This is a genomic window from Shewanella hafniensis, from assembly GCF_019655335.1.
Lineage (GTDB): Bacteria > Pseudomonadota > Gammaproteobacteria > Enterobacterales > Shewanellaceae > Shewanella > Shewanella hafniensis.
In genome coordinates, this window is sequence record NZ_BPFD01000009.1 from 1 (window position 1) to 57,671 (window position 57,671).

Sequence of the window (57,671 nt, forward strand, 5' to 3'; positions counted from 1 at the left end):
TCGCGGAAGGCCCGAAGGTCCCCTCCTTTCCCCCGTAGGGCGTATGCGGTATTAGCAGTCGTTTCCAACTGTTATCCCCCTCGACTGGGCAGATCCCTAGGCATTACTCACCCGTCCGCCGCTCGCCACCTCAGGAGTAAACTCCCTTGTGCTGCCGCTCGACTTGCATGTGTTAGGCCTGCCGCCAGCGTTCAATCTGAGCCATGATCAAACTCTTCAATTAAAGTTTTTTGCTTCCGCCTTGCGACTTAAGCGGCTCAATGAATTCTGATTTTTCGTTCCTGCTTAAAAGCAAAAACAAACTGTACATATTGCTATGAACACTCTTCATCATTGATTTAATTCTTTGATTACTCACTCGAAAGTAAAGTAATTTCGATTAACTCAACACCTGTGAGTGTCCACACAGATTTCTTGTTTTATCTTGTTAAAGAGCAACTCAATATTCGTAAGAGAACTTGAGTACCACACTGAGCGTCGAACGCTTCCAGTTGGCTAGGGCTGCGTATTCTACGCATTTCCCGTTTCGCGTCAAGGAGTATTTTCAACTTCTTGCTGCGCTTGAATTAAATGCTTAAAAGCGACTCAATTCAAGCTAACTCGTCAGCAGGCTTTCGCTGTCTGCCGTGTCAGTGGATGCGCATTATAGGGAGATTGAGAAAGTGCGCAACCCCTATTTTAAGGAAATTTGCAGTTAATTCTAATTATCTAATCTAGCCACACCATACCCACCGCTTACCCCCAAAGTTATCCACACACCGCTCATTTTAGACTCAGTTTCAACTTAAAATGAGGTTTGATGAGCCTCTATTACTACGAATAAAGCATGGAGATTCCGTTGATTCTCGAGGCTAGAGGTGGATTCTTGATGCAGCTTGTTCTAATAAATGGGCGAACGACAGATTAAAGAAACTCTTTGCCGACTTAATCAGAAATACAGGTCGTATTGCACAAAACTAATATTGGCCACTTGTTAGCGATGATCTTATCTATTAAAGCTAAGTTGAGTTATCAAAGACGTCATGCACATTAAGAGTGGCATGTTCGCTTACCTATATTTAGTGACAGGAAATTAAGTGACAGAAAATTTAGTGGCAATAATTTTGAAGCAAAAAAATACCCGCCAGTGGCGGGTATTTTCTTATTTAGCTATGGCGTTAAACGCTGAGCTTATTCTTCTACTGGCGAGACCACGAACAGTAAGTCACCTTGAGACACTTGCTGACCATTGCTGTTCAGGATGCGCTCGATGCGATACTTCTTATCCTCAGGGTACAAAATCGCACTCTGACGGTTAAAGCCGGCTAAGGTCACTTGCGAGAACATCTTCATCGCTTCTGTGAGTGCTAGCGTTTGATCGACTGTGACTATGTCACCTTCTTTCACAAAATCCGCTTCACCCGGTGCAGAAGAGGTATAGAAGATACCTGCGCCTTGGGCTAACACTTTCAGTTCGTTACTTTCACCAACGCGCAGTGACTCAGTGTCCACTTCCACAGTTTCAGCGGCGGCTTCCATTTCAGCGATCAACGCCGGAATGTCTAGCTCAGCCATTAAACGTGGCAGATAGTTAGTATCGTAAACACCTTCGTTGAAGGTACCGTCTTTCAGAATAAGCTTGAGTAACGGAATGTTAGTCGCGATGCCTTTCAGCACTACGCTGTCTAAGTATTCGTACAGTTTGGCAATCACATCCTCACGGTTTTCACCGCGCATGATGATTTGCGCAATCAAGCTATCGTAGTATGGCGATACTTCTTTACCTGGCGCTGCAATCGAAATGATTTCCACATCGGGATGATCAGGGAACACACATTCAGTGATCTTGCCCGGATTTGGGATCAGCTGCAGTATGCCGTGGCTATCGAGCGCCGCTTTCTCAGCCGTCACACGTACTTCCATCGCATAACCAATTTCTTTAGGCTCTAATGCTTCAATTGAACGGCCAGCGGCAATATCAAACTGCGCACTAACGATATCAATACCTGAAGTCGCTTCCGTAACAGGATGCTCAACCTGCAGACGCGTGTTCATCTCCATGAAGTACACTTCGTTGGCATCTAAGTTATAGATAAACTCAACGGTACCTGCGCCCATGTAATCGGTCGCGTCACCTAAGGCACGAGTATAAGCCAGCACTTGTCGCTTCAGCTCATCTGGCAACATAGTTGAACCAGATTCTTCGACTACTTTTTGGTTATTACGTTGAACCGAACAGTCACGCAAACCTAATACTTTGGCGTTGCCGAACTTGTCACGCAGTAACTGCACTTCGATGTGACGTAGTGATGTCACATATTTTTCTAGGTACAAGTCACCGTTACCAAAGGCTGCAGCCGCTTCGGTTGCCGTTTTTTGGAATAGACCAATCATGTCTTCAGGACGTTTCACAACCTGAATACCTTTACCGCCACCACCTTGTACCGCTTTAAGCAGTACTGGATAGCCAATTTCGCTCGCCACGTTAACGGCTTGCTCTGCATTGGTCAGAATGCCGTGCGAACCTGGCACTACAGGTACATTTTGCGCTTGCGATGTCTTAATCGCGTTCGACTTATTACCCATAGTCGTCATTGAATGCACGCTAGGACCGACGAAGTTAACACCGTTATTAACACACAGTGCAGCAAACTGCGGGCTTTCTGATAGGAAACCGATACCAGGGTGTAATGCATCCACTTGCTCATACTCGGCCACTTTCAGCACTGAGTAAGCATTCAAGTAACTTTCATCCGAGGTGTTACCACCGAGACAAACTAACTTGTCAGAATCTTTGAGCATGTCCGCTGGCACTGATGTCATATCAGGATCCGACGCCACTAATACCACATTGATATTATTGTCATGCGCCTTACGGATCAATTTCACCGCAGTACAACCACGGGCGTGAACCAATACTTTGTTAATTGGCTTCATTAACTGGCGTGGATCGTTCTGTACGATCACTTCTTCTTCAACAGTTGCTTCAACCACTAAGGTCGACAGTGCATTGATGATCACGTCGTTAATTTTTGCCGAAGGCATTGGCATCAGAGGATCGATACCTGCTAACTGAGAGTCTAAATTGTCGCTGAATGGGTTATGGACTAAGCCCGCCATTGCGCCAGGTACTTTTGACAAGTAGTTAGACAGAGTCGCCGTTGATGGCAAGTAAGCTGGCACTACCATTTGGCCTGCGAATGGCATGTTAGTGCCAGACAGGTAGTAAGTTTGCACTAATGGGTGAGTCACAAAACTCGCCTGTGCACCACCAGTACAGTCACCAAAACCAAACATCAGTACAGGCAATTCGTTATCACGAATAAAGCGCGTGATACGGTCGTTCACCACAGCCATAGAGAATAGCGCCGCGGCACCTTCTTTAGTCTGCATACCACCTGAACTGATAAAGCACACAACGGGTAATTTACGCTTAGCACACTCGATCAATAGTGCAGAGAATTTCTCAGCACTGGCCATATCAAATGCACCGGCTTGGAATGCGGTGTTAGACACAGCCACACCCACGCGAACTTTTTGACCTTTTTCTTTAAAGTCAGCAATACCTGTGATCAAGCCACATGGGCGAATGCCTTTATCTAACGCATCTTCGATTGATAAACGGAAGCCAGGGAAGTTGAGCAAGTTAGCCGACATCTTGTCGCCATTGATCTCTTCGAAATGGGTAAAGAACTGTTTAACCACATTTTCCCAAGTCATGTTGCCTTTACGTTTTTCGTCACGCAGCACTTTTTGGATCAATAGATCCTGATAACCCATGGTCAAGCGGTTCCAGAAGTCCTTACGACGACCGATACGCACTGGGTTGATCGCGCCAGTGTACTTGCTGGTATCGCTTTCGCTATCGAAATACTCAGGCAGTAGACGTTCGAAGAAGTAAGTCAGTACCACGAATAGACTGTCGTTAAGTTGTGGGAAACCCACACTCTTCCACTGCTCTACGCGGACTAATAAATCGGCACGGTTCGATTGACCCATGAAGTATTTTAGCCACTTGTAGAACTTAGCTTTGTCGTTCGAGGTATCTTGTGTCGACATTGCATGGTCAATTGACTTGTGCAGCAGGTTGTTCACTGAATTACGTGACAAACTCTTCGACATCATGGCTTCTTTCGCGATTGACGCTAAGCTACCGACAACGTTGTCGTACAAGGCATTGAAGATCAGAATGTTATGGCATTGCCAAATAAAGTCTTCACGCAGCTCTTCATTCACAACCACATCGAGTACGGTCAGCTGATTCAGCTCAGGCCATTTAGCTTGAGTTACAGATTTTGGCAAACTTTCTAAGTGCTGAATCAGCCCTTTGAAGTTGTTGGCCGCATTACTCTTCCAGCGGTGATACAAAGACCAGCTGATGTTAAATAACAGCGCCTTACGTGCTTTCTTATAGTTCTCTTTTGGTTCACCCAAAATCAAACGAGTCAACATGTTACGCTCAGTAGACACTTCATCACGCTTAGCGACAAAAGTAGTCCACAATTTATTCAGTTCTTCGTCATAAACCAGTTTATCTGGGTTAGATAACCAAGCTTGGAACACACGATCTTGTTCCTGTTGGATACGCGCCAACAAATCACCTTCTGGCACACTAGCACGTGACAGACGACCGTATTGCTCTTGAGAAATCGAATGGATACGGCTACGCAGCGTTAAATAACGCAAATAACGATAAGCACTACCAAACAGATTGTGGTGACTAGTTGGGCTCGTTGCCACAGCCAATTCTGCGTTCAGTTCCAAAGCCATCAAGTTTTTAGATGGATTTAGGAAACGAGTTAAGCTGCGGTCATAATGCTCACGTAAATCTTTAGATTCACGCACAAAATTCATTGCTGCACGCTCAACCGCTTCTACGCTGCTAATAATAGCGCGGCGCAAATTGTGCTGACGCTCATCACGGTCACCCGGTGAAAAGTCGATGATACCGTCGATACAGCCTGAGGTATAAAGCTCTTCTGGTGATACACCTACAGATTTCGCACATTCCTGCCATGACAGGTTGTACTTACGGGCAATACTTTGCAGACCTTGTGGCTGGATCGTGTTGAAAATACCGTCACGCAACGACAACAGAATGTTCGCCGCAGCTAATGGAATTGCGCCACCAGAATAACCAGCACCAATTACGATACCGACTGTCGGTACGTCAACGTTGGCGCTTTCTGCGATAGCTTTAGAAATTGAATGCGCTTGGTTTTGGCTGTTAGCGATTTCGCCCGCATCAGCTCCAGGAGTATCAATTAAATAGATAATAGGCATAGACAATTCGGCGAAATGACGAATTGCTTTACAGGCAGCGTAATGATGCTCAGGCATCCAAGCACCGTTTGCGGTAGTGCGTTCTTGGGCGATAAAGCCAATACGACGAGTGCGTGAACCAAAGTTCAGCTCGACCTCAGCACTGTAAAAAGAGCCCAAGTGAGTTTCAGTAATCAAGCGACCTTTAAGATCGGCAATGATACGTTTTGCACCAGGACGACCTTTATCTTGGGTCGGCTGGATCACTTTAGTAACGTAACCGTCGACATCTAACGATGCCAAGTCTTTCAAGTTTGCCTGGATGGCATCCTCATTTAAAAGACCTTTAATTTCTTCCGATAAACTCTGTTTACTGTGCTTAGGAAACAGAGAAAAATCCTTTGCCAAATGCTCGGCTTGTAAAAAAAGCGGATCGGGCGTTTGGGCTTGAGTCATGTGTGTGGGCTGATTATTGCTGGTCATCAAAAGATCCTCTGCTTAGCCTCTGAAAATTTTTAGCCAATAAATATAACTTTGTTATCCCGTCAAATGCCATTAAACTGCATAAGACGCTATGTTCCAAATATGAGACAGTGGGAAAAACATGCCAGATTTAAACGGTATGATGCTATTTGCAGCCGTAGTTAGAGCTAAGGGATTCTCCCAAGCTGCACGTGAAACCGGCCACCCAAAATCCACCATAAGTCGCAAAATCGCGCAGCTTGAAGAACAACTTGGCGTGCGATTGCTACAGCGCGACACCCGTAACTTGAGTCTGACCCAAGTCGGGGCACTCTTTTACCAACACTGTGATTCCATTCGCAATGAGGTGGAAGCGGCCAAGGCTGTTATCGAGAATACTCACGATGATGTGTCAGGATCATTACGGATTGCGATCCCAGTGTCATTTAGCCAAGAACTTATCGCTAACCTCTGTAGCGGATTTATGCGTTTATATCCCAATGTTGAATTGGATGTCCAGTTTACCGACAACGATATTGGTTTAGTCGGCGAAGGATATGACATAGCCATCAAATATGGCCCACTTCAATCGTCGGACTTAGTCGCACGATTACTGTTTGAACGCCAACCGATTTTAGTCGCAAGCCCTGGTTACTTAAAACTCAAAGGCACGCCCGCAACGCCAAAAGAACTCAGCCTGCACAGTGGTATTTTATTGGGCACTTCTCGCTCGGCGCCGATTTGGCCATTGGGTAAAGGTTCGCGTAAAACCATGGCGAACTTCCAACGTAAAGTACGGGTCAACAGCCCTATCATGGTGAAGCAATTAGCCATGGATGATTTTGGCATCGCCATGCTATCCAATTCGGCCTGTAAGACCGAACTCGCCAATGGACAGCTAGTACCGATTTTACAGGAATGGCCAATTGAACCCTTTAAGGTTTACGGGGTTTATTCGAGTCGACGCCAACTGGCCACCAATATCAGCGTCTTCTTAGACTTCTTCGTAAAACGCTTTAGCAGCCAAGAAAGTCTGCAATCCCTCATGGGCTAAGGAATTACGTGCTCCAGTTTTAACACTTCTTTAGTAATGGCTTGGCGCAATGGCAAACCTGCGGCATCTGGGATGTCCATATTCATTGCAAAAAACCACGCATTATCATCGAGTTCTACCCAACCAACCCACCAGCCAATGCTTGGCTCAGCTCTGACCGCATAACCGGTTTTTGCGCGGATAATATAATCAGAATTCGCCTCGGTGAGCATGGCCTGCTTAACGATGCGTTGACTGCGCTCTGAAGCGTGTACCTTGTTGTGATAAAGTCGGCGCAGGAAATCGATTTGCTCAGTGGCCGATATCCGAATACCACCATCAAGCCAAAAGCTATCTAAGTTACCCGAGATAGTCTCATTGCCATAATCGAAAGAGGCGATCATCTTCGACATTCGCGCCTCACCAATTTGGCGGGCAAACTCTTGATAGACTGGCACCACCGAATACTTCATCCCGGTAATCAAGTTGTGGTCACGATTCCAAGTGGCAATATCACGGCTTTTACCATCCCACTTAAACACTTGATGTTCATCCTTCACCACACCGAGATCTAGCGCAATCAAACTGTTAGGGATTTTAAAGGTCGATGCAGGTAAAAAACCTTGATTGGCACGTTTAAGATTGTTGGTATATCCCTGTTGCTTGTTTTCGTTCCATAGTGCTACCACGCCCGAGGTTTGTTGGAGCTTAGTTTTTTGCAGTTTAGCTTGTTGCGGTTCAGCTTGATGCTGAGTAAAAATGGCATCCCAACTGCGGGTTTCTTGCCACTCCTTCTTCACCGCGGTTGAGGCAAAAGTCGGGGCGGCAATGATTGACGACGCTAACAGTGAGGACATCACCAACACAGTCGATATGGCGAACGAACGCATAAAGTCTCCTTGTAGAAACAAAAAATCCAATGAACTAAAAAAGTGATTAAGGCTATCACTTAGCGTTTTTGCATGCCCTAGCAAACTGCTGACCAATAGTGGCAAAAAAGAGGCAAGTAAGTTCTGCCATAGAAGGACTGATGTCAGCTCAGCGCCTTTGAAAGAGAAGATGATGAGATAGAAGATATTGGCATAAGATGACGAAGATCAACCTGCATAACTTTATTACCCTCAGCTTGTAGTGCATACTTTTTGGCATAAGAGCCTTCCAGTGGACGAGATGAACATCATTTCCAATCAATAAGGTCTAATCACTACAGGGAAATCAAAAATGTTGAAGCCAGTATTGAAGCCAGTGTTAACGCTAATCCTCACCAGTAGCTTGATCAATACGGCCAGTGCTGTGCAGCTATTGGGTGATGTTGAAGTTTCCCGCCTACCCACAGCCGAAAAAACCATGGGCGAAGTCGTGACTCGCTATCAAGCACTTGACGATGGTCTGGCTCAACTAAGCTCAAAGAAAAACGAAGTTGACGCCACCCAATTAGCCGCGCGCCAAGGCCATAGATTATGGCAACAAGCGGTACGCGATGTGCAGTCAGGTCATGTTGACGACCGACCTTTATATTGGGCGCGCCTTGCCATGCTTAATAGTCTTAAGAGCACCAGCGCCAACTTTAAAATGGCCGATTGGCAAAATGATATATTAATGAGTGCGGTTGAAAAGGCCTCACGGGGATTTAGCGATATTCAATATGCTGATGATGTTCAAATCAAAATATTCCTCACGGGTTTTGATCCCTTCTTCCTCGATAAAGATATCACCCAGAGTAATCCTTCTGGCTTAGTTGCCCTCGCCTTGGATGGTTTCCGCTTTGATGTAAATGGCAAAACGGCGCAAATCGAAACCGCTATGGTGCCAGTGCGTTTTGAAGATTTTGACCAAGGACTTATCGAATCGCTACTGAGTCCGATATACCGCGATCCTAAAACCCAATTTGTATTTACCGTCAGCATGGGCCGAACTGACTTTGATATTGAACGCTTCCCTGCCCGAAATCGCAGTGCTGCTGCGCCCGATAACCAAAACGTCCTCACTGGCGGCACTAAAACCGCACCGCTTGCCCCAAAGCTCAATGGCAAAGATTTTATCGGCCCTGAGTTTGTCGAATTCTCGCTGCCGGTTGCCGCCATGCAAGTCAAAGATGGCCAATGGAAAGTCAACGATAACCACACAGTCACTACCCTTGCCCGCGGTGAGTTTAGTGCAACATCATTGAATGAGCTGCAAAACGAAACGTCAGTCGAAGGCTCTGGCGGCGGTTATCTTTCTAATGAAATTTCCTATCGCGCCATAGTGTTGCAGCAAAAGTTTAATAGCAGTGCGAAAGTCGGCCACATTCATACCCCAAGAGTCAAAGGCTATGACGCCGATACTGAGCAAGCCATAGTCGAACAAGTGCGCACTATGGTGATGCAGGCCGCGGCGAGTTTATAACCTAGGCTGAGTAGGCTGGTAGGCTGGTAGGCTGGTAGGCTGGTATTGTCAGATAGCGTTCGCTATGATGCGAACGCTTAGCCTGACTCTTATTTCAATCGCTGATTTGGAAGGCTGAGTATTAGAGCGGATTGCAAGAACAAGCGTTCGAATGCAGAAGCCAAGCGCCATACATAGGATTGGCTTCAAAACTGACGCTTTATAACTGATGCTTTTACAACCAAATGAGTGTTAAGCACTCAATATTTACCTTTAACCGACGAGATCCAACGCTAATCCTATGTTGAAACCTGCAGACTTACTCAATGCTTTACGTCGTCGCAGCAGTGAAGCACTCGCCCCACAGACAAAATCGACATACGCAGCCTTAGGCCAAAGCCAAGATAAGTCGCAGGTGATAACGAGTCCACCAGTACAAGATACGGCTCAGGCACATAATTTCACCGGTTCATCACGCCCACTCTCATCACTGCAAATACAAGTACTAGAGCGAATTGAAGCTTGTTATCAAGAAGCGGAGATATCGCTTAAGCGCGCTTTCCCACGCCCAGTCACACAATTTAGTCTCAGGGGAAAGAGCGCGGGTACGGCTCATCTGCAGCAGAATCGCTTACGATTCAATCCGGTGTTGCTAAGCGAAAACAGCGAAGCATTTTTGACTGAGGTCGTGCCCCACGAAATTTGTCATTTACTGTGTTTTCAGCTTTTTGGCAAAACCAAGCCCCACGGTAAAGAATGGCAATCTTTGATGCTAACGGTATTTAAGGTTAACCCGAGTACCACCCACAGCTTCAATACCACTTCGGTGGCAGGTCGCGACGTGGAGTATCGCTGCGCCTGTGGGCCGATTCGGTTAAGTATTCGCCGCCATAACAAAGTGTTGCGGGGCGAAAGCCGTTATATCTGTAAACGCTGCAAGACCCATTTAACGGCGAACTAAGTCCTCTTCGCGCACAATCCTCACACCCACCCCACAATTCGAATTTCAGCATTTGGGAATTGCGTGAGTAAAAAGTACGACGCAATTTGCATAAGCAGCGGCATTTCCCTTACCATCACGCCATAAAAGACGAGCCAAAGGCTCGCGTAGTATTTGTTATTTTGGGATAAATTTTGAACAAAACGTCTTTAACCGTTAATTCACGGCGCCTCTTGCTGTGCCTGATCACTTGGGCGGCAATCTTAACTGTGCCCGCTGGTGCCTCAGTATCACACCCCAATAGTTTCAGCCAAGCAAAAACCAAGTCGCAGGCACTCTACGCCGGAAGTCGCCAAGGCACTCTACCCGCAGTGAGTTTTTACTGTGGCTGCGATATTCAAATCAAAGGCAAATCCTGGAAACCCGATCTCGCTAGCTGCGGTTATCAAGTCCGTAAACAGGAAACCCGCGCCAATCGTATCGAGTGGGAACACATAGTGCCCGCCTGGGAATTTGGCCATCAACTCCAATGCTGGCAAAAGGGCGGCCGTAAAAACTGCGCCGATAACAGTAACGAATTTAATAAGATGGAAGCGGATATGCACAACTTAGTGCCCGCCATCGGTGAAGTGAACGGCGATCGCAGTAACTTCCGTTTTAGCCAATGGAACGGTAAAGCTGAGCAATATGGCCAATGTGCTATGGTCATCGATTTTAAGCATCGTCAGGCGCAGCCGCCCGTAAACGCCCGCGGTAAGATTGCCCGCACTTACTTATATATGCAGCAAACCTATGGGCTTAAAATCGCTTCACAACAATTAAAATTGTTCAAAGCATGGGATAAAACCTATCCAGTTGATACTATTGAGTGCAAACGCGATAACGCTATAGCGCAAACTCAAGGCAACCATAATCCCTTTGTGCAAAATGCCTGTAAAGCGCCACCACTGCGTCAACAACTAGCCGAGTAAGGTCGAATGAGAGTCCCAAGAATTTATCAACCTCAGCCATTAGCCATCAATCAACAGCTGAACTTAGACGAAGATGGCGCGGCCCATATCGGCAAAGTGCTGCGCATGGGTAACGGCGAACATATCAGCCTATTCAATGGCGATGGCCATGATTATCTTGCTGAAATTGTCGATGCAGGTAAAAAGCATGTCACAGTAAAACTGCTTTCCTGTGAGGCAAATTCATCTGAGTCGCCACTCAACTTGCACTTAGGCCAAGTGATTTCCCGTGGCGATAGAATGGAATTCACCATTCAAAAATCGGTCGAGCTGGGGGTTAATACCATTACGCCGCTGTTTTCCGATCGCTGCGGTGTAAAGCTTAATGGCGAGCGCCTAGAGAAAAAAATTCAGCAATGGCAGAAAATCGTTGTGAGCGCCTGTGAACAATCGGGCCGCAGCCAAGTTCCCGTGGTTCGCCCAGCGATGGACTTACACGATTGGTGCAGTGAGCCAACCTCGGCACTGAAACTCAATTTACATCCACGTGCCGCACACGGTATCAATGGTTTAGATTTAGCGCACACTCGCGTGCGCCTGTTAATTGGCCCAGAAGGCGGTTTGTCGGCGGAAGAAATCGCCATGACAGAAACCTATCAATTTACCGATGTGTTGCTTGGCCCCAGAGTGCTTCGCACTGAAACCGCCTCGCTCACGGCCATTACAGCGCTGCAACTCAGATTTGGTGATTTAGGCTAAACCGCAGCCGCAAGCTGCGCTTGCATAACAGACCCCATTATCCAATCAATGCTTTTTTGCCTGCAAACGGCGACAAATAAGGAACAGATTAATGATAAAACTCGGCATAGTGATGGACCCCATCAGTGAGATCAACATTAAGAAAGACTCCAGTTTTGCCATGTTAATGGCCGCGCAGGACAGAGGTTATCAGCTGTTTTATATGGAAATGGCCGATCTTGCCATGGTCAACGGCGTGGCGATGGCCAATATGCGTCCGTTAACTGTTATCAATGATGCGAGCAAATGGTATGAGCTAGGCGAAGCGCAAGACACGCCAATGAGCGAACTCGACGTGATCTTAATGCGTAAAGACCCGCCATTCGATACTGAGTTTATCTACGCCACTTACATGCTGGAGCGCGCCGAAGAACAAGGCGTATTAATCGTCAACAAGCCGCAAAGTCTACGTGACGCTAACGAAAAGCTGTTCACCGCATGGTTTAGTGAATTCACCCCAGAAACAATCGTGACCCGCGATGCCAAGCGTATCCGCGCTTTCCACCAAGCTAAGGGCGATATCATTCTTAAGCCTTTAGATGGCATGGGCGGCACCTCGATTTTCCGCGTAAAGCAGGATGATCCTAACCTTGGGGTGATCATCGAGACCTTGACCAGCTATGGCCAACAATATGCGATGGCGCAAGCCTTTATCCCTGAAATTACCAAAGGCGACAAACGCATTTTAGTGGTCGATGGCGAGCCTGTTCCCTACGCACTGGCACGTATCCCAATGAAAGGCGAAACCCGTGGCAACTTAGCCGCTGGCGGTAGCGGTGTGGCACAACCTTTATCTGACAGCGATTGGGCGATTGCCCGCGCCATTGGCCCTGAGCTTAAAAAACGCGGGCTGATTTTTGTCGGGCTGGACGTGATTGGTGACAAGCTGACTGAGATCAATGTGACCAGCCCAACCTGTATCCGTGAAATCCAAGCGGCATTTGATGTCGACATCACGGGCATGTTAATGGATGCTATTGAAGCACGCATTAACGCCACAGCATAAGAATTTACCAACGAGTTTGTTGATTGTAAGGCGCGAGCAAACCGCGAGCGCCGAACCACTTCTAGGGATGTGATATGAGTTTCACCAAAGCGCCACTCTTGTTACTCGGCATCAGTTTGCTGTTATCTACGCCAGCTTGGGCTGATGAAACGGGTCCAACAAAAGCGCCATCGCGACCGAAAAATATCGTCATCATGATAGGTGATGGTATGGGACCGTCTTACACCAGCGCCTACCGTTACTACAAAGATAATCCTGACACTGAAGAAGTCGAACAAACCGTATTCGACCGTTTACTGGTGGGCATGGCAAGCACCTATCCCGCGAGCGTCAGTGGTTATGTGACTGACTCAGCCGCGGCCGCGACAGCGCTGGCCACAGGAGTAAAATCCTATAATGGGGCGATTTCAGTCGATACCCAAAAACAACCACTGCCGACCATACTCGAAAAAGCCAAATCCCTTGGCCTCAGCACAGGTGTCGCGGTAACATCACAAATCAATCACGCCACGCCAGCCGCCTTTTTGGCCCACAACGAAAGCCGTAAAAACTACGATGCTCTGGCACTCAGCTATTTAGAAACCAACGCCGATGTATTTTTAGGCGGCGGTCAAAAATATTTTCCCCCTGCATTATTAGAGCAGTTCAAAGCCAAAGGTTATCAGCACATTAGCCGCTTTGAGGATCTCGCCAGCATCACCCAACCTAAAGTGTTGGGCCTGTTTGCTGAAGTCCAATTGCCTTGGGCAATTGATGAAAAAGATGCGAAAAAACTCAGTACCTTAACCCAAAAAGCACTCAGCTTGCTGTCGCAGAATGACCAAGGATTTGTGCTATTAGTCGAAGGGAGTCTCATCGACTGGGCGGGCCACAATAACGACATCGCCACTGCTATGGGTGAGATGGATGAATTCTCCAATGCCATTGAAGTGGTTGAGCAATTTGTGCGTGAACATCCCGATACCCTGATGGTGATCACCGCCGACCACAATACCGGTGGCCTATCGATTGGCGTCGATGGTAACTACAACTGGAACCCTGAAATCCTGCGTAATATCTCGGCTAGCACAGACACTTTAGCCTTAGCCGCCATCAGTGGCGAACAATGGCAAGCCGATCTTGCCCGCGGTTTAGGCTTTGAGCTTAGCGAAGAAGAAGTCGCCAAATTAAACGTCGCCAGAATGCAGGGATTAGAAACCATGGCGGTGGCAATTCGCCATCTTATTGATAAACGTACTGATACAGGTTGGACAACCGACGGTCACACAGGCACAGACGTACAAGTGTTTGCCGCAGGTCCGGCATCTGAGCTGTTTAACGGCCATCAAGACAATACCGATATCGCCAATAAGATCTTCAGCTTGCTGCCAAAACCGAAGAAACCTAAGAGCTAATGTCTAAGTAATTCAACGAATAGAAGGTAACCGCATAATGCAGTTGCCTTTTTTATTGGTTTTTTTATTAGGGATTTTATCAGGTCTTAGCGCAGGGATTCGATGCAAACTGGCTCAGGCGTGAATAACGGGTATAATGCCCACACTTAAGTTTATAGGTGCCTGTAACTGTGTTAACCAATCCATCGCAAGTCATTATTCGTAATCAAGACAGCCTAAGCCAACATAAAGTGTTAGTGCTCAATCATGAAGCCGATCTACTGCCAAAAGCCCTGCTCGATGTCGCGGCATCGGTCGATGCACTCGCCTTGGATTACCACCATTACTTGCACTTAGCGCCGCACGCCAACTCAAAGATGCGTTGCTATTTCGGCCATGAACTGCCAAACCAAGACCCAGTTGAGCGAGAAAAATACGATACGGTTATTGTTTATTTCCCCAAGGCCAAACCCTTAGCACCTTATTTGTTTAACCTCGCCGCCAATCATCTTGTGCCTAACGGCCAACTGTTAGTCGTTGGGGAAAACAAAGGCGGGATTAAGTCTTTAGTGAAGCTGTTACCTGAGTATTTTGCGACTGGGATGAAGCTCGATAACGCTCGCCACTGCCTGTTATTTGGCAGCCATTTAGAGGGCAGCGCGCCAGCGATGAAGCTCTGCGATTGGGTCAGTCAGTATCAACTCGCGACGCCACAGGGCGAAATCAGTATCTGTAACTTAGTCGGGGTGTTTAGCGAAAAACGCTTAGATCTGGGCACTGAATTATTACTGTCGCACCTGCCGACACTCTCGGGCCGAGTGCTCGATTTTGGTTGCGGCGCCGGTGTGATTACCGCTGCCCTGCTCAAGGCACAGCCGAGCTTATCCTTAGAGTGTGTCGATATTAATGCGATGGCCTTGGCTTCCTGCGAACTCACCTTAGCCGCCAATGGAATGACGGCCAAAGTCTATCCTTCCGATGGACTGGCGCAAACCACGGGGAAATTTAACGGCATTATCTCTAATCCACCGTTCCACGATGGCCTTGCAAGCACCACCAGCATAGCGCAGAACTTTGTCACTGATAGTGCCAAGCAATTACAACATAACGGTATTTGGCAAATTGTCGCCAACCGCCACTTGCCCTATTCCGATATCATTGCCGCCGAATTTGGCCAATTAAAAGTGGTTGCCGATAACAACAAGTACAAGCTGTATTACTTCCAACACAAGTAAAACTCTACAGATAACGCGCTTATGCTTTGGTTATAGGCGCGTTATTGACTACGCCTCATACTCACTCGTGTCACTATCCCATTTTTCAGATAAAGCTTATCTTTCGTCGTGTTACAAAACTCAATATTGTGATCTGCCGCATGTCAGCGATTCCCGTAAACACAGTTCCATTTACCTCAAACTGCCGTTCCTAGCATAGGAATTTGATTTAAAACACCAAAATAATCGCTAAAGCGAAAGTTAGCATTAAGTTGCGACTTACACTGCGATTAGTAGGAATAAACCAGAGATAATACTGTTTATCTCATTCAATTTCTTATAAAAAACTAACTATAAATCGCCCAGTAGACCATTAACAACAAAATGCCAACATTTGCTGTTTTTGCAGCCAAAAAGGCTTCTTTACCCTAAGTTTCTACTGTTATACTCAAATCAGCTTCTTAAACAATAATAAAACGCAATTACTAGGAATGCCCCTATGCTGGACCCTGAACTCATAGAGCTAAACAGCGATAAGACCAAAGCTGAATTGCGCCTGATCCCTAATGTCCATGGCCCAGTCACCCATGAAGACATAATGCGCCTGCTGTCTTTACCTGAATTCACCTCCCTCTTTCCGCTAGAGCCTGTCATTGCTAAAACCGTCGCTAAAATCAACTCTCTTTATAATCAGGATGATGGAAAATTTGAGCTCTTCGCCACTTTAGCTGAACGCCGCGATGGCACCATAGCAATCGAAATTAGCCCAGATAAAATGCAAGCCAGCCTCAAACTGACCGCAGCATGGGGCGGTAAACAGATAGATTTGCCAGAGATCCTCACCCATCTCAAAAAGAACAACGTCTGCATGGGGTTAAGCAAGCTCAAAATTCAAACCCTACTCAAGCAACTTAGCACGCTGAAGCCGGGTGAAGTTTGCCAAAGTGACATCGCCCAAGGTAAAGCGCCGGTCAATGGACTCAATGCGGTATTAGAACGCAAAGTGTTCCTCGCGCGTGAACGCTTACTTCAACCACAAGAGCGGGAAGATGGCAGTGTCGATATGCGTAATCTCGGCTCACTTATCGTCGTCAAAGCCAATGATCTCTTGATGGTTAAACACCCCGCCACCGAAGGTACACCAGGTTACAACATCAAGGGCGAAGTACTTAAACAAAAACCGGGTAAAGATGCCGTACTCCAAGCGGGTACCGGCACAGCTTTGCATCCGCAGGATCCCAATAAACTCATCGCCACTGTGCCAGGCCAACCCGTCGAAACCCGTACAGGCATGAATGTCGATGATATTTTGCAGCTTAAAGATGTCGATATCAGCACAGGCCATATCAGCTTTAAGGGCAGTATTTTAATCACCGGCGATGTCCACGAGGGCATGCTAGTTAAAAGTTCGGGTGATATAACCGTAATGGGCTTTGTGGACTCCGCGACCCTAGAGGCGGAAGGTGATGTCACAGTCAGTAAAGGCATCATAGGCAGACAAATCAAAGCTAATGAATACTCTACCAATATCCATTCTCAAGGCCAGATCAGCGCCCAGTTTGTGCAATATTCCAACTTAGTGGCCAAGGGCAATATCTTAGTCACTAAACAGTTGCTGCACAGCCATACCAAAACAGCTGGCAGTTTAACGGTCAGCGATCCGAGTGGTCGTCGTGGCGATCTGGTGGGCGGTGTCGCACGTGCAGAGAAAGGCATCACGGCGGTTGTCATAGGGGCAACAGCGGGAACCAAAACCGACGTTTATTGCGCGATGGAACATGGGGAACTTAAGCAAGATCTCAAGCTACTCGATGAAAGCGTTAAAGCTATGGTTGTCGCCAGTTTAGATATTGAGGCTCGCCTCAATAAATTACCCCCAAAGTCAGAATGGCAAGGCGACGCTGTGATGATCGAGCAAATCAAGATGATGCTCGACCAGAAGAATCGTATTTTGGATGAGCGCACCCGTGAAGAACTCGAGTTCGATACCTTAAAACAAGAAGTCGAAGGCTATTACGAGAAATACCGCATCGAAGTGCTTAAACACGTATTCCTCAATGTTGAGTTACATATAGGTCCAGCGAATCATCGCACTGCCCGTGAACACGGCACTTGCTGCATTGCTAATGTTAATCAAGAAATTAACTTTGACTATAACGCCAAGGCCAAAGCTGCACCGACGACTTAATACTCGCGAGGAGTAATGACACATTCACTACTCCTTGCTCATTCTGCCAGACTCTGCGAACGCGTTCAGGCCTCTATCAATCTTCCCTCAGCGTGGCATACTGCTATTAGATAAACTCACGCAGCATGCCAAGTATCTTCTTGTATAATTCTAATCCTTGCCTACTGCCAATGATTGTTCTCAGAGACTGTCTCAGAGCCCATTTTAAACTTCCTAAGGATCTGAAATGACTAGCGTTAAGATGTCGAGTATTGAATGGCCTGCCATTGTAAAATTGACTCAAAATGATGAATTACTTTACCTAGAACACCAAAGGGATTGGCTCGAATTGGCCTGCCTCTATCAGCATCATTTTATCGATACTGACCAATTACTGGACTCCAAAGGCAGGCGCTATCTTATCAGTGCCTGTCCGCAAAAAATCCATGAAGATCCCGTCGGTGAACTACCGCGATTAGTACGCCAAAAACAAGATTTATCGCTCAATGAATTTATCAAGTGGGTTCAAAATCATGCCCAAGCACTGGGACAATGTTGCGTCGCTAAGTTGGCTTTCACAACGATTTCCCAAGGGATTGAAATTGTACGCACCCTCGATGAATAAACGGCAAGCAGCTGAAATACCATCATAAATGGCTAGCAATAACTCAGTTACTCAATAAAAAACACTATGACCTTAAAAGCTAATATCCTCATAGTGAATTCACAGGCATAATTTGCCGCTGTGTAGTAGCGCCGAGTCAACCGACAAAGCGCGGCTAACATGCACTCCAAAATGACCGTTTTCAGCGTCGACTCAAGGGATGACGTTTAAGTTGGCACTAAATATACAAACAGATGGAACCGAAATTGGAACTACTTAAGATTGACTGCTTAGGCAAACAACTGCGCTTAGAAGGCTCACTCGCGGGCTGGCAACAACTCTTCTGGGACAATACCTTAGTCTCACAAAAAGAAGCTTCCGTCGACAATGGCGGCCTCAAGGTTCATGTCTTTGAGCTCACCCACCACAGCAGCCCATTGGCGACCGAAAGTAGCGAGCAAGCCATCGCCATGACAGAAAATAAAATCCAAGTTCGCCTCGAAACCGATCTCGTTTGGCAGCCTTTCCGCCTTGATTACTGCTTGCTGCTGGATGACAAAATCATCGACCAAGGCCGACGCACCGAAAAAGATATTGAACGCCAAACTCCAGAAACGCCCATTGTGAAGCAGCAAAAACTGAGCATGGTAGGACTTGCCTCCCTTGGTTTTAAACTGTTAAAGAGCGCCAAAGTCATAAAAGTAGTGTTAGCGGGCGCCAGCGTTGCCGCTTATTCTTGGCTATTCTCCTTCCAATTTGCCCTTGCGCTTATCGCCTGCTTGGTATTCCACGAATACGGCCATATCCGCGCGATGAAATATTTTGGGATGAAAACCAAAGGAATTTATCTTATTCCCTTTATGGGCGGACTTGCCCTCTCCGATGAGAAAATTAATACGCGTTGGCAAGATGTGGTGATTTCTATCATGGGGCCAACCTTTGGACTCCTGATGTCCATCGCATCCTTGATTGCTTACCACGCTACGGGCAATGTGTTTTTTGCAGGCCTTGCCGCCTTTAATGCGCTACTTAACCTATTTAATTTATTGCCTATTTTGCCACTCGATGGCGGCCATATTTTAAAGAGCATTAGTTTTTCAATGAACAGCATCATGGGCTTGGTCGCCTGCGCCGCCGGTGCCGCTTTCGGAGTGTATATCAGCTACACCTTAGGCTTAGCGCTATTGGGCTTCTTATTGTTAATTGGCAGCCTAGAAATTATTTTCGAGTGGCGTACTCGCCATCAAAGCCATCTGCTGCCATTAGACAGATACGGGCAAATCTTCTCGGTTATTTGGTATTTGCTCACGGTTGGCGCCTTAGTCGGCATCATCTGGCACTTAGCTGGAACGGGCGATGATATGCTCAGCCTGCCGTTGCAAATACTCCGCAGCTAATGTGACTTAACGGCTAAGCACAGCGCAAAGGCAATAGCACTCAGAGACTTGCGCTTGCCTGAGTTATATAAAAACGAAAAACCGCTATTAATAGCGGTTTTTTATTTTTCTGTCGCGCTGTGATGCTTTTACAACCGTGCGTTATTCCTTTGCCAAAGGCGGGGCGATATCGCTGCCACCAAGGGCTTGATAAAGCGTCGCTTGGGCGGTGAGTTGGTTATAGCGATTCTCGAGTAAAGCCGCCTCGGCGCTGCGACGTTTCTCTTGGGCATCAATCCAATTCTGAATACCGATAGCGCCATTGCGGTACTGGCTCTCATAAATGGCTTCAACGGCCGCCGCGGCAATGAATTGCTGCGCCAATTTCTCCCCTTGATAGCGATATTGCTGCTTAGCCGAAATCGCGTTATCGACATCTTCAAAGGCGGAATAAAGCGTCTTGCGATAATTCACCACTGCGGTTTGATAATCGATATCGGCAATATCGTTATTGATTTGCATTTGATTCCACTGCAAAAAGGGCAAGACTAGCCCTGCGCCTAAGCTGCCAACGGGATTACGTAACAACTCTTTTAACTCTGAGGTCGACTCTCCAACACCGCCGGTTAAACTCAGGCTGGGGAAATAACTCGCATAGGTGGCATCTTTACTCGCCAAGGCGGAGCGCAGTTGATACAAGGAAGCCTTCACATCTGGGCGTCTGACTAACAAATCTGCGGGTACACCCACGCTAACGTCCGGCACTGCCACATCGGGGAGTTGCTTAATCTCAACCCAAGTCTCCCCTGAGGCTAAACTCTGCGCCGGATCAGCCGCTGGTGCCTGATTGAGTAATATCGCGAGGGCATTTTTAGCCACAGTTAATTGCTGGATAAGCTGACTATGCGCCGCCTCTTGTCCCGCCATACTGCGCTGCGCTTCGAGCACATTCACTTGCGTCACGGCGCCAGAATCATACTGCCTTTGGGTTAATGCCAGCGTTTGCTGACTGTACTCGATACTCTTTTGGCTTAAATCAATCCGTTGATTTAAATAACCTATCTGCCAATACAAGGATGCGGTGGTCGCCACTAGGCTTTGGGTGGTACTTTCTCTATCTTCGGCACTCGCCAGCGCAGCCCATTGGGCTTGGTCGATATTGGCCGACACTTTGCCCCACAAATCCACCTCATAACTCACGGACAATTTCGCTTGATAGCTCTTAGTCGCATCGCCGCCCTCAAGTGGCTGATTACGGGAAGCACCAAGATTGGCCGATAATTGCGGATACAGATCGTCCCTCGTTAGCCCTGCCTGCAAGCGCGCTTTACGCAGCGTTAAGGTCGCCAGCGTTAAGTCATTGTTAGTGCTCAATACTTGGCTAACCAGCTTATCGAGCTGCGGCTGATGAAACTGCTGCCACCAAGGGTCGACTTTTACTTGCTCGTTCACTGTGGTGTGTTGCCACTGTTCTGGAATTGCCAATGCAGGCGGTTCAAAGTCTGAGCGCATCAAACTGCCGCAGCCACTTAGCAAAGCGATTCCCAAAGCAATGCCCACAGCAATAGTACTGCTACGAAGCGAAAATGGCTGATTAAAAACTTTAGTATTCATGGTGTTATTACTCTCTGGCTAATGCGTCAACGGGATCTAACTGCGCCGCATTGCGGGCGGGTAAGAAACCAAATAGCACACCAATTAAGGTCGAACAGGCAAAGGCGGCAACGATGGAGGTGGTGGAATAAATCATTTGGAAACTGCCCCCCGTTTGAGCAAACACCACGCCAATTAAGTAGGACAAGGCTATGCCTAAGGTGCCACCGCACAAACACACTAAAATGGCTTCGATAAGGAACTGGCGTAAAATATCACTCTGACGCGCGCCCACTGCCATACGCACCCCGATTTCACGGGTCCGCTCAGTCACAGACACTAACATAATGTTCATCACCCCAATTCCGCCAACGACAAGGGAAATCACCGCGATCGCCGAGATCAATAAGGTCATGGTTGCTGTGGTTTTTTCGATGTTCTGCCTAATGGTATCGGTATTGATGGTGAAGAAATCTTGCGTGCCGTGGCGCATTTTAAGTAGCGCGATAATGCCCTGCTCCGCCGCGTTACTCGGCACAGTTTCATCGAGTCGCACTGTGATGCCATCCAAATAGTTTTTACCTATCATACGGCCAGAAACTGTGGTGTAAGGCACCCACACATTAAGCGCATCGCTGTTACCAAAAGCACTTTCTTTGGGTTGAGTCACACCTATGATACGTACGGGTAAATCTCCAAGGAAAATCACTTGCCCTATCGCCGAGTTATTGTCGGCAGCGCTGTTAGGAAAAAGCTCCTTACGGGTGTTGTCATCAATCACCGCATCTTGGGCGAGCGATGCGACACTGGCATCATCCCAAAATTGGCCCTGCGCTAACTCGTACCCTCTTACACGGAAAAACTCAGGTCCCACACCATTCACCGAGGCCGATACCGCTTTATTACCAAAACGTACCGTCGCGCTAGAGCCAATACTAGGGGTCACGCTATCGACATAGGGCAGATTTTTAAGGGCATTGGCATCGGTCGCCGTTAAGGTACGCACCCGCGCCGAGCGTCGATCGCCAAAACCAGAACCGGGGCGAATATCAATCGTGTTAGTCCCCATCGAACTGATACTTTTAAGAATGGCCTGCTGCGAGCCTTCACCTAAGGCCACTACAGAAACCACAGAGGCAATACCGATAATAATCCCGAGCATAGTCAAGAAGGTACGTAACCTGTGGGTCGACATCGCCACCAGCGCCATTTTAAGCGCTTCGACATATCTGTCCCACGAAGCCACCCGCGCACGCGAGCTGTCTTTTGCTGTCACTGTTTTTGCGACCACAGTGCCGCTAGGCTTTTGTGGCGCCATATTTTGTAACGTTGAACTTTGCGACATCGAAGTTTGCGGCTTAGCCGTTTGTTTATCCAGACTGCGCTCATCGCTGATGATTACGCCGTCTTTAATTTCGATAATGCGATCGGCATATTGGGCCACATGCATATCATGGGTCACGATAATGATGGTGTGACCGTCGCTGTGAAGCTCCTGCAACAACTGCATCATTTCTTCGCCGCTGTGACTATCCAGCGCACCAGTCGGCTCATCGGCAAGGATCACATCGCCGCCATTCATCAAGGCGCGCGCCACACTGACCCGCTGCTGTTGACCACCACTGAGCTGATTGGGTTTATGGTCGAGCCTGTCGCCAAGGCCTAAACGCGTCAACAAATGCTCGGCTCTGTCTTTACGCACCGAGCGTTCTTTACCCGCATACACGGCGGGCACTTCGACGTTGCCTATGGCGGTCAAATCGCCCAGTAAATGATAACGCTGAAAGATAAAGCCAAAGTGCTCGCGGCGCAGCTGAGCTAACTCATCAACGTCCATAGTCGAGGTATCTTGGCCATTGATAAAATACGCGCCCTTTGACGGTTTATCTAAACAACCAAGAATGTTCATTAGGGTCGATTTACCCGAGCCAGAAGCGCCTACTATCGCCACCATCTCGCCACGGCCAATCGACAGGTTCACATTTTTCAAGACTGTGAGTTGCTGCTCACCCGCCTGAAAAGTGCGATAACAGCCTGAAATTTCAAGTAATGCCGTTGTCACTGTTAAAACCTCACGCTAGGTGGACGACGGAACTTGCTGCTGCCATCATCGGAAGACGGCATACCAAGCACGACCTGATCGCCTTCCTTCAAACCTGCGATGATTTCGGCATTGATTTTGTTGTTAATCCCAACCGTGACATCCACATATTGCACTTGGTTATCGACTAACACAGGCACTTGATATTGCGGGCCACTGCGGGCTTTGCGCTCGCCAGACTTAGCCTCTGGCGCCGCGGATTTCTCCCTCGGCTTTATACGCAATATCTGCGCAGGCACTAACAGCGCATCATCGGCCTTAGCTAACACTATAGACACCTGCGCCGTCATGCCGATACGCAAAGTGCGGTCAGGGTTTTCTACATCAAACAGACCATGGTAGTAAATGGCGTCTGAGTCGCTAGAGCTCATATTGCTATCGTCGCCATCCATCGAAATCGGCCCAGGCTCAATCGCCCTCAAAACGCCGCGGTAGGGATGATTCGGTTTTCCAAGAACCGTGAAATACACGGCTTGACCCTGATGGACATTGACAACATCCGCTTCGGAAATCTGCGCTTTAACTGTCATGGTATCCAGCTGCGCCATTTCAACTATGGTCGGTGTCGTTTGATTGGCGTTAACGGTTTGCCCCACTTCCACCGCGGAATACACCACAGTGCCATCCATTGGCGCGGTAATTTTGGTATAACCTAAATCGATTCTGGCACTGTCGACGTTAATCTCAGCCTGTTGTTTTTGCGCTTCTAATTGCTCAAGCTCGGCTTGATAAACCGTTAGATTAGCATCGGCCACTTCATAATCGGCACGGGAACTGGCCTTATCGGCAAGCATTTGCTGCTGGCGGCTAAATTCCAACTTTGCTTGACGGATCTGCGCCTGTTTGGCACGGAACTGAGCATTGATACTTTTGAGTGATGCGAGGGCATTCTTCAAATTATTCTGCTGCGCTAGACTGTCAATTTGAGCAATCAAATCGCCTTTCTTTACTTCATCACCCAGTGCCAGCGGCAAACTTAAAATTTGCCCCGATACCTGCGCGCCCACACTCACCAGTTTAGAGGCCTGCAACATGCCATTGGCCAACACTGAGTTTTCGATATCGCCACGGCGCACCGCTTCAGTCACATAGGTAGGTGCCGTTTCAGGCTTATGCCACATAAAATAAGCACCGCCAATCAGGAGGATTAAGCCGCTTAACGCGAGCAGCAATTTACGCTTTGAGGATTTTTTCATCTGTATTGTCGTGTCCATCAATGCTAAAGACAGCAAGCATGCATCTTGCTAAGGAACTGAAATTGTTCCAACAGTATATAGAGTTAGCCAAAGACAGTAGACGAAGGAAGTGTCGTTAACAGGTAAAGATTTGCAAATATCTGTGTAAAAATTTGTAAGGGAAGCACGGCTGAGCATTAGGTAGCAATGCCGATTTAGTGCGATACCAAATCGTTAGGCGGTAAATTGTAGGGGTTCGACGTTCTATGATTGTGCCACTTGTGGTAGCTCTGCCATGCAAACGAATCTAGATATACAAACTTCATTTAATTCTTTTTCAAGAAAGATCAAGGTCGTGGGGTGAGCCTTATGACTTTGATGTCGATTTAAATACAAAAACGAACGATCCCATTCGACAACAATAACGCCAAGTACTGGCCATTCTCAGTGAATAACCCAATGATTAATCGAATCAATCACTCAACTCGACTAATTCATGCTGGCGAGGATCACCTGCGTGGCATCAAAACAGGCAAAACATGGCTCGCCGACAGCCAAACTCTGCATTTGGGTGAGTGGCATCACTGAATAGATGATGTCTTTACCATTAATGTCTATGGCTAATTCGGCCTTATCGCCAAGCTCAGTCACACTCAGCAAACGGCCGCTGAGGCAATTTTGCCCATCCAGTTCACCGGCATGTGTCGTCGCCCGTACCGCAGGAGCTTTAAACAGTAACAACACAGATTTATCCAAGGCTAACTGTAAGCGCTCGCGGCTCGAATGGGTCACTGAAATCTGAATCTGTTGCCCGCCCGCTAAGGTCACGCTAATTTTGTCATTTAATCCAAATGAATCAATGGCATTGATACGACCCGTTAACTGATTACGGGCGCTAGTATTGAGTGAGAAATGCGCCATCACATCCAATAAACTGTGCATGTCGACGGACTCATCAAGCAAGGCGGCCAAGGCCATTGCTTGTACTTGGGAGGTGATGGAATACACCTTGAGCAAACGCTCGCCAAATTCGGTGAGTTTCGCGCCGCCACCGCCTTTGCCGCCCTTTTCGCTGCACACTACGGGTTCTGGCATGGCGGTGTTCATCTCATTGATTGCGTCCCACGCCGCTTTATAACTGATCCCCGCAAGCTTAGCGCCTTGGCTGATCGAGCCTGTGTTGGCGACCTGCTCGAGCAGGCTTATCCGCCTAGGATTGGCGAAGGGCTTATCCCCGAGGGAAAGCGTAAGTAATGCATGTAAATCCATCGTTTATCCCGCACCCAGTCTGACTTGAGCCCTATTGTCCTCCATCACCTTGAGGATACCAATAAGATTGCCGAGATATTTCAGCGGATTAATGCCATTAATCCGCAAGAAACCGCACACAGATCACTAATTGATTGCTTAGGGCTTGAATAATCGATATATAGATTGATATATAACGATCACTTTTTATCACGGAGGAACACAATGAAATCCATTCACCTTAAGCAATTACTGCGTTTTACCACGGCTTCATTATTCACAATGGCACTGACATCTAGCCCAAGTTTTGCGGCAGACAATGAGCAAGTGACTGTTTTTGCTGCGGCATCACTCACCAATGCCCTTAACGAAATCGGCCAGCAATATGAAAAAGAACACCATACTAAGGTGGTCTTCTCCTTCGCCTCTTCTTCAACACTGGCAAAACAAGTGGCCAATGGTGCGCCCGCCGATCTGTTTGTCTCGGCCAATCAAAAGTGGATGGATTATCTGGTCGATGCTAAAGCGGTCGATGTTAACAGTCGTAAAACCTTGTTAAAAAATACCTTGGTCTTGATTGCCGAGAAAAATAGTCCCATCACAGAGGTGGTGCTCAATGGCGATTGGGATATTAAAGCCGCATTAAAAGGCAGTCGTATGGCTGTTGGCGACCCAGATCATGTACCCGCTGGACAATATGCCAAGCAAGCCCTCGAAAACCTCAAGCTATGGCAAGCCGCTGAGCCCTTACTCGCCCGTGCTAACAATGTCCGTGCCGCCCTCGCTTTGGTTGAACAGGGTGAAGCGCCGCTTGGCATAGTGTATTCAACCGATGCGAAAGTCGCCCAAAAGATCAAAATCGTTGGCACCTTCCCAGAAACGAGTTACAGCCCAATTGAATACCCTGTCGCCTTAGTCAAACAAGAATCGACCGCAAGCGCCAAAGCGTTCAATGAGTATCTGCAGGGCCCAAGCGCAAAAAATGTGTTTGAGAAATATGGCTTTGGAGTGAATTAGGGTGCTGAGTGGTTCTTTGTTAAGCGGCTCATTTTTAAGCGGCTCTATGCTAAGTGGCTCTCTTTTAAGCGACTATGAAATTGCCGCACTGCTACTCAGTATAAAGGTGTCATCCGTTGCCGTTATCGCCAGTTTACCCTTGGGTATTTTGTGCGCTTGGTTGCTGGCAAGGGTCGAGTTTCCTGGCAAGGCTATATTTGACAGTGTGCTCCATCTACCACTGGTGTTACCGCCCGTGGTAGTGGGTTACCTCTTGCTGATCAGCATGGGCCGCCAAGGTTTTATCGGCCAGTGGTTATTTAATTGGTTTGGCATCAGTTTTAGCTTTAGTTGGCGCGGTGCGGCCCTCGCGGCGGCGATAGTGTCATTCCCGCTGATGGTCAGAGCCATACGCCAATCCTTTGAAACCGTTGATATTCGACTCGAGCAGGCCGCACGCACTTTAGGTAGCAGTCGATGGCGGGTATTTCTCACCATCACACTGCCGCTCACCTCTCCAGGGATAGTGTCAGGCATAATTATCGCCTTTGCTCGCAGCCTAGGGGAATTTGGTTCGACCATTACCTTCGTTTCTAATATTCCCGGTGAAACTCGTACAATTCCGCTCGCTATGTACTCTTTTATTGAAACTCCGGGAGCCGAATATCAGGCCATGCGTCTATGCATTATCTCGATCGTTATCGCGCTCGCGTCTTTACTCGCCTCCCAATGGCTGAGTAAAAAAGCCCTGCAGAGGACGGCAAGCGTATGTTAACAATCAATATTGAAAAACGGTTCGGACAGTTGCAACTGAAAGTCGATACCCAATTGCCATTGCAAGGCGTGACAGCCGTTTTTGGCCGCTCGGGTGCGGGTAAGACCTCGCTCGTGAACCTACTTGGCGGGCTTTCGACCCCAGATAGCGGTGAAATCCGCCTCGGCGACAAACTGCTTTATCAACAAGGCAAAGTGAACCTTCCCCCAGAGAAGCGCCAAATTGGCTATGTATTTCAAGAAGCACGACTGTTCCCGCACTATAGCGTAAAGGGCAATCTCAACTATGGTGTGCGTAAAGCTAACCCAGTCTTGTTCGATAGAATTGTGCAGTTACTGGGAATTGAAAAACTCCTCAGTCGCTATCCCAGCACGCTATCGGGCGGTGAAAAACAACGGGTTGCCATTGGCCGTGCCCTGCTGACATCGCCCGATATGCTGTTGATGGATGAACCGCTAGCGTCACTCGATTTACCCCGTAAACGCGAGTTGTTGCCCTACCTGCAAACCTTATCGCAGGAACTAAAACTGCCGATTGTGTATGTGAGCCACAGCCTAGATGAGATCTTACAACTGGCGGATTATATGCTGGTGCTGCATCAGGGAAAATTGATCGCCCAAGGCGCCTTAAGTGAAGTGTGGAATAGCGAGCAAATGCGCCCTTGGGTGCCATTGCAGGAGCTCAGCTCACTCCTCAGTGCAAAGGTCGCCGACAGACATCCCGACTACCCCATGACGCGACTCGTGATGGATGATGGAAACTATTTGTGGGTAAGTGGCTATCTGGCTGAAACGGCGAAGAAACTCAAAGTGCGTATTCAGGCAAATCATGTCTCGGTTTGCACTGAGGTTCCCAAAGGCTCAAGTATCCGCAACCTACTAAAGGGAGAAATTAAAGAGTTATACCCCAGCGATAACGGCGAGCAAATCCAATTAAAAATCGCCCTAGGCCGCGATGAACTTTGGGCCAACATCACCCCTTGGGCCTGCGACGAACTGCAACTCACTCATGGCAAAGCGATTTATGCACAAATCAAAGGCGTGACTATGACGCAAATGGATATCGCCGAATCCCACTAGCTCAACCTAGAGCACCCTTCGAAAACCAAATTTCAGACACAAAAAAACCGACGCTAGGTCGGTTTAGTTCCTTCATTAGAAGGATTTGGTACCAGTGGCCAGACTCGAACTGGCACGCTTTTAAGGGCGGGGGATTTTGAATCCCCTGTGTCTACCGATTTCACCACACTGGCATATCAAATATGCACTTAGAAGCAATCAAACAACTGGCTGTCTCTAAGTGCTGGGAATTATACCTTTGCCCATGACAATGGCAAGTCTTTTGCCGCGACTTTAATACAAATTGCATTTAACCGCTCAAAAATCATGCTCTTGGGGTTATTCTGCGCCATGGGATAACAAAAAGGCGGTATATTCTTTATCACTTTTTTGAATATGATTAACCAACCAAGCCTTCAAGAAAGTCATTAATTCGTCGGCAACATCTTCCCCTTTTACAACCCGCTTTTGAAAATCAAGTACTTGCCCGACTAATTTGCCGTGTTTTTCCTTGTGACTGTCAGTTTGTGGGTAGCCAAATCGGGCAAAGAGTTCTTCTTCATAGGCAAAGTGGTTGACGGTGTAATCCACCAGCCCTTGCACGATACGTTTGATGGCTTCGAGTCCATAGTCTTCATTTAATGTACGGTGTAATTCATTGATCAATGAGACTAAGCGCTGATGTTGACGATTGATCTCTGGCATCCCTATGTCTAATTCAGGCCCCCATTTCACAAACAATTTATTTTGTGCCTGAGTCGAATTAAAGAAAGCCGCATTCACATGGAATCGGTGCAGCAAGGAGCCGATTTCCTGCGACATGTTATACACTTTCAAGCTCGATAAGTTAGTGTTGTTGGTGTGAGATGCATTACTCAGCGCGAGTTCTGCCATCACAGTAATATTTTTATTAATCTCTTCAGCAACAGTGTGTTGTTGCCCCGATGCCGTGGCGATTTGATGGGACATATCGGTAATAGTCTCCACCTGAGCGACAATCTGCCCGAGTGCACTGTGGGCTTGATCAACCATATCAGCCGTTTCGTCGGCAATAGCCACGTTTTTCAACATGACTTCAACACCATGTTGTGCACCTTTTTGTAAGGCGGCGATTTGTTGTTGGATTTCAACCGTGGCTTCAGATGTCCGCTTAGCGAGATTACGCACTTCATCGGCGACAACAGCAAAGCCGCGACCATGCTCGCCAGCTCTCGCACTTTCAATGGCAGCGTTTAAGGCGAGTAAATTAGTCTGCTCAGCCACCTGCGAAATGGTTTCGATAATGCTACTGATATTGTTGCTGTCGGCGGCCAAGTGCTCAATCACGGTTCGAGTGCTATGGATCTGCTCTGACATAGCGCCAATTTTAGTGACTATGCCATTCATGATTTGGTCGCCATGCTTAGCAGAACTTTGGGCAATGTCGGCAGCTTTCGCCGCACTGACTGCATTTTGCGACACAGCTTGCACGCTTGAAACCATTTGCGTCATCGCACTGGCGGCCAGTTCAGTTTGATGCTCTTGCTCTAACACACCTTGTTTGGCCTGCTCACTGATGACCTTAATATCTGAGGCGACTTTTTTCATGCCTTCGCAGGTATCAGACAAAGATAAAATGGTGCGGCTAACATCCTCGCCCATGCGATTAATGCTATGCACAACCTTAATGAAGATGCCCGCATCTTTCTCTTCTAATTGATAACTTAAATCCCCTTCGCCTAAATGATGGGCGGCGCGCTCAAGCTGCCTTAAATTGCGAATTAATTTATTGATGTTGAAAATTAAAATGCCGGCGAGCGCGCTTAAACACAGGATGGCGACAAAGTGCCCTGTGGCAACTAAACAATAGAGTGGATAAATCAGCAACAGCAGTGGCGCAAAGATAGAATTATATCCCATTGAATCCTTACGACTTTTATTAGAATCCATTTTTTACTCCTTTAAAAAACTGATATTGCCGCATTCATATTAAACAAGGGCGAATAGATGGAATGCGCGTTAACTAAATAACGAACTCATTGAGTAGGTTAATCCTAGACGCTAACAGAAGATGAAACAAAGCCAAATTATTTGAACTCATCACTGTTAAGCATAGCCTTAAACTTGACCAAGATCACAGAGTTAACTAAGAGTTATCGCTTTGTATTCCTATGTCGATTTTTTATTGATCGAGATCAGTATTTTGGCTATCGAATATCGCTAATTTAGAGAGGACTTCACAGGAAAGAGGATTTCAGTCATGGCATTTTGGTTAGATCTAATGTTTGGTAACCCCATAGGCTTACTTTCAATGATCGTTATCTTTAGCACAATAGGGATAGTGTCCTATATCACTTGGATGTTCATTGTGAAGTCGGCACCGAAACAATAGTTTTTGCTCCAGTTGTTCTTCATGTTCTTGTATAAATGCAAAATCTAGGGGGGTTTTATCACCCCCATTTTTTGTTATCTCACTTTTCCGATTACTGCAACTTACCTAAGCCAGCACTCATGCGAGCGAGACAAAACACGCCTATGCGGCGTGTTTTCTGTTTTGTACTAGGCCATTTAAAAACTGCGGACGTGCCTTAATCAACGACTGCATTTCCTCTTGGCTCGGCTCACCCGCAGGTAAACGCAGCACATCGCGGTTGAGGTACATGCGAGCCTTCATAGCAATCTTATAATCGGCTGTCGGTCCCTGAATCGCATAATGGCGCTCGTTCCCTAGCTTTTCTAAGATACAGGCATTCAATAGACTTTTTACGGCAGGCTCATTTTGCGGCAGAGTCAAAATCGTGGCGCCCTGAAGAAAAAACTCTCTGACTAATGCTCGCTCAGCGGGATCAAGCAAGTTCACTTTAGCTTCAATCGTCTCAATAACGCGCTTATCACTTAAATGACGAATTGATTCATCTAAGCCTAAGTTAATCAGCTGACTCAAAAAATAGGCTATAGAAATGATTAGACCTAATCCAACAAAATGAGCATGTTCGGGCACAAATTTATCGAGCGCCAGCACTGCCAACGCATTAGGAGGAATAAGGAGTAAGACAGTACAACTCACCATTAGCCACAGCATGACTCTAAACATCATTTTCTTCGGGCTAAAAAACTTAACTGAATCCAGCTTGAGTTTAAACATAGTGCTATCCCAGTGACAAAAAATTGAACTTATTGGCTACAAAGCAAATTTAATGCCACAAATGAAGACATATTTCATTGATTTTATCTGCGAGAAAATGCACTTTCTGGATCTGTAGGTCTATGCTTATAAGCATCTCAAGCCGCTATTGCATAAAGAAAATTTAAGATGCTGACATTCTTTAGCCAACTTATCAAAAGTCCCATAGGCAGGCACCTGACCTTGTCTATTGTACTTTTTAGCTCTGTTATCACCTTAATCACCACTGCGTATCAATTGATCAGTGATTATCGCAATGACGTTGTGCGTATCGACAGAGTGTTTTCCAATATGGAAAAAGTGAATTTAGATGTGCTCGCCGCCAGTATTTGGGTGATTGACGAGCGGCTGATTAACACTCAGCTCAATGGCTTAATTCAGCTGCCCGATATTAACTACATTTCGATTAAAGATGACAGCGGCCAAGCATGGAATGCAGGCGAGCAAAAGCAAGAACACTCCTTAGATAAAACCTTCCCGCTAGTTTATAAATCCCCGACCGAGAGCATTAATGTCGGCACACTTGAAATACAAGTCGATGTCGATGCCATCTATCAGCGCTTGTATGATAAAGCCATTATCATTCTGCTCTCTAATGGAATAAAGACCTTCTTAGTTGCTGGATTTATTCTGTTTTTAGTATGGTTCAATATCACCAAGCACTTAGATAAACTCAGTCAATACTGCAAAGATATCGACCTAGATCAAGAATACGAGCCGCTGCAATTTGCCCGCCAAGAAAAAATTGATGAGTTTAAACAAGTCGCCGACTCCATCAACAGCATGCAAGTACAACTGAGAAGCTCCTTTGGCGCCTTAAAGAAATCTAAGGCTGAACTGCAAACGGCCCTAGAAGACAGAGAGCGGCTACTCAAGCTCGAACGTAGCTATAAAGAAGAGCTCGCCAGACAAGTCAAAGAAAGGACCATAGAACTAGAACAATCCCTTAGCGCACTAAAACGGGCGCAACAAGTGTTAGTTGAGCAAGAAAAAATGGCGGCCTTGGGAGGTTTGGTGTCAGGTGTTGCCCACGAGATCAACACGCCGATTGGCATTTGTTTGACGGCGGCGAGTGCACAGCTGAGCCATATTGAAGAACTGATCGATCTGATCCACAGCGATCAAGCCACCTTAGACGAAATCAATGAGATCCTTAATGAGTATCAAGAAAGCTGTGAACTCATAGTCCGCAATATCACCAAAGCCAGTAGTTTGATCCAAAAATTTAAGACGATCGCCATCGATCGCAGTCATGAAGAACACCAACCTTGTAACTTAAGTCAGCAACTCCACGAGATTTTGGAGTCAACATTGATTATGCATCCGCATGTCAACGCCGTTACTGAAATCAGCGTAGAACCCACACTCAATATTCAAACCAATATCAGCTTATTGAATCAGATTGTTAGCAATATTCTGTCGAACGCCTTTACCCATGCTTTCCATGGACGCGAAGATAATCTTATCCACATCAGCGCCACAGTGGATGAAGAGTCGATTCTAATTAGCATCCAAAATAATGGTTTAGAAATTCCAGCCGATGTCGCTGAACACATGTTCGAGCCATTTTTCACCACCAATCGTAATAAAGGCGGCACAGGCTTAGGATTATCAGCAGCCTTTAATGCCGCGACGCTGTTGAAAGGCACTATGAGTTATCGCGCAGACTCAACACTTGGTGGCCCGCAATTTGATATCAAATTTCCGTACACTCAATGTGAGCCTACGGTCCCCAGTGTCCAACACGATTTTTATATCTAGATATAATGCAGTGGAATGACCAATATTGAAGTGATACTCACCGCTCATACGAGCGGTGAAATCATGGGTAGAAAAACCTTAACCCTTTAAAACGTTTCTTGAGCCTGTAGTGCCAAACGCGCTAATACTCGACTTGCCGCCACAAAACCAAATGTCCCAGTGACCATAGTGACAGCACCAAAACCCGACGCACAATCCATTCTCATGCTGCCATCGGCCGCGGCTTTAGTACCACAAACAGAGCCATCGGCTTGCGGATACACTAACTGCTCACTGGAAAAAACCGCATCGATAGCAAAGCGGCGTTGCACGTTTTTAGAGAAGTTATATTCACGGCGCAAAATATTGCGCACTTTGGCTAACAAAGGATCTTGGTAAGTTTTAGCCAGATCAGTTAACTGAATTTGAGTCGGATCTGTCTGGCCACCCGCACCACCGACAGTAACAATTTTGATTTTTTGACGCTTACACCAGGCAATTAGCGCAGCCTTTTGCTTAACGGCATCAATACAGTCAATAACATAATCAATGTTGCCGCCCTCTTTAGCCCCGAGCAAATACTCGCCTAGATTATCCAATGTAATAAAATCTTCAATTTCATTTACTTGGCAATCAGGATTAATCTCACGGATCCGCTGCGCCATCACAGCGACTTTAGAACTGCCAATAGTGGAACTGAGCGCGTGAATTTGACGATTAGTGTTAGTAACACAGATATCGTCTAAATCCATCAAGCTTATCTGCCCAATGCCGCTTCGCGCTAAGGCCTCTGCCGCCCAAGTACCTACGCCACCAATACCAATCACCACCACGTGGGATGTAGCAAATTTAGCCAGAGCCTTTTGTCCATACAAACGGCCAATTCCGCCAAATCGATTTAGATAGGCCTCAGTCATAAATACTTACCTTATATTACTCAATAACAGCAGGAGCGCTTGCCCTAGCATCGAAGTGATGCCAGCAGGGACAGCTTAATAGCAGCACTAAAAATGTGCGGTGGATTCTAAACGATCTGGACATAAATCGAAATCAGATCCGCAGACACATAACACCAGATGCAAAAGGATACGATTGCCAAGTAAGCGTAACAAATGCAAAGACTCATAATGCATGGCCGAACAACTCGGTAATCAACATAGTAAAAACCTGTATTTAACTTGTAAAACAATACGTTAAATAAAGCACCCTTTATATGAAACTTGATCCAGATCACACTTTATTGCTGACAGTCTGTGCAGACTTTGCCACACAAAAGCTCAACAGCATGCATAGATACTTAAGTAATCCATGCATATAACAGCGATAAGCACAGGAAAATGAAGATGAAAAAGAATCTGCTGACGACGGCTATTATTTCTAGCCTCACACTCTATTCATTCACAGCACTCGCCGATGGCCCTGAATTCTATGGTCATGCTGATCTTGCGATTACCAACTCAGACACAGGTTATGCAACTCAAAACCAAAAGGACGGCACTGTCCTTGAAAACAACTTCTCATGGTTAGGCGTAAAAGGTTCTGAAGCTGTAAGCCCGTATTTTGACATCATTTATCAAATGGAATTTGGTGTCGAAAACTTTGACAACTCAAATAAAACCTTCAATGCCCGTAATACATTCCTAGGGATCAGAAGTGCCGCTGGTACGGCCTTAGTAGGCCGTAACGATACCGTATTTAAATCAGCTGAAGGTAGCTTCGATCTCTTTGGCAACACCAATGCCGATATCGACTTACTGGTTGCAGGCCAAACACGCTCCGCCGATGGCATTTCTTACTATTCACCTAAAATTGCCGATCTGGTGACGCTTAATGCCACTTATCTGATGAGCGATAACTATGACCAAGTGGATAGCAATGGCAACGAGGTGTATAGCAAAGATCACATGTATGCTCTGAGCGCCACCTTAGGGGATAAAACCTTTAAAGCACAGAACTACTATGTCGCTGCCGCCTATAGTGATGGTATTGATAACGTTGAAGCCTACCGTGGTGTGGCCCAAGCTAAATTCGGCGATGTTATCTTAGGTGCCTTATATCAACACAGTGAACATGTGGATGATAAGTTTGCCAATCTCTCAGGTGATACCTACTTCGTCAACGCGGCTTACTTAATTGGCGACTTGAAATTGAAGATGATGTACGGCAAAGATGACTCAGGTTTAGGTAAATACGTGAGCCGTTATGTCGGTGACCAAAACAACAGCGGCTTAGAACAAGTCCGTGATGTTGACCTGCAACAGTTCAGTGTGGGTGCCGATTACCGTCTGAGCACTAAGACTATGGTCTATGGTCACTACACGCGCTTCGATGGCGATCTTATGTTGGCTGATGTGAAGCAAGACCTGAAGGACAACATCTTTACTGTTGGTTTACGCGTTGATTTTTAAATAGATTAATCAACTAACCATAAGGTTATTTCTTGATAAAAAAGCGGCTCCGGCCGCTTTTTCTGCTTAAATATCGTCCCCAAACACATATCCACAGCCGATATGACAGACTTGCTACAGTATTAGTATATGCTACAGTTACCCTCGCCGACCCACTGTCTAAGGCAATCCGCCTTACCTACCACTTAAGTAGTAAGTGAAAAATACAGTTTTGCAGCTTTCAGGCAAATTTGCAGTCAAGGTATAAGGAAATATCCTAGAAATAGCCCGAATATGGACAAGGAGAGCCAAAAACATGATCTGCACCACAGCCTGCGAGTCGTAAAACTGTAAAAATCGGCGGCAACTTTGTTACCGACTCAGGTGACAAATGCGTTAAACCACACAAAAACCATGAAAAATGGAAAAGAACTTAGGTTCGAGGGAGCACAAAACATGAAAAAGACATTCATCTCTGCATCAGTTGCATCAGTATTGGCATTGGCTTCATTCGGTGCGCTAGCCGAAGGCCCAAGCTTCTATGGTCGTTTAGAGCTTGCTTTAACCCATACTGACACTGCTGCTACCCTACAAGGCGGCACTAACGGTATCGATACCACTAACTATGCCGATGAAAATAACGCTGGCACATATTTAGAAAACAACTTTTCTCTGTTAGGTGTAAAGGGTTCAGAAAAGATTGCTGATGGCTTTGAAGCTATCTATCAAATGGAATTCCAAGTTGAAAATACATCAACAACGGGTGATGTATTTAAAGCGCGTAATACTTATTTAGGTTTAAAAACTAACGCAGGTACTGTGTTAGTGGGTCGTAACGACACAGTATTCAAACAAGCCGAAGGCGGTGTGGATATTTTCGGTAACACTAACGCCGATATCGACCGTTTAATCAGTGGCCAAACTCGTAGCGCTGATGGTATGTGGTACTACTCGCCAAAAATCGCTGGCTTAGTAACACTGAACGCAACTTATTTGTTTGATGATAACGACACGACTGCAAAAACTTCTGAAAGCTTATATGCATTAAGCGCGACTTTAGGCGATAGCAAGTTTAAAGAACAGAACTACTATGTTGCTGTAGCCTATAACAAAGGTATTTCAGGTATTGATGCGTACCGTGGTGTGGCTCAAGTTAAATTAGGCCAATTCAAAGTCGGTGGTTTATTCCAACAATCAGAAAACGTTGTGAATAGCGATATCGATGGCAATACTTACTTCGTGAACGTTTCTTACGATCTGAATGGCGTAAACCTGAAAGCTGAATACGGTGCTGATGATGCTGGCTTCGGTAACTTCTACAAAAACGTTAATAAAGGTGGCGCAACTGGCACTGATATCAACGTACAAAACTTCAACGTAGGTGCTGACTACCGTCTAGCTAAATCAACTATGGTATACGGCCAATACGCTATGTACCGCGGTGACCATGTTGTTGCCGGTAACAAAGTTGATCTACAAGATGACAACGTATTCTCTGTAGGCGTACGTTACGACTTCTAATCTCTTAACCCAGAGATAATTAAAAACCTACTGTAGCGATGCAGTAGGTTTTTTTATGTCTCGAATAGAACAAACGGTCAAGACTCAGGCGATAAAAACAAAAAAGCCACCCAAGTCAACTTAGATGGCTTTCATTTATGTCTTTAATGCTTCAAAACCTTGAGTCCATCAAGGATTAAATGCTCGGTAATGGCTCGCCGCCGTCACCTAATTCAACGCTATCGACACGTTGTAAGCCCCTTGGCAATTTAGCCCCACGACGACCACGTTCACCACGATAATGCTCAAGATCGCTAGGCTTAAGTGTGAGTTTGCGTTTACCCGCCCACAAGGTGACTGGCGTGTCACTCGGCACTAATTGTAAGTGCGTCATCAGCTCTTCACGATTCTTGGCTCTTTCCGTAGGGATACCGATAATCTTGTTGCCTTTCCCCTTAGATAATTGCGGTAAGGCTTCCAGCGAAAACAACAACATTCGACCTTCGTTCGTGATCGCCAAGAGCGACATTTCCTTAGTACGATCAATCAACTTAGGCGTTAATGACTTAGCGTTTGTCGGCAAACTCAGCAAGGCCTTACCCGCCTTATTGCGTGACACCATATCATTGTACGAGCAAATAAAACCGTAACCCGCGTCAGTTGCCAACAGGTAACACTGGTCTTCCTCACCCATCAATACATGCTGCATGGTTTCGCCAGGTGCCATATTGAAGCGAGTCGTAATAGGCTCACCTTGGCTACGGGCAGATGGCAAAGTATGGCTATCGGTCGCAAATGCCCGCCCGGACGAATCAATAAACACCGCCGCCTGATTACTGCGCCCCATGGCACTGCACAGGTATTGATCGCCAGACTTATAGGAGAGCGATAACGGATCGATATCGTGGCCCTTAGCACAACGCACCCAGCCTTTTTCAGACAAGACCACTGTCACAGCCTCAGTCGGCGTTAACTCTTGTTCAGTTAATGCTTTGGACTCATTACGCAATACGATTGGCGAGCGACGATTATCGCCATAGGTTTCGGCATCTTGAATTAATTCTTTCTTGATCAACGTCTTCAAGCGACGCTCTGAGCCCAATAACTGCTCCAGTTTTTCGCGTTCGGCTTCAAGCTCATTTTGTTCGGCCGTGATCTTAAATTCTTCTAACTTAGCTAAATGCCGTAACTTTAACTCGAGGATCGATTCGGCTTGTTTATCACTGAGTGAAAAACGGGCCATCAACTCAGCTTTAGGATCATCGTGAAAACGAATAATCTCGATCACTTCATCAATGTTGAGGAAAGCGATCATTAGGGCTTCGAGTATATGTAACCGCGATACCACCTTGTCTAAACGATATTCTAAACGACGTTTAACCGTATCAACGCGGAACTCTAACCACTCAGTTAATAAGGTTTTCAACCCTTTAACTCGCGGACGCCCATCGAGACCCAGCACATTTAAGTTAACTCTAAAGCTCTTTTCTAAATCTGTGGTGGCAAACAAATGCGCCATCAGTTGATCGCAATCGACGCGATTGGAGCGAGGCACCACCACAAGACGCACTGGGTTTTCATGATCCGACTCATCGCGTAAGTCGGCCACCATAGGCAATTTCTTCGCCTGCATTTGACCGGCGATTTGCTCTAAGATTTTACCGCTACTGGCTTGATGCGGCAGCGCCGTGATGATGATTTCACCGCCATCGACAGTGTAAACCGCACGTGCTCTTAATGACCCACGGCCCGACTCATAAATTTTTGCAATATCGGCAGACGGGGTAATAATCTCGGCTTCAGTTGGATAATCAGGACCTGGTACAAAGGCCATCAATTGCTCGAGTTCAAGCTTAGGATCATCGAGCAATGCTACGCAGGCGGAGACTAATTCTCTCACGTTATGCGGCGGAATATCCGTCGCCATACCTACGGCAATACCAGTAATACCATTGAGTAAGATATGCGGTAAACGTGCAGGCAGTACTTTAGGTTCCTTCAAAGTACCGTCGAAGTTAGCACCCCACTCGACCGTACCTTGTCCCAGTTCACTGAGTAACACTTCAGAGAATTTAGAGAGACGTGCTTCGGTGTAACGCATAGCCGCAAATGACTTAGGATCATCGGGGGCACCCCAGTTACCTTGGCCATCGACTAACGGGTAGCGATATGAAAATGGCTGCGCCATCAATACCATAGCCTCATAACAGGCACTATCGCCGTGAGGATGGTATTTACCTAATACGTCACCAACCGTACGAGCCGACTTTTTATGCTTAGATTGAGCCGATAAACCTAACTCACTCATCGCATAGATAATTCGACGCTGTACCGGTTTAAGTCCATCACCAATGTGTGGCAGGGCTCGGTCCATAATGACGTACATGGAATAGTTCAGATAAGCCTCTTCGGTAAAGCGCCGCAATGGCATTTGCTCTACCCCATCTAGACTTAACTTGATAGCGTCACTCATTTTCTTCTAGTTCCTGTGTTTCTTCAGTACTATCGCCCTTATAAAACAAGCGATACACGTTACCTTTTAAATCATCGGAGATGTACATAGCACCGTCGGCAGCCGATAACAGCGCAAAGGGTCGAGCAACGGGAAATTCACCGTCAAGGAAACTAACAACCGTTTCACGACTCACCACTTTTTGATCTTCAATCTTAAGCATAACTACTTGATAGCCAACTTTACTCGAACGATTCCACGAGCCATTTTCGGCGACAAACAACTGATTATGGTAAATATCGGGAAATTGACTGCCGCGATAAAATGCAAGTCCCGTGGGTGCAACATGGGCTGGCAACTCATACATTGGCAGAGTGATTTTTAAATTTTTCGGTTTTTCATAGGCGGGTTCGACAACACTACTGGCATGTAAATAAGGGAAGCCATAATGACTCCCTATCACATCGATGCGGTTAATCTCATCGGGTGGTAAGTTGTCCCCCATCCAATCACGGCCTTGATCGGCAAACCATAATTTTTTGTCTATTGGCGACCAATCAAATCCACTTGCATCACGCACACCAGCCGCAATCTGCTCACTCGCGCCTGTATCAACATTGATCGCGATGATACTACTGTAAGGCACTGGCGCTTCACAGACGTTACAGGGCGCACCAATAGACACATATAAACGGCCATCTGGGCCAAAATTAATTGCCCGAGAACTTTTCTTCTCTGAGTAAGGCAAGTCACTGTAAATCTCTTTGGGTCGACTCGGGCGGCGCAATCTTTGCTCAATATCAACAAAGCGTACTATTTGATTTTCAGTGGCGACAAACAAGTCACCATTGTGGAATGCAATCGCATCGGGTGATTCAAGCCCTTTGGCTATCACATAGCGCTTATCGACACGACCATCTTGATTACTATCAACGAGAGCATGGATAGTGCCGCTCTTATTGGAACCGACAAATAAAGTGCCATTAGCCCCCATCGCCATCTGCTTAGCATCGCCAATATCCGAGGCATAAAGCGATAAACCAAACCCCTTAGCGACGGTAATCATGATCGATTGGGAACCCGCAAAGGCGCTATTGCAGAGCAATAACGTCACACTCGCTAAGAGCGTAAAACCGGCAGAAAACACCTTTAAGCAATTATAATTATTAGTTTTAATATACAACATTGTAATTTTCTTTATGCCTATGTTTTATTGTTATCGGCAATAGTGCACAACATTAAAGTAAAGCCATGTCACCCTTATCTTCAAGCCAGTTTTTACGGTCCGGCGAACGCTTCTTAGCGAGCAACATATCCATCAAAGCATCCGTTTCTTCGATGTCATCTATAGTCAACTGTACTAAACGACGGGTGTTTGGATCCATCGTTGTTTCACGAAGTTGTAAAGGATTCATCTCACCCAAACCTTTAAAGCGGGTGACTTGTACCTTACCCTTTTTATTCTCAGCGGCAATACGGTCTAAAATACCCGCTCTTTCTGCCTCATCTAAGGCGTAATACACCTCTTTGCCGATATCTATACGGAACAACGGCGGCATAGCAATATACACATGACCCTGCTCAACTAAGATACGGTAATGCTTCAAAAATAGCGCGCATAACAAGGTAGCAATGTGCAGTCCGTCGGAGTCAGCATCCGCAAGGATACAAATCTTGCCATAACGCAGTTCAGAGATATCACTGCTATCGGGATCGCAACCAATTGCGACCGAAATATCATGGACTTCCTGTGAGGCTAACACTTGTGAAGCATCGACTTCCCAGGTGTTTAAGATTTTGCCACGCAGCGGCATAATGGCTTGAAACTCGCGATCGCGGGCCTGTTTCGCACTACCGCCCGCAGAATCCCCTTCCACGAGGAATAACTCTCCGCGCATCGGATCTTGGCCACTACAGTCCGTTAGCTTACCCGGTAGTGCAGGCCCTGAAGTCACCTTTTTACGGGCGACCTTTTTAGCGGCCTTTAACCGACTCTGGGCGTTATTAATGCACATTTCGGCTAACGATTCAGCGAGTTCAGTATTGGAGTTCAACCAAAGTGAAAAGGCATCACGCACTACGCCAGACACAAATGCAGCGCATTGGCGGCTCGAAAGCTTTTCTTTGGTTTGGCCAGCAAATTGCGGTTCTTGCATCTTCACCGACAAAATAAATGCGGCGCGATCCCAAATGTCTTCGGGTGAAAGTTTAATACCGCGGGGAATTAAGTTTCTGAACTCACAAAATTCGCGCATTGACTCCAATAAACCTTGGCGAAAACCATTCACATGGGTACCACCGAGCGGAGTCGGAATTAAGTTAACATAACTCTCGCCAATAGATTCGCCGCCTTCTGGCAGCCAAGTAATGGCCCAATCAGCGGCTTCTAGCTGGCCCTTAAAACAACCGACAAACGGCTCATCTGGCAACCTTAAATTGTCGCCAATCGCCGCCTTCAAATAATCAGTTAGGCCGCTTTCATAGAACCATTCATGGACTTCATTTGTCTGTTTGTTGGTGAATTTGATCCGTAAACCTGGGCACAATACCGCTTTAGCCCGCAGCAGATAAATCAGTTTTGAATTAGAAAAGTTAGCCGAATCAAAATAGCTGGCGTCGGGCCAAAAATGCACTCGAGTCCCAGTATTGCGACGACCACAGGTCCCCGTTGGGCGCAACTCTTCAACCTTAAAGCCATTTTCAAATGCGATATCATACACTTGACCATCACGGCGAACTGTCACTTCGACACGGCGCGACAGCGCGTTAACGACCGAAATCCCCACACCATGCAAACCGCCAGAGAACTGGTAGTTTTTATTCGAAAATTTACCGCCGGCATGCAATTTGGTTAGGATTAACTCGACCCCAGGAATGCCTTCTTCTGGGTGGATATCCACCGGCATACCACGGCCATCATCGGTGACTTCGAGGGAGTTATCTGTATGTAGAACAACTTCAATTTTGGTCGCGTGACCCGCCAATGCTTCATCGACACTGTTATCTATGACCTCTTGGCCCAAATGATTTGGTCTGGAGGTGTCGGTATACATACCTGGACGGCGTTTAACAGGATCGAGTCCGTTGAGAACTTCAATGGCGTCAGAGGTGTATTGATTCGTCATAGGGCACGCTATAAGTTATTGTATCCGGCCATGTTGCGGCTCGGCATGTCAGTTTGTCAAGGTAAGTGTAAAAATTGGCTTACAGTTTGCAGATGCGATTCGTAGCCAACAAAACTGTGATCGCCTCCCGCTTCAATTCGCAATTGGCAGTGATGGTACTTATTGAGCGCTTCGCGATAATCCAGCACTTCATCACCCGTCTGCAATAATACCAAAAAACGATCCGGATTGCGGATAACAGCCGTATTAAATTCAGCAACTTCCCGCTTATGCTCGGGCACGACAAGATAATGCTGTTCGGTATAGGGATTAAATTGCGGCCCCATAAACTCATCAAACAATTCAAAGGGTTTTACCGCTGGATTGACTAACACAGCCTTGCCGCCATAGGTTTCGGCTAAATAGCTGGCAAAATATCCGCCTAAGGATGAGCCTATGTAAGTTAATGGCTCATTGGCATCGACAGCCGCCTCAACATAAGTGGTTAACAGTGCCATGGCAGCCTTGGGCGTATTGGGTAATTGCGGCTGATAAAAGGTCACACTCGGGTGATACTGCGCCATGTACTTAGCCGTCATCACAGCTTTATCTGAAAAGGGTGAGCTATTAAATCCGTGAATATAAAGCAGCATATTTCCTCAGGCTGCGGTTATTCGCGTTAATAACCGCTAGAGTTGTTGTCGGGGGAAAAATGGTTACCCGGTACGCGATACACTTTAGTGTTGATGCTACCATCGGCTCTCAACTCCAGCAAACGATAACCCGGTTGGACGCTATCCAAAGCAAAATAAGGCGATAACGGCTTAAATTGAATACAAGTGGAAGGTGTCGCCATTAGCTGCATGCTGCCATGAGGGCCATTATGATGGGTATCGATACATTGGTGCACATGACCCCAGAGTAATCCTTTGACCTGCGGATACTTTGCTACTCGCGCAATAAATTCGGCGCCATTGTCCATGCAGTGCTGATCCAGCCAAGTGCAATTCACGACAATGGGATTGTGGTGCATCACCAATAAAGTATGGCATTCGGGATGTGCGGCAATGGCTTTATCAATTAATTCAAACTGAGTCTCGGCCATATTGCCGCCGGGCTTTCCCCGCACGGTTGAATCCAACATGAGAATTTGCCAGTTTCCGGCCAGAATACGCTGCTGTCCATAAATCTGTTCACCCTGCATGTGCAGATACATAATCCGCGGATCATCATGGTTTCCGGGAAGATAATGGCAAGGTAAACCAATAGGAGTGACGGCTTTCACAAATTGCTGATAGGACTCAGCCGAGTAATCTTGACTTAAGTCACCCGTGGCAAGCATCAAATGAGCGGGATAGTCCACAGCTCTAATTGTATTTAATACGGCAGCAAAACTCTTGCTAGTATTGACCCCTAATAGCTGAGCTTCAGGATCGGCAAAAAGATGCGGATCTGTGACTTGCACGATACGCACGCTTTCCCCTTCAGCTATGGAGTAAGAGACAGCCTCTTTCAGCACATTGAATACCCAATTCTAAGACTGGCACACGACACTATGGTGGTAACCAATCTTTAATAACTCTTCCAGGAATGCATTCACCTGGTGCTTTTCATCACTTTGATACATACGTACATTGGGATAATCATACACTGGGCGTAATTGGTAAATCTGTTGACCAGTTAACACTTCTGCTAATTTAGCATCATGATAAATTCTCACTAACACCTTGGGAGTATTGATAAACTCCTTGATTGCAATGGGGCGTGATATCTCAACTAATTGAGTATATTTGGTATTTTCTAAAATTCGCACTACTAATATACCAAACTCACCTTCGAGTCGCCATGACTCACCGATAGCTATCTCTAACGGTAACCATTTCAACATGTAGCCATAATTTCGCCCGCACAGTGCGAGAAAGTCACTGACATTGGGTTTATAGCGCCGTTTTAGACTCGAAGTAGCCAAATTCATCCCAACTTAAACCAGTTGTTGATAGTTTAATTGTAACCATTGTAATCCAATGACGGTCGACGCATTATCGATCTCGCCCGCAACCACACTATGATAAGCTTGCTCGCGGCTTAGGACATGCAATCGAATATCTTCGTGCTCTTCAGCTAATCCATGCAATCCTTGAGCGTCGTTCGAATCAACATCGGCCCAATAGAAATAAAAACGTTCTGTGCTGCCACCTGGGCTGGCGAGATAACTATTCACACTGTGCATTTGCTTAGCGACCAAACCGGTTTCTTCCATTAATTCGCGGTGCGCAACTTCCAGAGGCGTTTCTTCGGCTGCAATCATACCCGCGACCAACTCGAGAAGCCAAGGAGATTTAGTGGTTGCTAATGCAGGAAAACGTACCTGTTCGATAAGCACCACTTTATCTTGTCTGGCATCATAGGGTAGAACGACCACAGCATGACCCCGCTCAAACACTTCGCGGGTGACAGGTTTGCTCCAGCCGCCTGCAAACAATTTATGTTTAAAAGTGTATTCGTCCATTGAGAAAAAACCTTGATACAGGGATTTTTTTTCTAAGATCTCAATATCCGTTTGCGAAAAAACAGGGGGTTTCATACTCTATCCTTAAAAGTTGAATTTGCGCCTATAATCAAGGCAATTTGAGCACATTTTTAAAATAAAATCTGTTACACTTCGAATTTGACTTGAAAGTGTCAGAGTTCTTAGACTCTAGGTCATTAAGTTTTAGCTGTATCGGGAAGCGTCGGGAAGCGCAAACCGCCTTGGTAAAGGCATTACTTAGTCTAAACGAAGTTAAAATATTCCTCCGTGGGGGGATTTTGTCTAATAAGGACAGCAAATGAAATTTAAGATCCATAATTTATGCGCAGCATTAACACTTGCGGCTTCCGCTTCAGCGGTACAAGCAGATGATTTGTTGCAAATTTATCAACAAGCACTGACCAGCGACCCGCTCGTATTACAAGCCCAAGCCCAGCGTAATGGTTTATTTGAGAAAATCGAACAAAACCGTGCTCCGCTATTGCCAACCATTAGTGCAAACGTCGGTTATGACAAAGCTTGGAATGATCCTAAAGATGATTCAAGCGGTCTAGTGGGTAGCCTGAAATTAAATCAAGTGATTTATGATCATAGTGCTTGGGTCGGTTTAAGCCTTGCTGAGAAAGCCGCTTCTCAAGCTGATTCCGCCTATGCTTCAGCATTACAAAACTTGATTACTCGTATCACTACAGCCTATTTCAACGTATTAACGGCGAAAGATAACTACGAGTTCCAAGGTGCAGAAAAACGTGCGATCGAACGCCAACTTGAACAAACTAAACAACGTTTCGCTGTGGGTTTAACCGCCATTACCGATGTGCATGAAGCCCAAGCTCAATATGACTTAGCCTCAGCCACTGAAATTTTAGCTGAAAACACACTCGCTAATAGCTATGAAGCTTTACGTGAAATCACTGGCATCGATCACAAGACAATTAACGTGTTAGATACCAATCGTTTCTCGGCCGTAACGCCAGCGCCAACGTCGTCAAACGAATGGTTAAAGATTGCTGAAACCAATAGTGTCGATTTGATGACTCAACGTATCGGTAAAGATATCGCTCAAGAAACCATTAAGCTTTATCAAGCAGGCCACATGCCTTCTTTAAGCTTGAATGCAGGTTACAACAAAGGTCTTGAGCAAAAAACCGGTAATATCAATGAGCCTGACTTCGATAACGTCAGTGTGGGTGTCAACTTAAGCATTCCGATTTTCGAAGGCTTTAAAGTGAGCTCACAAGTTAATGAAGCACAATTTCAATATGTTGAAGCAAGTGAAAAACTTGAGCAAACTTACCGTGGTGTTGTGAAAAACGTCCGTAATAACTACAACAACGTAGGCGCTTCTATCAGCTCAATCAAGGCCTATGAACAGTCAGTTATTTCATCAGAAAGTGCATTGAAAGCCACTCAAGCGGGTTTCGAAGTGGGAACTCGTACTATCGTTGACGTACTGAACCGTACTCGTGACTTGTACGATTCAAAACGTAAATTATCCGATGCACGTTATAGCTACATCAACTCGGTCATTGCCTTGAAGCAAGCAGCGGGTACATTGAATGAAGATGACGTAATTGCCATCAACAATGGCTTAATTGCAGAGTAATCTCTTACCGTTAGCAGATTTAAAGTTGTTAGATGTAAAAAACCGCCGATAGGCGGTTTTTTATATTCAAACGCTACATCAACAGATTAGAAGTTTATTTCAACGCCTGCGAAGTAACCTTTAAATTTTGTATCGGCACTCACACCCGAGAAGTTACTCACGTCGAATAAAAACTCACGGTAGCCTAAACGTACACGGGTATCGACAGCCAAACCATCGAACTGCCAGCCTAAACCAATCGCATAATCGTGAACGCTTGATTCATTTACGCCCTGCATCAAATCAGCAAAACCGTACAAGCCTAAGCCAGGCATACCCACATGCGTACTGGCATAACCCATTACAATGCCGCTATCGACATCTTTCTCTTCAGGGTGACCAGGGTCTTGCACGCGCAGCGAGCCATTCATTAACTTGTAAGCAGCACCGAGATCCAATGACACTATGTCGTTATCCAATATTTCGTAATACAGCACGAAATCTGTGTTGCTTAGATCGGTATAAGCAGTCACATTACCTTTAAAATCATGACCATTGAAGTTGAAATCAGCACCAGACATGCTGCCTTTCTGATCTAAGCTATTTTCACGGATTTTAATATTAGGGACAAATGGCAATGGATGCTCAACCGCAATCCAGTAGCTACCTTGAGCCGATGAACTGTAATCAAATGATTGTTGTGGTTGACCTTTATCAGCAAAAGTACCGCTAGTATCGGCGCGCCAGTAGTCACCGCCAATTGTGAAACCGACCACAGTTGCCGCTTGGGCTGATGTGGCCATGCATAATCCTAATACCGCACTGGCGAGGAGAGTTTTTTTCATAATTAACCTTGAGATAGCAAGTTCGTTAAATCAATCACCGCGGCATTCGCACGGGATACATAGTTAGCCATAACCAATGAATGATTAGCGACTAAGCCAAAACCGCTGCCATTAAGCACAACAGGGCTCCAGACAGTTTGCTGAGTCGCCTCCAGTTCACGAATGATCTGTCTTAGGCTCACTTCAGCATTTTTCTTCTTTAAGACGTCGGCAAAATCGACTTCAACGGCGCGCATAAAGTTCAGCAAGGCCCATGAAGCACCACGACTCTCATAGAAAACATCATCAATTTTCCACCAACTGGTTTTTACCTGATGGCTGGTCAAATTTGGGGTTGATTGACGCGCCGCATTATCGCCGGCTAAATCGGTATTCAAACGCTCTTGGCCAACACTGGCCGATAAACGCTGCGACATGCTGCCCAGACGCTTCTGCACTTCTTTCAACCATTCATTGAGGTTGTCGGCGCGGGCATAAAACTGTGCATCTTGATTGTTAGGGTCCATCATGCGGGCACGGTACAGCTTCAGCAATTTAATGGCATCGCGGTATTCGCTTTCGGCACTTGGCACTAACCAGCTAGTGTGATCAATATTGAGCTTAGATTGGGCTTCGCCTAAATCTTTATCCGCTGCCGATTGTGACTGTGAGCGACTAAACTCTTTACGCATAATCAAGGCTAAATCGCGGGCTTGTTCTAATGCACCGTATTCAAATGCGGGCATGTTATCCATAAAGATAGAAGGTGGCATCACATCGTTTGATAACCAACCGCCTTGTTTATCCAGTAATGTTTCGACTGTGAGGATAAGCGAAGTGGTGGTTGCGTATCCGACCACATTTTTATCGGTAGCCGTTAATTGTTGAGGATTGATAGGATCGGGTTCGATACTCCACCATACACTCACGCCATAACCGATTAATACTAAAAATAAACCGACACCGGTAACTTTTTTCCATGTAATTTGCATCAAGCGACTCCTTAATGATGGTGATGATGCTCTTGCTCTGCGGCGTTTTCTGCTGCTTTACTCACAGGCAGTGTAATCGCCATTTTCTCGCCATCGTCAAACTCTAATTGCAGTTCAACCTGCTGCTCTAACACCAATGGCGCTTTTAAGCCGAGCAACATGACGTGATCCCCTGACGGCGTTAACGTTAATGCGCCATGGGATGGGATATCAAAACCTTCAACATGGCGCATCTTCACCATGCCTTGGTCTTCGATAATCGTGTGTAATTGGGCATCCTTTGCCACATTAGTACTGACGCCGATAAGACGAACCGCTTTATCTGTGTGGTTTTCAAGCGTAAAGTAAGCGGCAGTATTTGGTACTGTCTCAGGCATGGCGCGTACATGGCCTTCTGTCACTATCACACTCGCCAACGCTGAAAATGATGCACAAGATAAAACTAGACAATTAAACAACTGTTTGAATATTGGTTTCAATGTCTTAAACTCCATGTCTACCCAATGTCGTCGTAAAGGAAACAACCCATGAGTCATATACAGGTTCAGGATGATCAGGGCGTACGTATTATCAGCTTTAATCGCCCCGATAAACGCAATGCACTTGATCTTAATATGTATAAACAACTGACAGAATACCTGATCGAAGGTGAAGCAGACAACGACATTCGTGCCTTTATGCTCCATGGCCAAGATAATTGCTTCACCTCAGGCAATGATGTTGCAGACTTTTTGAAAAATAGTGACTTAGGGCCAAATCACCCCGCTGTACGTTTCTTATTTTGCCTGCTGGAACTCAAAAAACCGCTAGTTGCCGCCGTTTCTGGCGCCGCCGTCGGCATTGGCACTACCGTACTACTGCACTGCGATCTGGTATATGCCGATAACACGGCGAAGTTTCAACTGCCCTTCGTCAACTTGGCACTGGTGCCAGAAGCGGGGGCCAGCCTACTGTTACCTGAACTCGTGGGTTATCAAAAAGCGGCAGAGCTATTGCTACTCGGCGAAAGTTTTAATGCCGAGACGGCCCACAGACTCAATATGATCAACGAAATTGTGGCCCATGAAGATCTACTCAGTTATGCATTGTCTCAGGCTAAAAAGTTGGCAAATCAACCGCCACAAGCCCTACAAATCACACGTCAATTAATGCGTCCGCATAAAAATCGTGTACAACACCAAATGCATCAAGAATTAGAACAATTTAGCGCTAGGCTAAAAAGTGATGAGGCCAAGAGCAGATTTCAGGCTTTTTTGAAGAAGTAGTCTGCAAGCAGTATGCACATACATGTCGCATGAGGGTCACGGGCCCTCTTGTTAGTTGCCTTTAAAAATTAATTCAATTTTTCAATCAAGACAGCCTCAAATATAAGTATCACTGCGGGCTTAAACGGGTCTTTTCCATTGATCAACTAACAGTGCCAAAACAAAGTAAATCAACAAACTCACGCCAGGCATAAATACCGTCGCCCCAGCCCACACCACTCGAGTCCAAAAGCAAGACCACCCCAATTTCCATGCCATGCCAGCAGCAACACCACACACTAATCGCTCTGGGCTCTCCATACGTGCTTTTATTCGTTTCATCTCAAACCTCGGCTCAATTGATTGTAATTTATTTATCACTATGCCACTGAAACCAGCAAATAATGCCTGAAAACAACGCAAGACTAATTACAGGTAACAGTAGCAAAGTCATTAAAGGTGCTACAAACCACATAAGCAGACCCTCTACTTAGCGCTATATTCATCGGCACTTGCCGACTCACCTTCATTCTCAGCACTTAAGCTAAGTTGACTGTTGAAGTCATAAATACTTTCAGCGAGTTGTGCTTGCAATGACATAACAAACTCACGCTTAGCACTGACTAACATTTCTTGTGTTTGGGTAGTTAGCGTTTGCTCAATGGTGCCGACAACATCCGATATTGGCGCGGCTTCTGCGTGTACTGCAACGCTACCGACTAACGCACCTAATAACACACTCATTTGAACTGATTTTTTAATGGTTAACGTAAACATGATGGCATCCCTTTCGATTAATTAACTTGACGAAAGGAGTATTACAAACTGCGTGCCAACTTATAAAAATATTTTTAAAGTTATGATTTTAATCACTTTTAAAACATTTTACGTGGACAAGGTGAGATATGGGGATGGATTAGTAAATAACAAGTGGTGAAAAATACTACTCAAATTAGTAAATTTCACCATCTTTTAAGGTGAGTGGAAATTACTCTATAACTTCAGCCTGAATATTCTGAAAAGCCTGCTTTACCACTTCTATCCCAGCGCCATTTTTATGGGCATTCTCGCTCAAGTAACGACGCCACGCACGGGCACCCGGTAAGCCTTGGAATAACCCTATCATATGGCGAGTAATATGATTAAGTCGCCCACCCGACAGCAAATGTGCTTCGATATAAGGCAACATAGCCTCAATCACATCCTCACGGCTGATCACCGCCTTTTGGCTGCCACATAAAACTTGGTCTACCAGCGCCAGAATATAAGGATTCTGATAGGCCTCACGCCCCATCATCACGCCATCGAGCTGCGCTAAATGGAGTTGCGCTTGCTCGAGTGTAGTAACACCGCCATTAATGCCAATATTGAGCGCGGGATAATCGCGCTTGAGTTGATAGACACGCTCATAATCGAGCGGCGGGATCTCGCGATTCTCCTTCGGACTCAAGCCTTGAAGCCAAGCCTTACGGGCATGAATAGTAAAATCCGTACAGCCTTTTGCACTGACCACATCGATAAACTGGGTTAAAAACGCATAACTGTCTTGTTCATCAATCCCGATACGTGTCTTAACAGTCACAGGAATATCAACCACTTGCTTCATGGCATCAACGCACTCAGCCACCAACTCTGGTTCCGCCATCAAACACGCGCCAAAGCGACCATTCTGCACTCGATCGGAAGGACAACCCACATTGAGGTTCACTTCATCGTAGCCACGCTCAGCAGCAAGTTTAGCGCAACGCGCTAAATCGACAGGATTAGAGCCACCTAACTGCAACGCCAAAGGATGTTCTTCTTGATTATATGCCAAGTAGTCACCACGACCATGCAATATCGCCCCAGTCGTCACCATTTCCGTATACAACAAAGCATTAGCCGACATCAAACGCGCAAAATAACGGTAATGGCGGTCAGTCCAATCCAGCATGGGCGCAATGGAAAAGGTTCTATCGAGGGTTTTAGGCGCTAAACCTTGGTGTTGCTGGGTTTTATCTAAATTCATTACAATCCGAAAAGTTAATATTTTTGCTAATTTTTGTACGTTTTTGCATGTTTTGCATTGCTCGGGGAACCTATAGTGATCCACAATGGATTGGACTGAGGGGTTCGGGGAACCAAAAAACATGGCATCTTATAGCATTCAAAAACGCGAAAAAGCCGACGGTACTGTGCGGCATCGCTGCCTAGTTCGTGTAAAGAAAAACGGCAAAATATTATACACGGAGCAACGTACCTTTACCAAATATGCCGCTGCCGAGGCATGGGGTAAAGATCGGGTGATTGATATTGAGTCAAACGGGTTTGCTACTGAGGATACGGCTCCTATTACATTGGGCAGCATCATCAGCAAAGCCCTGACAGATGAAAACATCGACAGCAGCATTGGTCGTTCGAAGCGCTTTTGTTTACGGCTGTTATCGGATTGCGATATTGCTAAATTGAATCTGACTGATATTAAGCCGCACCACATCATCGACCACTGTAAATTGCGACGCAGTGCAGGCACAGGGCCATCTACTATTGCAGTTGATGTAAGCGTGATCCGATGGCTGCTACGAATCGCTAAATCAAATTTTGGGCATGAGGTTTCACAAATTTCGGTTATTGAGGCTTACGATGCACTGTATAGCCAAGACTTGATCGCTAAATCGGGGAAGCGTTCGCGCAGACCGACTACGGATGAGATTGAGAGGTTAAAAGTTGGATTAGCTGCAAGAGCAGATCAACGAGCTGCACACATCCCTTATATTGATTTGCTGGATTTCTCGATACTGAGTTGCATGCGTATTGGTGAGGTATGCCGGATAACGTGGGACGATGTGGATGAAGCACAAAAGGCCGTGATCGTTCGTGACCGTAAGGACCCGCGCAAAAAAGCAGGTAACCACATGTTGGTACCACTGTTGGGTGGGGCGTGGGAGATACTGCAAAAGCAGCCGAGGAATGATACGCGGGTTTTTCCCTATAACGAGCGCAGCGTTACTGCAGGGTTTCAGCGGGTGCGTAACGAATTAGGCATTGAAGATTTACGCTATCACGACCTAAGGCGTGAAGGTGCCAGCCGGCTATTTGAGAAGGGCTATAGCATTGATGAAGTGGCGCAGGTGACGGGACACAGGAATATCAATACACTGTGGCAAGTGTATACCGAGTTATTCCCTAAACGATTGCATGATAAGGATTGCTAACTACTTATTTTCAGCAACTTGCAGCGTATTGGTGGAGAGTAAATAGGCGGTTAATGACCCATTTAGTAATCAGCTAAAGCCTCGAAAAAGATATAAGTAACCACCTGTAATTACTTTAATTTTTCAAAAAGTACAAATTCTCACAAAAACCATAAAAAAAACACAATTAGGGTTGTGAACATGCTAATTTGTATATACAGTTTGTATATACAAACACGTTTAACTTGTGTATAGTTCGCGGCCTGGACACACTATGGAGGGTGTAAATTGCAGTTTTATATCTCAAGAGCCGTAAGGCAAAAACTTCATGAAAAACATCAAGTATCAGATAAAGAAATATTTGAATGTTTTTTCAATAGAACACATTCTTTCTTAACAGATACTAGAGAAGATCATCTCACAGACCCCATAACTAAATGGTTTATTTCAGAAACTGACTTAGGTAGGCAATTAAAAGTTTGTTTTATTGAAAGAGGAGTTGAAAGTATTGAGATCAAAACTGCTTATGAGCCATCAACAACAAATGCTATTAATGTTTACTATAAAATAGCAAAAGAGTGTTAATTTCTTTTTTTACCAAAAAAACAAAGACTTAATCTAGATTGATTAATACGGTCATTGTTGAATTACAGAAATTAATCGAGACTAAAAGTGATTAGGAGTAAAGCCATGAGTAACAAGACTCAAAAAATAGAAGGCACAGCATCTAACTGGGAAAATGAATTGCTTGGTAATGATGAGCAATTTGCAGTGATTGCTGAAGATGTTACTTCAGAGTCTGTTGACGATATGCTTGCCTTGCAAATGATTTCTATCAGACTGCAAAAGTCTATGATTCAAGATTTAAAAGATATAGCAAAAGCAAATAAACTCGGAGGATACCAACCTCTGATAAGACGAGTTTTAGAAAGATTCGTCGAAGCTGAAATGAAAGCAATTGCTAGAGAAGCAATGGCAAACACATCAGAAACGGAAGTTTCATACGATAAAGAACGTGCTATCGCCTGCTGATAAATAGCTGGCATCGAACGATAAAAGCCCGCATGCGCGGGCTTTTTTTATACATCTATCTCCACAAATGGCAAGTCGGGTGCTGTTCCTAGCACCCTGCCATCTTGTACATAGATGTGATCGCCAACCGTTCCTGAGCCAATGGCGCGGATAGTGTGGCCGCTGGCGCTGCTGGCTGTCACAGTGCCATCGGCGTTTACGACAGCTACAGTCATGATCATCCGTGGCAATACTAACGCTGTTTGAAGTTGTTTAAGCATGGTGCCTCGCTGGCTGTTAGCAGGGTTACGCGATTGAGCGGATCACTGTAATGGATTGTTCGATATCGATATCACCGCGATCACTGACGCTGGCACGGATGCTCCAACTGTCACACGTTCCTTTAAAGACTTCGGCGCCTTCACGAATACCAATCAACATGCCAGGCGTTGCGGGTGGCAAGTCAACCATGACGGGCAAGGATAGTGTGACGTTGAGCTTGTCGCCTGTATCTGCCAGTGCATTGGTGCCAGCGATGCGAGCCGCTTGGTTATCGACGATCAACTGAGCACTAATATCAGCGGCAGGAATATTGCCCGCGCTGCCGGTGCGTTTCACCTTGGCGCTAATCCCCTGTTGTTCACCCCGCAACCACACTACATCACACAATGGATTGCGGGAGACTGATTCGCTGTAATTGGTGATCACGGCATCATGCACTGTTAGGTCCGGTACCGCTGTTGTCATTTCCCAAGGCACGGTTGGCCAGCGCGGAATGATCGTCAATTTGCGGGTGGCATCATCCGCTAAGATCATGCAGCCCAATTGGCTTGCTGCTTCGTTAATTGCGTCAATCGGTGACTTGTTACCCACGCTGAACGCGCCTGCTGGTACGCTAAAATCTGGTATCCCGCTTAGCTCTGCTGTCCAGCCTGTGTTTTGCAACAGATCACCGATAATACCGCCAAGGCTGCGCAAGACAGTGTTGGTGTAGCTGATAGGCAATCGATAAGGCGATGACAGCTCTGCGGCGCGTGATCGGCCTGTGCTGCTGTGAGTTTCAATCCCGAAGGCTTTGCTGGTGCTTGGCTGCTCGGCAATGGCATAAAACTCATAACCGTTGATGGTGATCAGCAATAGCTCATTGTGGGCGCGCTGCGCATCGATACGGCTTGAGAACTCAAGGCTAACCGACCTCGCCCACTGTCCACGGCTTTGGCTAATGCTACAACTTACGATCACAATCGGTAAACTGTCTGATACTCGCACGCATGTGATCGTTGGCTGCATTAAGTAGTACCTACGGATTTGGGGTTCAATCGGGATTTTAAAATCGATATTGGGTAACGGTGGGTTAGCATCAATCAGGCCGCCGCCATCGTCCCAGTAGCAATAGTTCGGTGAGGCAGTGAACCGTAAAACAATTGGGTTTGATTGTGTAGATAATGACTCATTGAACCTAAGCGTGACCTTACCTACTGGTGGTCGGTATTTGGTTGAACAAACCCAGCGCGGTTCGTGGAAGCCCCATTTAATCGACTTTTCATCATCGACCACAATGCCACTGTACTGAATAATCAATAGGCTTTCTTGTTCTTGACCATCTATCCATGCGACTGCAGTGTGTAACTGGTGCGCGGCAATATCCAGCCAGTTGATTGAGGATTTTATTTGATGCTCATCGGGTACAACCCAGTTAACACTTAATGTAATTTGGTGATCAATTGGCAGCGACCAATTAACGCTGGTGTCAGTTCGAACTTCATCATTATTCAGCCAATGGATCTGTGATAGCGAATCATTAGCTACATTTGAAGCCCACGCTGAACTGATATTAACTTCACTTGAGTTGTAGTTTAGCCAAGGTGACTCGATTTTTGATTCAATATCAATAGCTAACTCGGTTAACAGTAATGATTGCTCAACTTCATCCAGTGCAAACCAACCGATGCCACACTCGATGCCAAATGAATTATCAACTGGGATGATATTGACGGTGTTGGTGACAACGACAGTTACAGGGATGATGATTGCAACACCTAACTTTATATCAGATGTTTCGCCACCAAAGCGCAGGGTAATAGGTGAGACAGTAGCAGTCCACGGTTTAGTGAATCGCAGGATAATTGCCATGTGCTAAATCTCAATATACGTGGTGTTGGCTCGCAATACAAAGTTGCTTGGTTCTGTTATCACCTGTGATGCAATTTCTTGCGACAGTACGAATACAGATTCATTCCAGTAACTCACATGGGTGATGATTGTTGGCTCACCTATTAAGATACTTACATCACCCACCAATATAATGCGACCATTAATAGGTGAACCAAATGCCACAACCCCGCGAGGCACATCAATTTCACCTGTAAGACCATCAGCGCCTGGGTCAGCAGAGTGCAAGTTCACATGAGTGATAGTTAGCGCACCAAGCATGGCGTTTTTTGTAGTAGTGCTTATCAAATAAATGCCCTCGGATCAACCAGTTCACCCAACACCCCATCCGTAAATTTACAATCATAAACCTCATCATCATCCACTATGCCAATTAATAATTTTTCAGTAACAGCATATTTCTCTGGCAAAACAATTCGAACCGGATTATTTGCACCAATAACCATATTAACTAAATTAGCAAGTGATATGCGTTCAAAAATGACAAGGCGATTTGATTCAGAGTCTACATCCACCTCAATCAAGGCGATATAACGCCTAGGTACAGTCAATACTTTGGTATTAAATATTCTAGTCATACCAGCTATCCAGTTTAATCATTGTGGTAACACCGTATTCGCTCGGTACGCAATAATAATCAACCCCATTAGCGTTATAGATAGTCGGCCAGGGTTGATCACTGAATAAACAGCATGACAATCTAAACAAACCGGGTAACTTACCACGTACAAACGGGCGAGTGAGACTGTTAGCCTGTGTTTTGTTATAGTAATCTAGGTCATATGGGTTTCCACCACCACGGATAATCACGTCCTGCAACATTATTGGCACCCCTGTGGATTCGGGGGTGCCTGCGTTTTTTTGCCAATCAGTACCTGCGGCAGCAACAAATCCATGACCGATTTTATATTCTGCGTATTGACCAGAATTATCTAAATCATAAAATCGATTTGCCCACCAACCATTATCAGATGCGCCAATAGATTCGTTTTTAGTTCCAGACGTATCTGAACTATTCAAATTGTTACACACACTCGTCATTGCAAACGGATCTGGTGCAAAAAATGAATCTATCTCCCCAACCCAAATACACTGACCATTAATTAGTGATATTTCACGAGCATTGTTATTTGCACCAATCCGCCATGTTTGAAAATAAAACCCTTTTGATGTGCCAATTAAAATCCATGCATTCTCATTCGAGCCCGGTTGGAAAAACTTGAAATTCCCAAGTTTTGATAGCGTTGATGGTGGCGTAAACTCACTACCAGTAAGAAAATACATAGACGCATAGCTTGAGACTGAATTGGATCCAAT

Annotated in this window: 50 protein-coding genes, 1 tRNA gene and 1 rRNA gene (1 of these 52 running past the window's edge); 23 read left to right on the plus strand and 29 right to left on the minus strand. The window is 46.1% G+C overall.

The window, feature by feature from the left end:
* Nucleotides 1-223: ribosomal RNA gene (locus K5Q99_RS04510) — 16S ribosomal RNA — on the minus strand; the annotation flags it as partial.
* Nucleotides 224-1,170: 947 nt separating this feature from the next.
* Nucleotides 1,171-5,724, minus strand: coding sequence for an ATP-binding protein (locus K5Q99_RS04515; protein ID WP_006086017.1), 4,554 nt, complete (start codon nt 5,722-5,724; stop codon nt 1,171-1,173).
* 121 nt (nt 5,725-5,845) lie between these two features.
* Here K5Q99_RS04515 and K5Q99_RS04520 point away from each other — a divergent pair, with 121 nt between their 5' ends.
* Complete coding sequence (locus K5Q99_RS04520; RefSeq protein ID WP_006082994.1) at nt 5,846-6,757, plus strand: LysR family transcriptional regulator; 912 nt, start codon at nt 5,846-5,848, stop codon at nt 6,755-6,757.
* Here K5Q99_RS04520 and blaOXA read toward each other — a convergent pair.
* Nucleotides 6,754-7,626 carry an OXA-548 family class D beta-lactamase gene (gene blaOXA, locus K5Q99_RS04525; RefSeq protein ID WP_220776160.1) on the minus strand — a complete coding sequence of 291 codons (873 nt, stop codon included), beginning with the start codon at nt 7,624-7,626 and terminating at the stop codon, nt 6,754-6,756. The genes K5Q99_RS04520 and blaOXA overlap by 4 nt on opposite strands.
* A gap of 331 nt (nt 7,627-7,957) precedes the next feature.
* Here blaOXA and K5Q99_RS04530 point away from each other — a divergent pair, with 331 nt between their 5' ends.
* The 10 genes from K5Q99_RS04530 to K5Q99_RS04575 all read left to right on the plus strand — a co-directional run bounded on the left by K5Q99_RS04530 (nt 7,958) and on the right by K5Q99_RS04575 (nt 19,552).
* Nucleotides 7,958-9,124, plus strand: coding sequence for a PA0049 C-terminal domain-containing protein (locus tag K5Q99_RS04530; RefSeq protein ID WP_220776161.1), 1,167 nt, complete (start codon nt 7,958-7,960; stop codon nt 9,122-9,124).
* Between the two features lie 280 nt (nt 9,125-9,404).
* Nucleotides 9,405-10,064, plus strand: coding sequence for a SprT family zinc-dependent metalloprotease (locus K5Q99_RS04535; RefSeq protein ID WP_220776162.1), 660 nt, complete (start codon nt 9,405-9,407; stop codon nt 10,062-10,064).
* A gap of 173 nt (nt 10,065-10,237) precedes the next feature.
* A complete protein-coding gene (endA, locus tag K5Q99_RS04540; RefSeq protein ID WP_283107672.1) occupies nt 10,238-11,014 on the plus strand; it encodes an endonuclease EndA in 777 nt (258 codons plus the stop codon).
* 6 nt (nt 11,015-11,020) lie between these two features.
* Complete coding sequence (gene rsmE, locus K5Q99_RS04545; protein ID WP_106649512.1) at nt 11,021-11,752, plus strand: 16S rRNA (uracil(1498)-N(3))-methyltransferase; 732 nt, start codon at nt 11,021-11,023, stop codon at nt 11,750-11,752.
* 91 nt (nt 11,753-11,843) lie between these two features.
* Nucleotides 11,844-12,797 carry a glutathione synthase gene (gene gshB, locus K5Q99_RS04550; protein WP_220776163.1) on the plus strand — a complete coding sequence of 318 codons (954 nt, stop codon included), beginning with the start codon at nt 11,844-11,846 and terminating at the stop codon, nt 12,795-12,797.
* Nucleotides 12,798-12,871: 74 nt separating this feature from the next.
* Nucleotides 12,872-14,191: an alkaline phosphatase gene (locus tag K5Q99_RS04555; protein ID WP_220776164.1), complete on the plus strand. Its 1,320-nt coding sequence runs from the start codon at nt 12,872-12,874 to the stop codon at nt 14,189-14,191.
* A 170-nt stretch (nt 14,192-14,361) separates the two neighbouring features.
* Nucleotides 14,362-15,405: a methyltransferase gene (locus K5Q99_RS04560; RefSeq protein WP_220776165.1), complete on the plus strand. Its 1,044-nt coding sequence runs from the start codon at nt 14,362-14,364 to the stop codon at nt 15,403-15,405.
* Between the two features lie 478 nt (nt 15,406-15,883).
* On the plus strand, nt 15,884-17,572 hold the full coding sequence (locus K5Q99_RS04565) for a flagellar assembly protein A (protein ID WP_220776166.1): 1,689 nt from the start codon (nt 15,884-15,886) through the stop codon (nt 17,570-17,572).
* A 226-nt stretch (nt 17,573-17,798) separates the two neighbouring features.
* A complete protein-coding gene (locus tag K5Q99_RS04570) occupies nt 17,799-18,176 on the plus strand; it encodes a DUF4144 domain-containing protein (protein ID WP_107946569.1) in 378 nt (125 codons plus the stop codon).
* A 233-nt stretch (nt 18,177-18,409) separates the two neighbouring features.
* Complete coding sequence (locus K5Q99_RS04575) at nt 18,410-19,552, plus strand: site-2 protease family protein (RefSeq protein ID WP_199908781.1); 1,143 nt, start codon at nt 18,410-18,412, stop codon at nt 19,550-19,552.
* A gap of 141 nt (nt 19,553-19,693) precedes the next feature.
* On the opposite strand, the gene K5Q99_RS04580 is transcribed toward K5Q99_RS04575, so the two are convergent.
* The 4 genes from K5Q99_RS04580 to K5Q99_RS04595 all read right to left on the minus strand — a co-directional run bounded on the left by K5Q99_RS04580 (nt 19,694) and on the right by K5Q99_RS04595 (nt 25,669).
* Nucleotides 19,694-21,145, minus strand: a complete 1,452-nt coding sequence (locus K5Q99_RS04580) for an efflux transporter outer membrane subunit (protein WP_107946568.1) — start codon at nt 21,143-21,145, stop codon at nt 19,694-19,696.
* Between the two features lie 7 nt (nt 21,146-21,152).
* Nucleotides 21,153-23,186, minus strand: a complete 2,034-nt coding sequence (locus tag K5Q99_RS04585; protein WP_220776167.1) for a MacB family efflux pump subunit — start codon at nt 23,184-23,186, stop codon at nt 21,153-21,155.
* 2 nt (nt 23,187-23,188) lie between these two features.
* Nucleotides 23,189-24,421, minus strand: coding sequence for an efflux RND transporter periplasmic adaptor subunit (locus K5Q99_RS04590; protein WP_220776168.1), 1,233 nt, complete (start codon nt 24,419-24,421; stop codon nt 23,189-23,191).
* A gap of 468 nt (nt 24,422-24,889) precedes the next feature.
* Nucleotides 24,890-25,669 (minus strand): TOBE domain-containing protein, encoded by a 780-nt coding sequence (locus tag K5Q99_RS04595; protein WP_220776169.1) that lies wholly within the window; start codon nt 25,667-25,669, stop codon nt 24,890-24,892.
* Between the two features lie 204 nt (nt 25,670-25,873).
* On the opposite strand from K5Q99_RS04595, the gene modA reads away from it, so the two are divergent.
* Genes modA through modC form a run of 3 tightly spaced genes read left to right on the plus strand, consistent with a single transcriptional unit; the run spans nt 25,874 to nt 28,498 of the window.
* Nucleotides 25,874-26,665, plus strand: coding sequence for a molybdate ABC transporter substrate-binding protein (gene modA / locus K5Q99_RS04600; protein WP_220776170.1), 792 nt, complete (start codon nt 25,874-25,876; stop codon nt 26,663-26,665).
* A gap of 46 nt (nt 26,666-26,711) precedes the next feature.
* Nucleotides 26,712-27,419 (plus strand): molybdate ABC transporter permease subunit, encoded by a 708-nt coding sequence (modB, locus tag K5Q99_RS04605; RefSeq protein WP_373317015.1) that lies wholly within the window; start codon nt 26,712-26,714, stop codon nt 27,417-27,419.
* A complete protein-coding gene (modC, locus tag K5Q99_RS04610) occupies nt 27,413-28,498 on the plus strand; it encodes a molybdenum ABC transporter ATP-binding protein ModC (protein WP_220776171.1) in 1,086 nt (361 codons plus the stop codon). The genes modB and modC overlap by 7 nt, the downstream gene beginning before the upstream one ends.
* An 86-nt stretch (nt 28,499-28,584) precedes the next feature.
* Here the strand turns inward: modC and K5Q99_RS04615 are convergent.
* Nucleotides 28,585-28,671, minus strand: a tRNA-Leu gene (locus K5Q99_RS04615).
* A gap of 145 nt (nt 28,672-28,816) precedes the next feature.
* Nucleotides 28,817-30,406, minus strand: coding sequence for a bacteriohemerythrin (locus K5Q99_RS04620; protein WP_220776172.1), 1,590 nt, complete (start codon nt 30,404-30,406; stop codon nt 28,817-28,819).
* A gap of 310 nt (nt 30,407-30,716) precedes the next feature.
* Here K5Q99_RS04620 and K5Q99_RS04625 point away from each other — a divergent pair, with 310 nt between their 5' ends.
* Nucleotides 30,717-30,848: a DUF3149 domain-containing protein gene (locus K5Q99_RS04625; RefSeq protein WP_006083014.1), complete on the plus strand. Its 132-nt coding sequence runs from the start codon at nt 30,717-30,719 to the stop codon at nt 30,846-30,848.
* Nucleotides 30,849-30,989: 141 nt separating this feature from the next.
* Here the strand turns inward: K5Q99_RS04625 and K5Q99_RS04630 are convergent, their stop codons facing one another.
* Complete coding sequence (locus K5Q99_RS04630; RefSeq protein WP_063882249.1) at nt 30,990-31,601, minus strand: superinfection exclusion B family protein; 612 nt, start codon at nt 31,599-31,601, stop codon at nt 30,990-30,992.
* 168 nt (nt 31,602-31,769) lie between these two features.
* Here K5Q99_RS04630 and K5Q99_RS04635 point away from each other — a divergent pair, with 168 nt between their 5' ends.
* Nucleotides 31,770-33,401 (plus strand): ATP-binding protein, encoded by a 1,632-nt coding sequence (locus K5Q99_RS04635; protein ID WP_106649499.1) that lies wholly within the window; start codon nt 31,770-31,772, stop codon nt 33,399-33,401.
* An 86-nt stretch (nt 33,402-33,487) separates the two neighbouring features.
* Here K5Q99_RS04635 and tcdA read toward each other — a convergent pair whose 3' ends face one another.
* On the minus strand, nt 33,488-34,297 hold the full coding sequence (gene tcdA, locus K5Q99_RS04640; protein ID WP_220776173.1) for a tRNA cyclic N6-threonylcarbamoyladenosine(37) synthase TcdA: 810 nt from the start codon (nt 34,295-34,297) through the stop codon (nt 33,488-33,490).
* A 426-nt stretch (nt 34,298-34,723) separates the two neighbouring features.
* On the opposite strand from tcdA, the gene K5Q99_RS04645 reads away from it, so the two are divergent.
* Together K5Q99_RS04645 and K5Q99_RS04650 are read left to right on the plus strand one after the other, a co-directional pair.
* Nucleotides 34,724-35,788, plus strand: a complete 1,065-nt coding sequence (locus K5Q99_RS04645; RefSeq protein WP_220776174.1) for a porin — start codon at nt 34,724-34,726, stop codon at nt 35,786-35,788.
* A 435-nt stretch (nt 35,789-36,223) separates the two neighbouring features.
* The gene (locus tag K5Q99_RS04650; protein ID WP_220592039.1) at nt 36,224-37,288 is read left to right on the plus strand and encodes a porin; all 1,065 of its coding nucleotides are present in this window, start codon (nt 36,224-36,226) and stop codon (nt 37,286-37,288) included.
* A 175-nt stretch (nt 37,289-37,463) separates the two neighbouring features.
* On the opposite strand, the gene parC is transcribed toward K5Q99_RS04650, so the two are convergent.
* Genes parC through nudF form a run of 7 tightly spaced genes read right to left on the minus strand, consistent with a single transcriptional unit; the run spans nt 37,464 to nt 45,407 of the window.
* Nucleotides 37,464-39,740 carry a DNA topoisomerase IV subunit A gene (gene parC / locus K5Q99_RS04655; protein ID WP_220776175.1) on the minus strand — a complete coding sequence of 759 codons (2,277 nt, stop codon included), beginning with the start codon at nt 39,738-39,740 and terminating at the stop codon, nt 37,464-37,466.
* Nucleotides 39,733-40,905 carry a PQQ-dependent sugar dehydrogenase gene (locus tag K5Q99_RS04660; protein WP_220776176.1) on the minus strand — a complete coding sequence of 391 codons (1,173 nt, stop codon included), beginning with the start codon at nt 40,903-40,905 and terminating at the stop codon, nt 39,733-39,735. The genes parC and K5Q99_RS04660 overlap by 8 nt, the downstream gene beginning before the upstream one ends.
* 52 nt (nt 40,906-40,957) lie before the next feature.
* A complete protein-coding gene (gene parE, locus K5Q99_RS04665; RefSeq protein ID WP_006083022.1) occupies nt 40,958-42,844 on the minus strand; it encodes a DNA topoisomerase IV subunit B in 1,887 nt (628 codons plus the stop codon).
* Between the two features lie 56 nt (nt 42,845-42,900).
* Nucleotides 42,901-43,476, minus strand: coding sequence for a YqiA/YcfP family alpha/beta fold hydrolase (locus K5Q99_RS04670; RefSeq protein WP_220776177.1), 576 nt, complete (start codon nt 43,474-43,476; stop codon nt 42,901-42,903).
* A gap of 26 nt (nt 43,477-43,502) precedes the next feature.
* Nucleotides 43,503-44,342: a 3',5'-cyclic-AMP phosphodiesterase gene (cpdA, locus tag K5Q99_RS04675; RefSeq protein ID WP_220592035.1), complete on the minus strand. Its 840-nt coding sequence runs from the start codon at nt 44,340-44,342 to the stop codon at nt 43,503-43,505.
* Between the two features lie 15 nt (nt 44,343-44,357).
* The gene (locus tag K5Q99_RS04680) at nt 44,358-44,798 is read right to left on the minus strand and encodes a DUF1249 domain-containing protein (RefSeq protein WP_063882262.1); all 441 of its coding nucleotides are present in this window, start codon (nt 44,796-44,798) and stop codon (nt 44,358-44,360) included.
* A 6-nt stretch (nt 44,799-44,804) separates the two neighbouring features.
* Nucleotides 44,805-45,407 (minus strand): ADP-ribose diphosphatase, encoded by a 603-nt coding sequence (gene nudF / locus K5Q99_RS04685; RefSeq protein ID WP_106649491.1) that lies wholly within the window; start codon nt 45,405-45,407, stop codon nt 44,805-44,807.
* Between the two features lie 244 nt (nt 45,408-45,651).
* Here nudF and tolC point away from each other — a divergent pair, with 244 nt between their 5' ends.
* Entirely contained in the window at nt 45,652-46,959 is a 1,308-nt protein-coding gene (gene tolC, locus K5Q99_RS04690; protein WP_006083027.1) for an outer membrane channel protein TolC, read from the plus strand.
* Between the two features lie 86 nt (nt 46,960-47,045).
* Here the strand turns inward: tolC and K5Q99_RS04695 are convergent, their stop codons facing one another.
* The 3 genes from K5Q99_RS04695 to K5Q99_RS04705 are packed head-to-tail and all read right to left on the minus strand — an operon-like array spanning nt 47,046 to nt 49,248.
* Entirely contained in the window at nt 47,046-47,783 is a 738-nt protein-coding gene (locus tag K5Q99_RS04695; RefSeq protein WP_220776178.1) for a TIGR04219 family outer membrane beta-barrel protein, read from the minus strand.
* A 2-nt stretch (nt 47,784-47,785) separates the two neighbouring features.
* Nucleotides 47,786-48,754 (minus strand): DUF2333 family protein, encoded by a 969-nt coding sequence (locus K5Q99_RS04700; RefSeq protein ID WP_220776179.1) that lies wholly within the window; start codon nt 48,752-48,754, stop codon nt 47,786-47,788.
* Between the two features lie 11 nt (nt 48,755-48,765).
* The gene (locus tag K5Q99_RS04705) at nt 48,766-49,248 is read right to left on the minus strand and encodes a copper chaperone PCu(A)C (protein ID WP_220592032.1); all 483 of its coding nucleotides are present in this window, start codon (nt 49,246-49,248) and stop codon (nt 48,766-48,768) included.
* Nucleotides 49,249-49,281: 33 nt separating this feature from the next.
* On the opposite strand from K5Q99_RS04705, the gene K5Q99_RS04710 reads away from it, so the two are divergent.
* On the plus strand, nt 49,282-50,019 hold the full coding sequence (locus K5Q99_RS04710; RefSeq protein ID WP_006083031.1) for an enoyl-CoA hydratase: 738 nt from the start codon (nt 49,282-49,284) through the stop codon (nt 50,017-50,019).
* Nucleotides 50,020-50,139: 120 nt separating this feature from the next.
* On the opposite strand, the gene K5Q99_RS04715 is transcribed toward K5Q99_RS04710, so the two are convergent.
* From K5Q99_RS04715 to dusA, 3 genes are all read right to left on the minus strand, one after another.
* Entirely contained in the window at nt 50,140-50,340 is a 201-nt protein-coding gene (locus K5Q99_RS04715; protein WP_220776180.1) for a PspC domain-containing protein, read from the minus strand.
* 144 nt (nt 50,341-50,484) lie between these two features.
* Nucleotides 50,485-50,775, minus strand: coding sequence for a hypothetical protein (locus K5Q99_RS04720; protein ID WP_220776181.1), 291 nt, complete (start codon nt 50,773-50,775; stop codon nt 50,485-50,487).
* A gap of 211 nt (nt 50,776-50,986) precedes the next feature.
* Nucleotides 50,987-52,006, minus strand: coding sequence for a tRNA dihydrouridine(20/20a) synthase DusA (dusA, locus tag K5Q99_RS04725; protein WP_220776182.1), 1,020 nt, complete (start codon nt 52,004-52,006; stop codon nt 50,987-50,989).
* Between the two features lie 121 nt (nt 52,007-52,127).
* On the opposite strand from dusA, the gene K5Q99_RS04730 reads away from it, so the two are divergent.
* The 3 genes from K5Q99_RS04730 (at nt 52,128) to K5Q99_RS04740 (ending at nt 54,203) form a co-directional block, all read left to right on the plus strand.
* Complete coding sequence (locus K5Q99_RS04730) at nt 52,128-53,192, plus strand: tyrosine-type recombinase/integrase (RefSeq protein WP_220776183.1); 1,065 nt, start codon at nt 52,128-52,130, stop codon at nt 53,190-53,192.
* A gap of 267 nt (nt 53,193-53,459) precedes the next feature.
* Nucleotides 53,460-53,756 (plus strand): hypothetical protein, encoded by a 297-nt coding sequence (locus K5Q99_RS04735; RefSeq protein WP_012586823.1) that lies wholly within the window; start codon nt 53,460-53,462, stop codon nt 53,754-53,756.
* 105 nt (nt 53,757-53,861) lie between these two features.
* A complete protein-coding gene (locus K5Q99_RS04740) occupies nt 53,862-54,203 on the plus strand; it encodes a hypothetical protein (RefSeq protein WP_012586822.1) in 342 nt (113 codons plus the stop codon).
* A gap of 47 nt (nt 54,204-54,250) precedes the next feature.
* Here K5Q99_RS04740 and K5Q99_RS04745 read toward each other — a convergent pair whose 3' ends face one another.
* The 5 genes in view from K5Q99_RS04745 to K5Q99_RS04765 are tightly spaced (at most 25 nt apart) and all read right to left on the minus strand, a layout consistent with a single transcriptional unit that may run on beyond the window.
* On the minus strand, nt 54,251-54,463 hold the full coding sequence (locus K5Q99_RS04745; protein WP_220776184.1) for a hypothetical protein: 213 nt from the start codon (nt 54,461-54,463) through the stop codon (nt 54,251-54,253).
* Nucleotides 54,464-54,488: 25 nt separating this feature from the next.
* Nucleotides 54,489-56,315 (minus strand): hypothetical protein, encoded by a 1,827-nt coding sequence (locus tag K5Q99_RS04750; protein WP_220776185.1) that lies wholly within the window; start codon nt 56,313-56,315, stop codon nt 54,489-54,491.
* 3 nt (nt 56,316-56,318) lie between these two features.
* On the minus strand, nt 56,319-56,642 hold the full coding sequence (locus tag K5Q99_RS04755) for a hypothetical protein (RefSeq protein WP_220776186.1): 324 nt from the start codon (nt 56,640-56,642) through the stop codon (nt 56,319-56,321).
* A complete protein-coding gene (locus K5Q99_RS04760) occupies nt 56,639-56,932 on the minus strand; it encodes a hypothetical protein (protein ID WP_220776187.1) in 294 nt (97 codons plus the stop codon). Before K5Q99_RS04760 ends, K5Q99_RS04755 begins: the two co-directional genes overlap by 4 nt.
* A protein-coding gene (locus K5Q99_RS04765) for a hypothetical protein (RefSeq protein WP_220776188.1) crosses the window boundary here: on the minus strand, nt 56,925-57,671 show its 3' portion. 207 nt of this gene lie beyond the right edge of the window; 747 of the gene's 954 nt are visible here — the last part of the coding sequence; the start codon falls outside the window, past its right edge; it ends in the stop codon at nt 56,925-56,927. The genes K5Q99_RS04760 and K5Q99_RS04765 overlap by 8 nt, the downstream gene beginning before the upstream one ends.

What these genes read in the sequence shown, in the direction of transcription:
- K5Q99_RS04635 (WP_106649499.1), top strand. Translation starts at nt 31,770, where the DNA reads ATGCTGACATTCTTTAGCCAACTTATCAAAAGTCCCATAGGCAGGCAC.
- parC (WP_220776175.1), bottom strand. Translation starts at nt 39,740, where the DNA reads ATGAGTGACGCTATCAAGTTAAGTCTAGATGGGGTAGAGCAAATGCCA.
- K5Q99_RS04575 (WP_199908781.1), top strand. Translation starts at nt 18,410, where the DNA reads ATGGAACCGAAATTGGAACTACTTAAGATTGACTGCTTAGGCAAACAA.
- rsmE (WP_106649512.1), top strand. Translation starts at nt 11,021, where the DNA reads ATGAGAGTCCCAAGAATTTATCAACCTCAGCCATTAGCCATCAATCAA.
- K5Q99_RS04565 (WP_220776166.1), top strand. Translation starts at nt 15,884, where the DNA reads ATGCTGGACCCTGAACTCATAGAGCTAAACAGCGATAAGACCAAAGCT.
- K5Q99_RS04570 (WP_107946569.1), top strand. Translation starts at nt 17,799, where the DNA reads ATGACTAGCGTTAAGATGTCGAGTATTGAATGGCCTGCCATTGTAAAA.
- K5Q99_RS04535 (WP_220776162.1), top strand. Translation starts at nt 9,405, where the DNA reads ATGTTGAAACCTGCAGACTTACTCAATGCTTTACGTCGTCGCAGCAGT.
- dusA (WP_220776182.1), bottom strand. Translation starts at nt 52,006, where the DNA reads ATGAATTTAGATAAAACCCAGCAACACCAAGGTTTAGCGCCTAAAACC.
- nudF (WP_106649491.1), bottom strand. Translation starts at nt 45,407, where the DNA reads ATGAAACCCCCTGTTTTTTCGCAAACGGATATTGAGATCTTAGAAAAA.
- K5Q99_RS04745 (WP_220776184.1), bottom strand. Translation starts at nt 54,463, where the DNA reads ATGCTTAAACAACTTCAAACAGCGTTAGTATTGCCACGGATGATCATG.
- K5Q99_RS04705 (WP_220592032.1), bottom strand. Translation starts at nt 49,248, where the DNA reads ATGGAGTTTAAGACATTGAAACCAATATTCAAACAGTTGTTTAATTGT.
- tolC (WP_006083027.1), top strand. Translation starts at nt 45,652, where the DNA reads ATGAAATTTAAGATCCATAATTTATGCGCAGCATTAACACTTGCGGCT.
- modB (WP_373317015.1), top strand. Translation starts at nt 26,712, where the DNA reads ATGCTAAGTGGCTCTCTTTTAAGCGACTATGAAATTGCCGCACTGCTA.
- K5Q99_RS04580 (WP_107946568.1), bottom strand. Translation starts at nt 21,145, where the DNA reads ATGAATACTAAAGTTTTTAATCAGCCATTTTCGCTTCGTAGCAGTACT.
- tcdA (WP_220776173.1), bottom strand. Translation starts at nt 34,297, where the DNA reads ATGACTGAGGCCTATCTAAATCGATTTGGCGGAATTGGCCGTTTGTAT.
- K5Q99_RS04720 (WP_220776181.1), bottom strand. Translation starts at nt 50,775, where the DNA reads ATGTTTACGTTAACCATTAAAAAATCAGTTCAAATGAGTGTGTTATTA.
- K5Q99_RS04700 (WP_220776179.1), bottom strand. Translation starts at nt 48,754, where the DNA reads ATGCAAATTACATGGAAAAAAGTTACCGGTGTCGGTTTATTTTTAGTA.
- K5Q99_RS04595 (WP_220776169.1), bottom strand. Translation starts at nt 25,669, where the DNA reads ATGGATTTACATGCATTACTTACGCTTTCCCTCGGGGATAAGCCCTTC.
- parE (WP_006083022.1), bottom strand. Translation starts at nt 42,844, where the DNA reads ATGACGAATCAATACACCTCTGACGCCATTGAAGTTCTCAACGGACTC.
- K5Q99_RS04645 (WP_220776174.1), top strand. Translation starts at nt 34,724, where the DNA reads ATGAAAAAGAATCTGCTGACGACGGCTATTATTTCTAGCCTCACACTC.
- K5Q99_RS04555 (WP_220776164.1), top strand. Translation starts at nt 12,872, where the DNA reads ATGAGTTTCACCAAAGCGCCACTCTTGTTACTCGGCATCAGTTTGCTG.
- K5Q99_RS04630 (WP_063882249.1), bottom strand. Translation starts at nt 31,601, where the DNA reads ATGTTTAAACTCAAGCTGGATTCAGTTAAGTTTTTTAGCCCGAAGAAA.
- K5Q99_RS04520 (WP_006082994.1), top strand. Translation starts at nt 5,846, where the DNA reads ATGCCAGATTTAAACGGTATGATGCTATTTGCAGCCGTAGTTAGAGCT.
- K5Q99_RS04620 (WP_220776172.1), bottom strand. Translation starts at nt 30,406, where the DNA reads ATGGATTCTAATAAAAGTCGTAAGGATTCAATGGGATATAATTCTATC.
- K5Q99_RS04710 (WP_006083031.1), top strand. Translation starts at nt 49,282, where the DNA reads ATGAGTCATATACAGGTTCAGGATGATCAGGGCGTACGTATTATCAGC.
- K5Q99_RS04650 (WP_220592039.1), top strand. Translation starts at nt 36,224, where the DNA reads ATGAAAAAGACATTCATCTCTGCATCAGTTGCATCAGTATTGGCATTG.
- K5Q99_RS04740 (WP_012586822.1), top strand. Translation starts at nt 53,862, where the DNA reads ATGAGTAACAAGACTCAAAAAATAGAAGGCACAGCATCTAACTGGGAA.
- K5Q99_RS04695 (WP_220776178.1), bottom strand. Translation starts at nt 47,783, where the DNA reads ATGAAAAAAACTCTCCTCGCCAGTGCGGTATTAGGATTATGCATGGCC.
- K5Q99_RS04625 (WP_006083014.1), top strand. Translation starts at nt 30,717, where the DNA reads ATGGCATTTTGGTTAGATCTAATGTTTGGTAACCCCATAGGCTTACTT.
- blaOXA (WP_220776160.1), bottom strand. Translation starts at nt 7,626, where the DNA reads ATGCGTTCGTTCGCCATATCGACTGTGTTGGTGATGTCCTCACTGTTA.
- K5Q99_RS04590 (WP_220776168.1), bottom strand. Translation starts at nt 24,421, where the DNA reads ATGAAAAAATCCTCAAAGCGTAAATTGCTGCTCGCGTTAAGCGGCTTA.
- K5Q99_RS04715 (WP_220776180.1), bottom strand. Translation starts at nt 50,340, where the DNA reads ATGAAACGAATAAAAGCACGTATGGAGAGCCCAGAGCGATTAGTGTGT.
- gshB (WP_220776163.1), top strand. Translation starts at nt 11,844, where the DNA reads ATGATAAAACTCGGCATAGTGATGGACCCCATCAGTGAGATCAACATT.
- K5Q99_RS04730 (WP_220776183.1), top strand. Translation starts at nt 52,128, where the DNA reads ATGGCATCTTATAGCATTCAAAAACGCGAAAAAGCCGACGGTACTGTG.
- K5Q99_RS04530 (WP_220776161.1), top strand. Translation starts at nt 7,958, where the DNA reads ATGTTGAAGCCAGTATTGAAGCCAGTGTTAACGCTAATCCTCACCAGT.
- modC (WP_220776171.1), top strand. Translation starts at nt 27,413, where the DNA reads ATGTTAACAATCAATATTGAAAAACGGTTCGGACAGTTGCAACTGAAA.
- modA (WP_220776170.1), top strand. Translation starts at nt 25,874, where the DNA reads ATGAAATCCATTCACCTTAAGCAATTACTGCGTTTTACCACGGCTTCA.
- K5Q99_RS04660 (WP_220776176.1), bottom strand. Translation starts at nt 40,905, where the DNA reads ATGTTGTATATTAAAACTAATAATTATAATTGCTTAAAGGTGTTTTCT.
- K5Q99_RS04760 (WP_220776187.1), bottom strand. Translation starts at nt 56,932, where the DNA reads ATGACTAGAATATTTAATACCAAAGTATTGACTGTACCTAGGCGTTAT.
- K5Q99_RS04750 (WP_220776185.1), bottom strand. Translation starts at nt 56,315, where the DNA reads ATGGCAATTATCCTGCGATTCACTAAACCGTGGACTGCTACTGTCTCA.
- K5Q99_RS04670 (WP_220776177.1), bottom strand. Translation starts at nt 43,476, where the DNA reads ATGCTGCTTTATATTCACGGATTTAATAGCTCACCCTTTTCAGATAAA.
- K5Q99_RS04680 (WP_063882262.1), bottom strand. Translation starts at nt 44,798, where the DNA reads ATGAATTTGGCTACTTCGAGTCTAAAACGGCGCTATAAACCCAATGTC.
- K5Q99_RS04515 (WP_006086017.1), bottom strand. Translation starts at nt 5,724, where the DNA reads ATGACCAGCAATAATCAGCCCACACACATGACTCAAGCCCAAACGCCC.